Raw genomic sequence first — 57,671 nt, 5'->3', positions numbered from 1 at the left:
AATTTCCCACTTTTTTGAAGGTGTAAATCCAAATCCAAAACCGCTGTAATACGACTGACTTGGGGTAGTGGTAAAAGAGCGCTGGCTCAGTAGTGAGTCGGCCGAAAAGGGGCGGTCTGTTTGGACTTGGTCGTAGGTGTTGCGGCGGTTGTAGTTGAGGGTCAGGTAGGTAGTTCGGTTTCCGACGTTGTTGTTGAGGGTGCCGCTGACAAACTGATTCCCATAACGTCCCCGGTTCATGCCCACGTTTACACTGCCCGTGATGCCAATTTTTACCCCTTTTTTTAGGATTACATTGACCATACCACCGCTACCGCTGGCGTCAAACTTAGCCGAAGGGGTGCGCAGAATCTCAATTTTTGAAATGCTGTTGGGCGGCAGGTTTTTGAGCATGGAGGCAATGTCGGCGGTGCTCATTTTTTGTTCGCGCCCGTTGATTAAAATCGTGGCGGGCGTAGTGCTATTGAGGTAAATATTGCCATCCTGATCCACAAAAAGCCCCGGTATTTTCTCCATGATTTCCATGGCATTGGTACTTGTGGCGGCAATCGGCTCGGGGTCAACCACGGTTTTGTCGTCTTCCTGAATCATCAAGGGCTTAGGGGCCGTCACCACCACCTCGTTTAAGGTGCGCTTGTCGACTTCCATCACAAATGTAAAAACCGTCACGGTGGCGGTAGGAGAGAGGTTTTTTTGCAGAGGTTTAAATCCGATGGAGGTGGCCTCCAGCCGGTATTGCTTTTCGTATTTAATGTTAAATTTCGCCAATCCCGAGGTGTCGGTTACGTTGAATAATCGCTTGGTAGAATCGGCACGCTCGATTAGCCGGAGCGTAGCGCCAATGACGGGACTATTGGAGGTGTCGGTAAGTCGGATGGTTAGGGATTGAGCAAAAGTCGATTGGGTCAGTACGAAACAAATAAAAAAGATGAAGTGGCGGTGGAGTAATTTCATGTTTGGTGTTAGATGCCTGAAATTCAGAGAATATTGATGTGGTTTAATTGTAATACTTCGTGGGTCCATTTGCGGACGCGATGCGTCAGTTCGGGGTCATCCGCCAAATGTTTACCATACGACGGAATCATTTCATTGAGTTTTGTGGTCCATGCTTCGGAGGCCATTTGGTCTTTGAAGCACTTGTGGAGGAGTTCAAGCATGATGCTGACGGAGGTAGAAGCCCCCGGCGATGCGCCCAATAATGCGGCCAGCGTGCCGTCGGCCGAGGCGATGACTTCGGTGCCAAACTCAAGGACACCACCCTCTTCTTCGTCTTTTTTAATGACTTGCACGCGTTGCCCCGCCACGGCCAACTCCCAATCGCTTTCGGTGGCATTCGGTATAAATTCTCGCAAAGCCTCGATTTTGTCTTCAAAACTCAGCATTACCTGTTCTATCAAATACTTGGTCAACGGCAGGTTGTGAATGCCAGCGCTGAGCATGGGCAGGATGTTGTGAGGGGTGAGCGAGAAGGCCAAGTCAAAAAACGAACCCTGCTTCAAGAATTTCGTTGAAAAACCCGCAAAAGGCCCGAAAAGTAGCTCTTTTTTGCCGTCAATGATGCGCGTATCTAAGTGAGGAACCGACATAGGAGGCGCCCCTACTTTGGCTTTTCCGTAGACTTTGGCGTGATGTTGCGCGATTAACGTCTCATTTTTACACACCAACCACTGCCCACTTACGGGAAATCCCCCAAATCCTTCACCTTCCTGAATGTCCGACTTTTCAAGGAGCCGGAGCGCACCGCCACCTGCTCCGATAAACACAAATTTGGCCTGTACTGTTTTATTTATATCGTTGGTTTCGTCTTCCACTTTGACGAACCAATGTCTCATTTCGTCTTGCTCAAGCGACTTTACCTCGTGATTCAGAAACACTTCAATGGCGTGACCTTCTTTTAAGTGATTAAACAGACTCCGGGTAAGCTCACCAAAATTAACATCTGTACCCAATTCAATGCGGGTGGCTGCTATTTTTTCAGATCCGGAGCGGTGTTGCATCACCAGGGGCATCCAAGATGCTAGAATTTCAGGTTGGTCGCTGAATTCCATACCTTTAAACAAATGACTCGTTTGGAGCGCTTCGTGTCTCTTTCGCAGATAGTCAACATCTTCTTCTCCCCATACAAAACTCATGTGAGGAATACTGTTGATGAAGGATTTTGGACTACTGAAATAGCCGTGTCCGACCAAATACGACCAAAATTGCTTCGAGACCTCAAAGGATTCAATGATTTTCAAGGCTTTAGTAATATCAATGCTGCCGTCTTCCCGCTGGGGCGTGTAGTTCAACTCACACAGCGCCGAGTGGCCCGTTCCCGCATTGTTCCAGGCGTCGGAGCTTTCGGCAGCTACTCGGTCGAGGCGTTCAAAAATGGCAATTTCCAAGTCGGGTTGCAGTTCTTTCAAAAACACCGCCAAGGTGGCGCTCATGATACCCGCCCCAATCAAAACTACATCATAATCTACAGAAGCATTGTTTTCGTGGCTAAGCATAATGTTTGATTTAGGGGTTTATAACGTCATTTGGGAACACGCAAACTTACTTCCGTTGCTGCAACTGCGCCCGGATTTGGTTGGCGCTGGCCATATCTCCTTTTCGTTCGTACGCAAGAGCCAAATATTGGGCAGCGTCGCGGTTGGTGGGGTCTTGGGACAGCACTTCGCTGAGCATGAAAATGGCGTTTTCGATTTGGTTTACGTTGATGTAGGCAATCGCCATGGTCGTCATGGCACCCAAATAGTCAGGGAATATTTCCAAGGCTTTCTGGCATTCCTGCAAGGCTTCGTTGAAGCGGCCTACGTTGATGTAAGCGTTGGCCAAATATAGTTTCACAACTTCATTGTTGGGGTCTAATTGTTTTGCCCTTTCCAGATACGGGATGGATTCCTCAATTTTTCCTTGTTTGATAAAGTTGATTCCAATGAAATCGTCTTTGGAAATGCGTTTTACAATAATCCCAATCGGTGCGCCATTGACCTCTATTTTGTGAATGGTACCCGCTGGTGGAAAAACGTTAGGATTACGGAAGTGACTGGGTGTCAGGTGCCCAGTTAAAAATACGGCATAATCCCAATCGTGCTCAGAGCGCTGATAATAGCGCCGATAGGCCATTTTGAGTTTAGGGTAATCCGTAAAATAATCCTTGAGTGGTACAAAATAATCGCTCGCAATGATGACGCTGTCTTTCTCAATACTTGGAATATTTTTCTTCATCCAATCCGCGATTTCACGCGTACTTGAGCCAAAATAATCGGTTTCATATTTGCCAAAAGCACCTTTCACCCCGCCCGTAAATTCGTTGTAATAAGTGTATTGGTAGGGGTGGTTTTTGACCATGAACCACAATGGCAGGGCCACCAAAACGGCCATAATCCCCAAGAATACCTTTTGGCCAATCCCCGCAAAACGACGCAGCAGGTACTCAACTCCTACCGCCGACAGAACCACCAACGGCGGGTAAATAAAGGTGGTATGACGCCAGCCGTTATAAAAAGCGGAGTTTTTGGAAATACCGTAGATAAGCGGAAAAAGGGCCACAAAAAGCACCATCAACAGATAGCGACGATTGAAATGCTTACGAACAAACGGAAATATCAACACAAATATCAGCAGCCCAAGCAAGAAATACAGCGGAGTAGAAACCAACATGTACTTGGGCACGTAATACCAAGGCAGTGACGTAGAATAAATCTTGGTGCCGTCGAAAAGCGTTTTGATACTTATCGGAAAATTGGTGAGGGTTTGGAGCGCCACCAACGGATTCTTGAGGGGATTGGCCAACGCAAAGGGCCAAAATGCAATGCCCAAAGCGTAGCCGCCCAACGTGGCTATGGTGGTTTTAAGGGCCACATCGCGAATGAGGAGCTTATCGTTAAAAATGGTTTTTCTCAGGCCATTCCGAATAAATACCTCCATCAATACAAAGAAAGGTACGTAGCCCACCAACGCCAAGCCCGGCGCACGACTCCCCAACCCGATGCCGATACCTACAATCAAGAGCAGCGTAGAGCGCCATGAAGGTCTGGGTAACTCCTGCAAGAACTTGATGAGAAAGCAAATCGTAACGATATAACCCGCCGCAAACGTAATGTCTTTGGGGTTGTTCATTGAATCACCGAAGATACGCGGAGAAAACAGCGCAAATAACAGGGCAATCAAACCCACGCGCCAGTTGCCGCCCACGAGGCGTCCAGTAAGCCCACTGAACACGATGATGAGAACCCCCATCAGCGAAAGCATGATGTGCCGGATGGTGTAGGGGTCGGCACCCGTGGTGCGATAAATAGCGGCCGAAATAAGGTCGAGCGTGGGGCCGTAGCAGTACATAACTTCCCCACCGCGCGGAGCGTACGAAAGGGCCTCTTTCTTTTCGCCGAGACTGGTAAAATAATCAAGGCATAATTCTCCGTAGGCTTTATTTCCCCACTCATCGGCCGTGATTCCGTATTGGGTACTCAAGAGAGGCATCCCAATCAACAAAGCCAGTGCTATTCCCCAAAATATTTTACGAAATAACCCATCGTTCAACGGAGGCGTTTGGGGAACGGGAGGGAGGTCTAAGGCGGGTTTAAAAACAGAAGGGGAAGGGGGTGTTTCACCTGCAATGTTCTGTTTATGAGGTGGTTTGGGGGGGGGCGTAGTTCCTTTTTTAGCTTTAGACATCTTTACTGTTATTGTATAACATTCCAAAATAAAGCGATATACCCAAATTCACCAAAACTGTGCCAAAATTTAAAAACGTGTATCTTTGCAGCGCTGTTCACAAAAGGCCATAACTATACGACTTTGCTGCCATCGGTTTTGATATATATTCTTCTCTGGATTTGGGATAACCGGTCGTTTGATACCATCTCGCGAAGCAATCGTGCCAAATTGGAAGCCCGAGAAGCCTACATGGAAGCTGATTTTAAGAAAGCAATGGAGGCGTATCGAAATGTGTCGAGCAATTCGCTGTTTACTGAACCATCGGCGCGGTTTAATTTAGCGCATTCGTATTTTCAATTAAAACAGTTGCAAAATGCGCGTCGCTATTATAAACGATTAACGCAAGTCGATGATGCATGGTTGGCATCGCGGGCTTATTCCCAATTGGGAGTCATTGAGGCCATTGAAAAAGATACCGTGGAAGCGCTACGGTATTTTAAAGAAGGGATGCGCAAAAATCCTGAGAATCAGATTGCGCGTTTTAATTACGAATTTTTAAAAAAACGATACAGCGGTAAAGTTGAAGCTGAGCCGCTGAAACCCAACGTTCAGAAAAAAGAGCAGACGGCGCAGACGCCGCCTCCGCCTAACGTAGGGCAGGAGGTCTTGAAAACGGAAGAAAAAAAGGATTTGCTGACGCAGTTGCAAAACATGAAAATGAGCGAAGCGCAGGCAATGATGATATTGGACGCCCTCAAAGCCTCCGAAATTCAATATTTACAACAACAAAAACACCGTTCCCGCAAGCCTAACGACAACAGCAAAGGGAAATGGTAACCGCAGACAAACGAATTTATCCATCAAAAAAGTAACTATTCAACGGTGCAAACACTTACCCAAACCAATTTTAACTTTCCTGGCCAAACGAGTTTTTACCGTGGCAAGGTCCGCGATGTGTACAGTTTCGAAAAGGTAGTGGCCATGGTTGCCAGTGACCGAATCTCAGCCTTTGATGTGATTTTGCCGCGGGCTATTCCGTTTAAAGGTCAGGTGCTCAACCAAATAGCCGCCCATTTTCTAGCCGCAACCGCTGATATAGTGCCCAATTGGTTGCTTGAAGTGCCCGACCCGAACGTAAGTATTGGGAAAAAGTGTGAAACCTATCCCGTCGAAATGGTGGTACGCGGCTACTTGGCGGGCCACGCCGCGCGTGAATACAAAGCGGGTAAGCGCAGCGTTTGCGGGGTGACTTTGCCTGAAGGATTAAAAGAAAACGACAAACTGCCTACGCCCATCATTACCCCCACTACCAAAGCCCACGAAGGCCACGATGAGGATATTTCGCGCGAGCAGATTTTGGCCCGTGGGATTGTGTCAGAAGCGGAATATAGCCAATTGGAGCAATACGCTTTGGCGCTTTTTGCACGAGGCACCCAAATGGCTGCCCAGCAGGGGTTGATTCTGGTGGATACCAAGTACGAATTTGGCCACGACGAAGGGAAAATTTACCTGATTGACGAAATCCATACGCCCGATTCTTCACGGTATTTCTATGCGGATGTTTACGACGAAAACCAGCGCAATGGGCTGCCACAGAAGCAATTATCAAAAGAGTTTGTGAGAGAGTGGCTGATTGCAAACGGTTTTCAGGGAAAAGAAGGACAAATTATTCCTGAGATGTCGGATGAATGGGTGGAACAAATCTCGGCACGTTACATCGAATTGTTTGAGAAAGTAACTGGAAAAACCTTTATAAAAGCCAATACGGAAGATATTTTGGGCAGAATTGAAGAAAATGTGCTCCGTTCATTAACTTCGCACTAATATTTAGAATTCGTTGATTGTTAAGCGTTAATTATTACCTGCGTTTCTGAACCGCCTAATCATTAGCTTTTAACCATTGACCTTTAGACCACATCTATGAACCACCTGATTCAAAAACATGAGCAATATGCTCTCATCAGCGTCAAAGAAAATGACTTTGGGGGAGAATTTGCCACTGATTTAGAGACCATTTCCCGCGATTTGTTTCGGGAAGGATTTCACAACTTGATTGTTGACTTTACGCCAACCAATACCATTGACTCAGCAGGTATCAGTATCCTGAAAAAAATCAATATGCTTTGCTCACGTGAGCTTGGGCTGATGGTCTTGGTATCTGACAACGATGACTTTGTTGATCAATTGATTGACGGTAAAATTCGTGACGTTACCATTTTGCCAACCGTTGAAGAAGGGATTGACGCGGTTTTTATGAATGATTTGGAAAATGAATTCGGCGCTGAAAGCGACGACTTCGACGATGAAGATTTCGGCGAAGATGGCTTTACTAAGAGTGAACAACCCTGATGCATTTTTCGGTGATGATTTTGGGGGCGGGGTCGGCCAAGCCCGTAGCAAATAAATACCCCTCGGCGCAGTTGCTCACGTACGATAACGAATGTTTTCTGATTGACTGCGGCGAGGGCACGCAATACCGCCTGCTCGAACATAAAATTCGGCCCGGGCGACTGCGGGGTGTATTTATTAGCCACCTCCACGGCGACCATTATTTTGGACTCATTGGCCTGCTCTCCAGCCTCAATTTGGGTGGACGTACCGAGGAGTTTTTCTTGGTGGGGCCGCGTGGTTTGGATGAAATTATCACCATGCACTTCAAATACTCCCAAACCCCCCTGCATTTCCCGATTATTTATACCATTACAGATACAGAGTCGAGTTATCAGGTATTTGAAAATCAGAATTTTACGGTAACTACCATTCCCCTTGATCACCGTATTCCCTGCGCGGGGTATCTTTTTCGGGAAAAACCCCAAAAGCGTAAACTCATCAAAGAAAAATTGTTTGATGATATGCCCCATGAGTATCTTCGAAAATTAAAAAACGGCGAAGACGTGGTAGATGAGGCGGGTAATGTGCTTTTTAAGTGTCTCGAATTTACGACTCCCGCGCCTCCTCCCCGGAGCTATGCTTACTGTTCAGACACCCGCTATAATGAAAGCATCATTGAAGTAATTCAGGGCGCGGATTTGCTCTACCACGAAGCCACGTTTCGGGATGAATTGGAGCAGCAAGCTTTTGAACGTTACCATGCAACGGCCAAGCAAGCGGGAATCATCGCGGCCAAAAGTCACGTTAAAAAATTATTGATTGGCCATTTTTCGTCCCGTTATAAGGAGTTTAGCGGGTTTCTGGAAGATGCACAATCCGTTTTTCAGGCTACTGAAATTGCCGAGGAAGGAAAAGTATTTGCGATTGAGCATTCCTGATGACGCGTGTATTCGGTTTCTCAAAACCGAAAGAATAACGTGTGTGTTCGGTTTCTCAAAACCGAATGAAAAATGTAGATTTTTACAATGTAGGTACTCTGATAGCCTATTTTTTTCTTTGTAAATATTACTTCAACAGGACCAAGACCCTTGCTAAGAACTACCTGATTTATGAGTCTGGTGGAAAGGTCGGGACAATTTGCTCAGGAACGATTCTGTCTGATTTTCAGCATTAACCGTGTTGGATATTAATCCCGACCCACCTAGAACAGCAACTAATTAGCGTACTTGGCCTCTGATTTCTCCCCCTGGAAATTCGTCGGAGTGAACATTAACATACACCCCCTGATTTTCCATCGCATTAATTAAATCGGACAAGGGTTTACCTAACAAAGCACCCTTCAGTGAAGCACCTGTGATGGTGCCTTCTGCAATAACGCCCTGCGGACTGGGTTCGGTGCGACCTACCAAATCGACAACAACACCTCCATTGGCTCCCTTGGCGGCTAAATGCAGATGGCCGAATCGAACAGACTTGATGTTGGCTACAATGAGTTTGTAGGTTAAGGCGGTACCATCTTTGCTCAATTTAAACATGGCCTGCCCAGTGGCATTCGTGACGACGGGAACAGGTACTTCCTCGTCTCCCGTGAGGTGGGCCGTAAAGTTGCCGTTGGCCTTTCTAGCACCAGCCTCTCGGTTGTTACTCGCCCCCGGAATTGATTCGATAGACTCTTTTTGACAGCCGTTCAACATTAGCCCAATGGCCAATAGAGCGCAAATACCAATTGAATTTTTCATGAGAAAATGGATTAAGGTTTAGTTACTCATTAGTAAGTAACGACTACCTAACTTTCCGTTCTTCTATAATGTTTTGATGGGAAGCACTTTAAAATCAAAAAAAAACTCCAAAAAAGCATAAATTTTGGAATGTAGATTTGCCTTAAAAATTAGCAATATCAGACTTACAGCAAAGGGATTTTACTGACAAAAGTCGTTTGAACGTGGTATTTTGGAAGGCGGTCTCCAAACGGAAAACTATATTGAGGATTAGCCTTACTTTACCCTCAATACATGCAGCCGATGGCGATTCCCCACGCGATAGGTTGGGAAACTAAGTTGTTTACATAGAATGCCTAAGGAAGCAATGCCACCCCCAATCAGGGCTGATTCTGGGGTAAATTGAAGCCCGAATTCTAGGCCGCCTCGATAAATAAAGGTGTCGCTGATTAAAAAAATCCCACCCGCTACGGGCAGCATATACGCTCCCTGCGTGACCCACGGAATTCGACGATAAATCTTGATTTTTCGAACATCCCTCAGTTTAACTTCGGTATGAATATGCTCATTGAGGATTTCGTTAAATTGGGTAAACGTAAAAGAACTGTCAGAAACGGATGTAATATTCTCCCTGATTTTTTTTCGTTGTCCTTTAATTTTAAAGAGAAGTTCGTCACCCGCGTAGAAACGATGGCGCTTGATTTTCCCCATTCCATATACATCCAGCACCAAATATCGCCCCTCTGTTTGGAGGTAGGTTTGGTAGCGGGGATTTTGTTTTAAAAACAACTCTCTGTCGCTCAGGATTTCCTGCGCGTACGAAGCCCAAAATGTAGTAGAAAGAAAAAGCAATAAGTAGAGAGAACGCATATCCTACGGCTATTTTGAATAGAACGTAAAAGAAATACTTTTCTTGCAAAGTGGAGAATTCAAGGCTTAACGAAATAGTCTAAAAATCAGGAAGAGGTTGAAAATGAGGCAAAACCGTTAGATAATTTTGATAAAAAATCATAAAAAAAAGCCCTGCATTTGGCAGGGCTTAACTAAAAGAAAGACGTTTTTATGCTTTATGCATGGGCAAAAGCAGGATTGAACATCCCGATTTCCTTGGCTTCCAACAGGGACTCACCCATCAGGAATTCATCCACTTTACGGGCGGCTTCGCGTCCTTCTGAGATGGCCCATACCACCAAAGATTGTCCACGGCGACAGTCGCCAGCGGCAAATACTTTTTCAACCGAAGTTGCGTAGCTATTTTCGGCCGCTTTGATGTTTTTGCGAATATCGGTTTCGACGCCAAACTGCTCCAAAAGGCTTTGCTGAGGATGCACAAAACCAGCGGCAATCAAGGCTAAGTCGCACGGAATCAGGCGCTCATTTTCGGTAATGGGTGCTTTGCGGCCATCTTCAAGGGTACGCTCACCCGTAATGTCGGCAATGCGCAGATGCGTTAGCTTCTCACCGTCGCCCACAAATTCTTGTACGGCAATGGCCCAAAAACGCTCACATCCTTCTTCATGCGACGTAGAAGTACGTTTGGTCAAAGGCCACAGCGGCCAAGGGGTTTTTTCGTCCCGAACTTTATAAAACGGTTCGTTTTTATCGTCGTATTTAGGGGCGGGCATTACTTCTACCTGTGTGATGGTCGCCGCTTTATGGCGGTTGGAAGTGCCCACGCAGTCAGAACCAGTATCTCCACCACCAATGACCACCACGTGTTTGTCGGTGGCCAAAAGTTCACCGTTGCCGTATTTTTCACCCCGGTGGTCTACCACGCGCTCAATATTGGAAACCCGCTTGTTTTGCTGACTCAAAAATTCCATGGCGGGATGAACCCCTTTGCCGAGGTACGCCTGCCAACCTGGAATCGTGATGGAGCGCGGCTCGGTTGAGCCGATAGCCAGTACAATAGCGTCAAAGTCGCGCATCAATTCTTCTGACTTAACCGTTACGCCCACGTGTTCGTTGGTTTTGAAAGTTACACCTTCGGCTTCCATTACCGCCACCCGGCGCGCTACCACGGTTTTTTCCAATTTAAAATCAGGAATGCCGTAGCGGAGGAGTCCGCCGATTTGGTCGGCGCGTTCAAAAACGGTTACCCAATGACCTGCGTAATTCAACTGCGCTGCTGCGGCCAACCCCGCAGGGCCAGAACCGATAACGGCTACGTGTTTGCCTGTCCGCTTTGATGGAATACGGGGTTTAACGTAGCCTTTTTCGTAGGCAGTTTCGATGATTGATTTTTCAATAAATTCAATGGCCACGGGTGGCTTGTTGATGCCCAATACGCAGGATGCTTCGCAAGGGGCGGGGCAAATGCGTCCCGTAAATTCGGGGAAGTTGTTGGTGCTGCTCAAAATTTGGTAAGCATATTCCCAGTTGCCTTCGTAGACGGCATCGTTAAATTCAGGAATAATGTTACCCAAAGGACAACCGTTGTGGCAAAACGGAATCCCGCAATCCATGCAACGGGCAGCCTGCTGTTTTGATTGCGTTTCGTTGCCGATAGGCTCAATTTCTTTGTAATCGGTGCGGCGCACTTCGACGTCGCGTTTTTTTGGCAACTCACGGCCAAATTCTATGAATCCGGTGGGCTTTCCCATTTTTTTAAATCAGTAAGCGGTTCGCCGCTGCGATGAGTGAGTGAGTAATGGAACGAATAGCTTTGTTCAGTCCTTTATTCGTTCATCAATGTATCTTTTGACCAGCCTTTTTACAAAGACCTTACAGGCTTTCGCCTGCAAGGTCCTACTTATTAAGGGATGGGTTAATTGTGCGCTACGTCCACGACGATGTCTTGGTACACTACGTTTTTGTCGGCCAATTGTTGTGACAGACTGATGTTGCGACTTGCCAAGGCTTTCTTGAAATCGCCAGGCATTACTTTCACAAACTGACCGATGTAGGTATCCCAATCCTGCAACATCATAAAGGCGACGTTACTGGTCGTGTATTGGAAGTGTTTTTCTACGAATTCTCTGATAATCAGGTGGTCTTCTTCCGTAAGTTCTTCCAAATTCACCATTTCACGGTTCACTTTGGGGGCAAAATCACCTTTTTTGTCCCATACATACGCTACTCCTCCCGACATACCAGCGGCGAAGTTGCGGCCTACTTCTCCCAAAATCAGGGCTAATCCACCCGTCATGTATTCCAGACCGTGGTCGCCAACACCTTCTACCACTACTTTGGCACCCGAGTTGCGGACGCAGAAACGCTCACCGGCTGTTCCGCGAATAAACGCTTCTCCCGCCGTGGCACCGTAGAAGGCTACGTTACCGATGATGATGTTTTCTTCGGGTTTGAAGGTTGCTTCACGGTCGGGATAAACGATGAGTTCAGCCCCGCAAAGTCCTTTTCCGAAGTAGTCATTGGCGTCTCCTTCGAGTTCGAGACGAATACCAGTTGTGTTGAAAGCTCCGAAACTTTGGCCAGCGGTTCCTCTAAATTTAAAGTGAATGGTGCCTTTTGGTAAACCTACGCCGCCAAATACTTTCGAGATTTCGTTGGAAAGCATATTGCCCACCGAGCGATTCAGGTTATTGATTGCGTACTCACCATAGACTTCTTCCGAACGTTGAAGGGCTGGTTGAGCGGCTTCAATCAATTTCCAGTCGATGACATCGGCAATACCGTGATCTTGTTCTTCTTGTTTAAACTGAGCGACATCGAGGCTGACGGGCTCTTTGAACAACATGGCACTGTAATCCAGCGCTTTGTATTTCCAATGTTTGATGTCGTCGCGCATTTCGAGGTACTGCACCTGACCTACCATTTCATTGATGGTCCGGAAGCCCAACTGCGCCATGATTTCACGCAATTCTTCGGCCATGTACGTAAACATATTGACTACGTATTCTGGCTTACCCGTAAACAACGCCCGCAGCTCTTTGCGCTGAGTGGCAACGCCGACGGGGCAGGTATTCAGGTGGCATTTACGCATCATGATACAACCCGCCGTAACGAGGGCGGCCGTGGCTACACCCCATTCTTCAGCTCCTAGCAGCGCGGCAATCGCCAAGTCGCGTCCGGTACGCATCTGACCGTCGGCCTGAATGGTAACGCGTCCGCGCAATTTATTTTTAACGAGGGTTTGGTGGGTTTCGGCTAAGCCAAGCTCCCAAGGCAAACCAGCGTGACGAATTGAACTTAAAGGCGAAGCGCCTGTTCCACCGTCGTGACCCGCAATCAAAATATGGTCGGCGTGGGCTTTGGCTACTCCCGTGGCTACCGTTCCTACCCCTGCTTCTGATACCAGTTTTACGCTGATACGGGCGGCACGGTTGGCATTTTTAAGGTCGTAAATCAACTGGGCCAAATCCTCAATCGAATAAATATCGTGGTGAGGTGGCGGTGAAATCAAACCAACACCCGGTGTGGAGTGACGAGTACGTCCAATCCAGTCATCCACTTTATGGCCGGGCAACTGACCGCCTTCTCCGGGCTTAGCACCTTGGGCCATTTTAATTTGGAGTTCCTGCGCATTGCTTAAATAATGGCTCGTTACGCCAAAACGTCCCGAAGCGACCTGCTTGATGGCCGACGACATGAAGTCTCCGTTGGGAAGAGGCTTATAGCGAAGTTCGTCTTCACCACCTTCTCCCGAGTTTGACTTGCCGCCGATGCGGTTCATTGCAATGGCCAACGTGGTATGCGCCTCCCACGAAATAGAACCAAATGACATGGCTCCCGTAGCAAAGCGTTTAAAAATATTTTCGACCGATTCTACCTCTTCTAATGGAATTGATTTCCCTTTTCTGAATCGCATCAACCCACGCAGCGTGAGCGCTTTTTGGGTTTGGTCGTCAATGAGTTTTGAGAATTTCTTGAAAATCTGGTAACCTTCTTCGCCTCCTTTACGGGTCGATTGTTGTAGCAGGTGAATCGTTTGCGGATTGAAAATGTGGGCCTCTCCGCGTTGTTTCCATTGGTAAAAACCACCCACTTCCAATCGTGGATTGACAACTGGGGTTTCGGGATAGGCTACTTTGTGCCGGACGATTACTTCCCGCGCAATTTCGTCGATGCCCATTCCGCTGATGCGTGAAATGGTTCCCGTAAAATATTTGTCAATAACGTCCTTATTTAAGCCTAAACACTCAAAAATCTGCGCTCCTTGGTACGACTGAAGCGTTGAGATTCCCATTTTAGAGAAGATTTTCAGCAACTCTTTGTTAATGGCTTTGATGTAGTTGGCGCTTAATTTTTCATGGGTAAACTCGCCGTTAATCATGCCGTGGCGGTTCATGTAAGACAGCGTTTGGAAAGCCATGTATGGACAAACCCCCGAAGCGCCGTACCCGATGAGGGTAGCTACGTGGTGGGTTTCAAACACATCGCCAGCTTCCACTAAAATGCCAACCTTACCGCGTAAGCCTTTGCGAATCAGGTGGTGGTGAATGGCAGAAGTGGCCAAAAGCGATGGAATAGGGGCGTGGTCGGAGTCGATGGCGCGGTCGGAAAGAACCAAAATTTCAAAACCGTCTTCAATGGCATCTTCGGCGTAGCGGCAGATGCGCTCCAAGGCACGGGTAAGCCCTTTGCCTCCATCAACCGATGAAAAATAGGTGTTGATGGTTTTGGCTTGGAAATGGGCTTTGTCTACCCAACGAAGTTTATCAAATTCTTCAATGGTCAATACCGGCTGATCCAGCTCAATCTGACGACAGTGAAGGGGCGATTCGGTGAGTAAATTTTCGGTTGCACCTACAAACGAAATCAATGACATAATCGACCGCTCCCGGATAGAATCGATAGGAGGGTTGGTGACCTGGGCAAAAAGTTGTTTGAAATAATTCGTCAGGTGTTGGCTTTGCTCCGACAATACGGCCAAAGGCACATCCACCCCCATTGAACCAATGGCCTCATAACCCGTTTCGGCCATGGGCCCTAGAACCATCCGTAGGTCTTCTGACGAAAAGCCGAATGCGATTTGACGTTTCAGCAACGATTTGTCATCATAAGGCGTAAACGGACGAGGCGACGGCTCTAAGTCCGAGAGTTTGATTTTATTTTCGTCCAGCCATTGTTGATACGGCTGACGCGAGCAAATATCAGCTTTCAATTCGTCGTCGGGAATGATGCGGCCCTGTTCCATGTCGACCACAAACATTTTACCCGATTGCAAACGGCCTTTTGATACCACCTTGGCGGGATCTACGTCCAATACCCCAGCTTCCGAGGCCATGATGACCGTGTCGTCGTCCAAAACCCAATAACGGGAAGGACGCAGACCGTTACGGTCGAGGGTAGCACCGATGATTTTACCGTCGGTAAATGAAATCGACGCGGGGCCGTCCCAAGGCTCCTGAATGGCAGCGTGGTATTCGTAAAAAGCACGACGCTCAGGGTCCATGGCTTCGTTGCCGTCCCAAGCTTCGGGTACTACCATCATCATTACGTGCGGCAGTGAGCGCCCTGATAAGTACAGAAGCTCAATCGCGTTGTCAAGGTTGGACGTATCAGAGTTGGTAATGTCGCAGATAGGCAGCAACATATCCATTTCTTCTTTCGTAAATTTATCCGACCAGAATGACTTCTCTCCCGCACGAATCCAGTTTACGTTTCCGCGTACGGTGTTAATTTCGCCGTTGTGGGCAACGTAACGGAACGGCTGGGCTAGTTTCCAAGAAGGGAACGTGTTGGTAGAAAAACGCGAGTGAATGATGGCAAATGCCGAAACAACCGATTCGCTGTGTAAGTCGGGGAAATAATATTTTAACTGTCCCGTCGTCAATTGTCCTTTATAGGAAATGGTACGGCAGGAGAGGGAAGAAAAGTAAAAGTGAGCTTTTGAACCCACCACCGAGTCATAAATAAGACGGGTGGCGTACTGGCGAAACACAAACAGTTTGCGCTCAAAACCAAGTTCATCGGTGACCGAATCGGGGCGTTTGATAAACAATTGTTCAACCTGAGGCTCCACCGAAAGTGAACCTTCTCCTAAGGTATCATTGAGCGTTGGAACACGGCGGTAGCCAAGGAGTTCCATGCCCAATTTCTTCAACTTACGGTTGAGAATGTCGCGGCATTCTTCACGCAGTTTTTGATCTTTAGGGAAGAAAATCATCCCAACGCCATATTCACCAGCGGAGGGAAGGGTAATGTTTAGCTTGGCGCATTCCTCCACGAAAAACTCGTGAGGGAGCTGAATGAGAATTCCCGCACCGTCTCCGGTATTAGGGTCACAGCCACAGGCACCGCGGTGGTCCATGCGTTCAAGCATGGTGATAGCATCAGCTACCATTTGGTGCGACTTACGACCTTTCATGTTGGCGCGGAAACCGATACCGCAAGCGTCGTGTTCAAACTCGGGGCGATATAACCCCAGTTGGGCAGGCTCTGACATGGTTTTGTAGTGTATTGGGGTTGGGTGAATGGCCTTTGTGCGTTAGATTACACTTGGGCTTTAACAAAATCGGCACTCTGTTTTTTGAATAATCACACGCAATTTACACAAAAAATTATTTGGTACAACAACGTTTTTGCCGAATAATGTAGATGTTATTGTGCGATATTAAGAATATATTAAATAATCTTGAAATTTTACAATTTGGTAAAGCAATCAAAATAAGATTTACAAAATTTTAAATAAATGAACGAATTGTTGATTGTTTGTCTAAAAAAAGGTAAAAATATTGAAAAATAAGCAAATATAAAAAGCTAAGACCTCATTTGTTTTGGTTTTTGTCGACCAACTCAATTGTTCGGGAAAAGGAACTCAAATTGTCCCATTTTTCATGGCCAGGAATCACAAATGTAATATCGGGGAATTTTTTTCGCACATTGTCTACCGATTGGCGCCACGTTTTGAGGTTGGCGTCGGCAATGTTTCCGATTCCCATGGCTACATAGCTCTTAATCAGACACCCACCGACCAGTACTTTTGAATCGGGAAAATAGACTACAATGTTATCATCGGTATGTCCCGCACCTGGAAAATAGGTTTGAACCGTGGTGGTTCCTACCCGGAAGGTCGTGTCCTGCGGCAAGATACCTTCGGGGGCTGGAAGTCCCTGCGCGACTGTTTTCTGAGCAGTGAGCGGAGTGCCGATAATCTTAATGCCCCGTTGCTGAAAGGCTTTCACCCCTCCGATTCTGTCTTCGTGGGCGTGAGTCACGATACAAAGCACCACTTTTTGTTTAAGTTTTTGCTCTATTTGCGCCAGCAGCAATTCCGTCTGTTCCAAACCCCAGCCCGTATCCACGAGGATAATTCCTGCCGATGTACTGACGATTAACCCGTTAGAAGGAAATGGAGTGTTTTGGTACACTTGATACGTAGTATGTACATAATGGTTGGAAACCAACGGCGTGATTTCAACAGGAGGCAGTTGACAAAAGCCCTGAAAATGAACGAAAAGAGGAATAAAAAGGAGTAAAAATGGGTTTTTCATACGGCGGAGAATAGATAAATGTAGGGTAAAGATACAAAATAGTTGAGCCTCTGCCTTCAAAATCCTACCTTTGCACCGTGATTACTCGGCAATAGAGTAAAATCAACTAATCACCAGTCACCAACCACTAATCACAACCCCCCCCACTCGTGGAACACGTCGAACAACTTCCTACCGTTGAAACTGCCAAGAAATTGGGTATTCTTCCCGAAGAATTTGAACAAATTAAACAGATACTGGGCCGTACGCCTAATTTTACCGAATTGAGTATTTTTTCGGTCATGTGGTCTGAGCACTGCTCGTACAAGAACTCTATCGTTTGGCTCAAAACCCTGCCGCGTGATTCTGACCGGATGTTGGCGAAAGCGGGCGAAGAAAACGCGGGTTTGGTCGATATTGGCGACGGATTGGCCTGTAGTTTTAAAATAGAATCTCACAATCACCCGTCGGCGTTGGAGCCTTATCAGGGCGCGGCTACGGGCGTAGGCGGTATCAACCGCGATATTTTTACGATGGGCGCGCGTCCCATTGCGCAGCTTAATTCCTTGCGTTTTGGCGACCCTAAATTGGCCAAAACCAAGTGGTTGGTGAAAGGAGTCGTCAAAGGAATTGGTGATTATGGCAATGCTTTCGGTATTCCAACCGTGGGCGGCGAAGTCTTTTTTGACGAATGTTACAATACGAATCCCCTTGTCAACGCTTTCTCGGCGGGTATTGTAGAAGCAGGGAAAGTAGCCAAAGCCATCAGTTATGGCGTGGGCAATCCCGTGTTCATTGTAGGCTCAGCCACGGGCAAAGATGGCATCGGTGGGGCGAGTTTTGCCTCGGAAGACATCAGTGAAAAATCGACCGAAAAACTTCCAGCCGTGCAGGTAGGGGACCCGTTCATGGAAAAACTCCTGCTCGAAGCCACGCTCGAAATCATCGAAACGGGCTACGTGGTCGGGATTCAGGACATGGGCGCGGCGGGAATCATCTGCTCAACCTCAGAAATGAGTGCCAAAGGCGAGCACGGAATGATCATTGACCTCGACAAAGTACCTACGCGCCAAACCAACATGAAAGGCTGGGAAATCCTGCTTTCAGAATCGCAGGAGCGGATGCTTGTGGTGGTGGAAAAAGGAAAAGAAGACGATATAAAACGCATTTTTGATAAATGGGATTTGCACTGCGCCCAAATCGGTGAAGTGGTGGAAGGCGGCAGCTTGCATTTTTTCCAACATGGTGAATTGATTGCCGACGTGCCTGCCCACGATTTAGTATTGGGCGGCGGTGCTCCGCAGTACCGTCGTGAATACCGCGAGCCCGCTTATTATCAGGAATTTAAGAAATTTGACATCAATCAGGTCAGTGACGTAAAAGAAGAAGAGATTGGTAAAGTAGCCAAACACCTTTTGTCGCACCCCAACATCGCCTCCAAAAAATGGGTATATGAGCAATATGACTCTACCGTTGGCACGGCCAACCGCACCACCAACCGCCCGTCGGACGCAGGGGTAGTGCGGATTCGGGATGTGAAACGCCCTCATTATCAGAAATCTATCGCCATGACGGTGGATTGCAACGCCCGTTATGTAAACGCCGACCCGTTCATTGGCGCGCAGATTGCCGTGGCCGAAGCCGCGCGTAATTTGGTGTGTACTGGCGCGGAGCCGTTGGCCGTGACCAACAACCTTAACTTTGGAAATCCGTACGTGCCAGAAGTATACTGGCAGTTTGTGAATGCCGTTCAGGGAATGGGCAAGGCCTGTTTAAAATTCAACACGCCAGTAACGGGTGGAAACGTGAGCTTTTACAACCAATCGTCGGACGACGGACCTGTATTCCCCACGCCAACCATCGGTATGATTGGGTTGATTGAAAAACCTGAGAACCAAACTTCGCTTGACTTTAAAAACGAAGGCGATTTGATTTACCTCGTGGGCCAATCTCAAAACGACATTGCTTCTTCGGAATATCTGTACTCATACCGTGGCGTAAAAGCATCGCCCGCCCCTGCATTTGATTTGGACGAAGAATACAGCTTGCAGGTAGCCATCAATCAATTGATTGAAAAACAATTGGTTAAGTCGGTGCATGACGTGTCGGACGGTGGTTTGTTTGTAACCTTGGCCGAATCTGCTTTGCCCAACGGGGTAGGATTTGATGTAGCCACGATGGAAGGTTACCGCAAAGATGCGTTCCTTTTTGGCGAATCACAGAGCCGCGTGGTGGTTAGCGTAAGCCCTGACAAACAGGCTGAATTTCAGAAAGTATTGGGCGCTGAATTGAAAACAGTTCACGCCTTGCTGGGAAAAGTAACCTCGGGTGGATTTGTGGTTGACGGTCAGGAAGTTATTTCGACCGCCGAAGCCAAAGATTTATACGATAACTCATTGGGAAGATTGATGAGTTAATTCATTCTTTTCATATCAAAAAAAACGCCGGCGGGATTCAATTCCTGTCGGCATTTTTTTGTGGGAGAATCGTTTATATATCTATTCAGTACTTGTTTTATTGTAATAAAAATACAACAAAAACGCCATTCTCAGTGTAGCATAGCCATAAATTGACCTCTCCAAATAATTAATTGTTTTTGAATCAATCATTGTCTCACAAACTAATTTAACAATAAAAAGAGTCGTAAAAATAATATCAAGATACCTTAATGTCTTCATATAATTTGAATTAATATTTGGCAGCAAGTGTCTTACTTTTAATTATTTTTCTATCTTTCAAATTAATAAAGAGGCTTGTTTTGATAAATGACAAGTGCTATAATTGATTCATTTTGTCTTTAATTTGCCAAATTATTTTAATTTACAATTTTTTAGCCCACATAAAAATAATTAAGCATAAAGATATAAATATTGGCAACTCTAATAAAAGTCGCTCATTTTTGCTAATTTTCCCGTCTTTCACAGTAAATATAACAGAAAAAGCCACTAAAGAAACCAGACACAAGGCCGATATAGTTAAAATCAAAGAATATGCTTTTATTTTCATGTCTACTAATTAAAGTAATACCAGTAAACGAGTGCTATTACAGAAATTCCCAATACTTTAAAAATCATCTCTTTTTTTCTTTCAGAGCCATTTTGTACAATAAAATTTTTATATGAGACAAATAGTCCTACTATCAGGAGGCATATATATGGCCAAAGAGTATAGATTTTCAAAAAGAAGAGTGTAAACGAAATAAATACTATCAGCAATCCCCAAATGTTTTTCATGTGATTATTTGAATTAATGGTTTTATAAATGTATTTTCTCGTAAAGTGTGTGATTCCTGGATGTTCAAAACACCGCAATAATAAAAAGATAGTAATGTAAATCAATAGATATGTTGATATTTTTTTATCTACTTTATAATGGTATATATTTATATCAGTTAGTCTCAAAATTATATACCAATTACCCTAATAATTGAAAAGAAAGGAATTACAGCACAAAATTGGCCAAAAAGTTGTGTGGCTGCGCATGGCCAAAAACTGGAGTCAAGCAGATTTGGCTCGGGCAACTTCAAAAGACCGACAGAGCATAGAACGCTTGGAAAATGGAAAAGTCAATCCTTCTGTTTATTATTTGCAGGAAGTAGCCAAGGCATTGGAAGTACCTCTGCTAAAAATCTTTGAATGGGATGAGTGATGGGGATTATGGCAACGTCAGAAGGCAAAGATTTAATTGATAATATCGATTTAAAAAAAACGCCGGCAGGATTCAACCCTTGTCGGCGTTTTTTGGGTGAGAATCCAAAAAATGGTTAAATTTGGATAATAAACCGCAAATAAAATGGCAACTGCAACGCAACAAATCCCCGAGAGCCTAATCTATGAAGAGTTTGGCGGCCGAGTGTATTACCGTCGCGGGTACCGTCAGGTAGTATCAGGACTTAAAACAGAAGAAGAAATCATGGGGAGCAGTGTTTTTCAATCGCTTATTATTCAGGCGCTTGTCTTTTATTTAAAAACCATTTTACCCAAAAAACTGTATTGGGTTCCCACCAACGAAGCAGGACTTCACCTCAATCATCGGCAAAACTTGGCGAACGACATTGTTATTGTAGAGAAAAGCACGCTGAAAGACCCATTTTCTGATAAATACAGTGATGTTCCGCCCAAATTTATCGTGGAAGTGGACATAAAAATTGACCCCAAAGAGTACACTGAAGAAGCGGCTACCGGTACCGAAATGGATTATATCTTAGAAAAATCAGGGCAGTTATTGGATTTTGGCGTGGAAGGCATCGTATGGGTGTTGACCAAAGGCCGTCGCATCATCCTGATTAAATCTCACCGCATTGTGGAGGTGTTCCAATGGCACGAAACGGTGCCGCTTTTTGATGACTATTCTTTTTGCCTTCAACGAATTTTGGAAGACGAAGATATTTTGCCGGCTACGGCATAAACAAAAGCGCGAATGATGTTTCACATTCGCGCTTTTGTTTAGCTCACCAAACCTTCTTCAACTCCGCAATGGTCTGTACGGGGTCAGCGGCCGTAAAGACAAAATTTCCTGCTACCAGCGCACGCGCACCGGCGTGGTAGAGCAAGGGGGCGTTGGACTGATTGACGCCTCCATCGATCTCAATGATGGCTTTGCTACCCGATTCGGCAATCATTGCGGCCGTCTGACGCACACGCTCGTAGGTGCGCTCAATGAATTTTTGTCCGCCAAAGCCTGGGTTGACCGACATAATCAGCACCAAGTCCAAATCTGCAATCACATCCTGCAATAGACTAACGGGGGTGTGTGGGTTGAGGGCCACTCCCGCCTTGGCCCCCAAGGATTTGATTTGCTGAATGGTGCGGTGCAGGTGCGGACAGGCTTCGTAATGAACCGTGAGAATATCGGCGCCCGCGTCGCGAAACGCTTCGAGATAACGCTCGGGCTGAACAATCATTAAATGAACGTCTAACGGTTTTTGGGCGTGTTTTTTGATGGCCGCCGTTACGGGCAGACCAAACGAAATATTGGGAACAAAAACCCCGTCCATGATGTCGACGTGAATCCAATCGGCAGCGCTGCGGTTGAGCATTTCTACGTCGCGTTGGAGATTGGCAAAGTCGGCGGCTAAGACGGAAGGGGCAATCAAAGGTGCATTCATGAAATAAAATAACCAGCTAAAAAGTAAGATGAATGAGAAAATCGCTGGCAAAGTTCGCCTTTTTTACGAACTATGGCTCATTTCCCAGCCTAAAATCGCTTTTTTGCGCGTAATTCCCCATCGGTACCCACCGATTCCGCCCACTTTTTGCAGCACGCGATGGCACGGAATCAGGAACCCGATGCGGTTGCTACCAATGGCCGTTCCTACCGCCCGACTTGCCTTGGGCTGACCTATGTGCTGCGCTATTTCGTCGTAACTGACCAATTGACCAAACGGAATCCTAAGCAATGCCTCCCACACCTTGATTTGAAAATTAGTGCCGCGCAGAAGCATCGTCAGAGGCACATCGTTGGAGGGTGTTTGGTAAAAAATTTGGTCGATATAGGGCTGGGTCAAGGCCGTATTTTCAACCCAGTCGGCATTGGCCCAATCCTGACGTATTTTATCCGTTATGGCCTCGGCGGCGTCTTCACTCAAAAATTGTAAATCGGTGATGCCTCGGGCGGTAACCGCAATCAAACAGGCTCCGAAAGGGGTTTCGTGAATGCCATAATGAATCGTCAATCCTGCGCCTTTGGATTTGTATTCGGCGGGGGTCATGGCCTCGTAGGTGACAAACAAATCGTGTAGGCGGCTGGTACTTGAGAGGCCCGTTTCGTAGGTGGCGTGGAGTAGATTGTCAGCGTTGGAAAGACATTCTTTGGCAAATTCTTTGGTCAAAAAACGCATAAAACGCTGGGGACTGGTGCCTGCCCAACGGCTAAAAAGGCGGTTGAAATGAAATTCAGATAAGGCAACGTGGTCGGCAATTTGGCTGAGTGAAGGCTGCTGTTTGAAGTTTTGCCCAATAAACGCAATTGCTTTTTCGACGCGCTGATAGTCAAGTACCTGTTGTTCGTTGATTGTTTCCATGTTTTTTACATTTTACGTCAACAAAGGTACTTGACCCCAACGGGTAGTTCAATCTGATTCTTGCGGAATCTTCCTGAAAATAATCTTCTTTAATTAGCGATTGACAAATTTGGAAGAATCGGTCAATTCGTACCGCACAAAGGGTGCTGTTGTATCTGCTGCGTATTGTTCTGACGAAGCAGACTTTGCCCTCGTACTGGGCGTCTGACGTTTATAATTGGCGGAAGAATTGCCGTTGCTGTTTGCCCGGGTAGGCTTCACCACAAAAGTGATGCCGCCTATTTTCTTTTTGGCCACTTGAATCTGTTTTTGCTCTTTGTAAGATAGGTGGGGTGAAAAAATAAACGGCTCGGCCTGTTGTTGAACCGAAAACTTTATTTTATCCGTTTTGGGGAGGGGTTTGGCATAATTATTACGGTTTTCTTTGGCGGTTTGGGCGCACAAAGTAGACGATAGGAGGAGCAATGCCACGGCCCATCCGCCCCAGCGAAAGGAGTCAAGGTACTTCATGATGTGTTTTATCGATTAATGGAATACAAATACTATTGGAATACAGCTACTAAGGTAAAAAAACTAAGTATATCTAACTATCTTTTTTTAGAAAATCTTGCATTACTGCCATTTTTTTGACCATTCTCAGGATGGAATCAGAATCATTATAGCGTTGAATATCGGGTAACTTAACCCAAGCCAAATCCTTCGATTCGTTGTTGATAAGGAGTGGTTTCTGGCTGTCGGATTGGAATAAAAACCGAATGTCATAATGGTAATGGGCGGGGTCTTTGGCGTTGGCAGGAATGAGGTGCACGTCTACGTCAAATATCTGAGTGCTTAATATTCTGATGTCTTCCAGTCCAGTTTCTTCTTGTGCTTCTTTTAATGCGACCTTTAGAATATCCGATTCGCCGTCGGCGTGCCCTCCGGGTTGAAACCATTTGTCGAGTTTACGGTGGTGCATTAACAGGGCCGAGGTTTGGGTTTCGTCTACAATCCAGGCCGAGCCCGTAACGTGCCCTATTTGTAGCCATCTTTCAAAACAATCGGGGTTTTGTTCCACAAATTGCAGGGTATCGCGCCACATTTTTTGTTCTTTATCATCATAAGGAAAGTGTTGGCGGAGCAGCGTCAAGAGGGCAGTACGTTTCATATTGTTTGGTTAATGTATGAATCTTAATAATAGATAGGGTTGAGGGGTATTGTTACTTTTCTATATCTTCGCGGTCGAAAGTCTACTAATGTATTAACAAAACTGCTAAAAATCATGATGAAATCACTCACACTAACGGCCCTAATTTTTGGAACCGTAGGTGCATTTGCCCAAATTCGTACCCCTCAACCCAGCTCAGCGGCTACCGTGATGCAGACCGTTGGAGTTACTGATATTACCGTAAAATACTCACGCCCAAGCATGAAAGGACGCGAAATTTTTGGTAAATTGATTCCTTACGGTCAGTTTTGGCGGACGGGTGCCAACCAAGCCACCGCCATCGAATTTTCGACGGATGTGATGCTGGAAGGGCAAAATGTTCCTGCTGGCAAGTATTTTTTGTACAGCATTCCCAACGCCGATGCATGGACGGTCATCATCAACAAGTCAGCGGCTACGGCTCCTGAGCAATACAAGCAAGCCGACGACGTGGTGCGCGTAAGCGTAAAGCCCACCCAGGCACCCATGACCGAAACATTTATGATAAGTTTTTCGGACATTACGGACTCAACCGCCGCCCTTGATCTTACGTGGGCCAACGTAAAAGTAAGCCCTAAGCTGTCGGTAAGTACGACTAAAATGGTAGAAACGGCGATTGACAAAGCGGCTGAAGCAAGCGCAAACAACATGAACGCGGGAGCCACTTACTTGTTAGGTAAAGGGCTCAATATGCAAAAAGCGCTTTCGATGATTAATCAGGCCGTGGCCTACAAAGAGACTTTCCGCAACCTGTGGACCAAAGCGCAAATCTTGGCTAAACTAGGAAACTTTGCCGAAGCCGCCCCATTGGCCAAAAAAGCCCTTGAGTTAGGTCAGTCAAGCAACGACCCCTCTTTTGCGTTCTTCAAAGATGCCATTGAAAAAGGCGCTACTGAGTATCTGTCAAAAGTGCCAGTACCAGAAGCGTTGAAGTCAATTAAGAAGAAAAAATAGTTTTCTTAAACTGCCTTAAATTAAAAGCCCCGATGATGAGTCGGGGCTTTTAATTTAAGGGGTCAATTATATTCAGAAAGACTAATTTCTGCGCGCAATCTCGTCTCGAATTTTAGCCGCTTTTTCGTATTCTTCGTTGTTAAGCGATTCGTCCAGAATGCGGTGGAGCTCATCGAGACTCATGTTTTTGATTTGCTCGCTCAGGGACCGGGGCTTCGATTGTTGCACTATTTCTTCAATGGCATCGTCGGGTTCTGATTGTGACCCCGAAACAATTCCTGCTTCGGAAAGGATGGTTTCATAAGTGTAAATCGGGACGCTAAAGCGGAGCGCAATGGCGATGGCGTCGGATGGACGGGCATCTACGATGGTTTCTCTCAACCCATCGGCGCTTGAGCAATGAACCCGGGCAAAAAAGATACCTTCGCGCAAATCAGAAATGATAATTTCGTTGACGGTATAATTAAACGCCTTGGCAAATGACTTGAAGAGATCGTGGGTCATGGGGCGGTTGGGCTGAATTTTTTCAATCTCAATCGCAATGGCCTGTGCTTCAAACATTCCAATGATGATGGGTAAGCGGCGATTGCCGTACTCTTCGCCAAGCACTAGGGCAAACGAACCTGCTTGTGACTGACTCGGTGAGAGCCCCAAAATTTCCAATTTTATTTTTTCCACTACTTTGTTAAGTTATCTTTTATTGGTTGCCTGTGGTTTCTCATCCTAAAATGAAGGGGACAAACAACGACTCTTCTTTCAAAGAGGATGCAAAAATAATAAACCTGCGGTGAAAATGGAAAGTTTTTCCGTTCTCCGCAGGTTTATTAACGTTTGAAAGTACTTCTGGTGTTCCCGTAGCTAAAACTTTGTTCTAAAAAGGCAACTAAATGCCCTATTTCGCGTCTTTTACGGCTTTTGTCAACCGGGGTAAAATGTCAAAAACATCCCCTACAATGCCGTAATCGGCCGCTTTGAAGAACGGTGCTTCGGGGTCTTTGTTGATGGCTACGATTACCTTAGAGGAGTTTACCCCCGCCAAGTGCTGAATCGCTCCCGAAATACCACAGGCAATGTACAGATTTGGGGCTACTTTGATGCCTGTCTGTCCAATGTGCTCGTGGTGAGGGCGCCAATCGAGGTCAGAAACGGGCTTAGAACAGCCCGTTGCGGCTCCCAAAGCACTTGCTAAATCTAATAAAGGCTGCCAATTGTCGGGTCCTTTCATACCGCGCCCACCCGACACAATAATGTCGGCTTCGGTCAACGACAATTCACCGCTGGCTTTCTCCTGACCCGTTACTTTGGCCACAAAATCGCCGTTGTTGAGGGCAGGCGTGAAGGCTTCTACCGTTGCGCTTCCTGCTCCTTCTACGGCTTCAATGGCGTTTTTCTTGATTCCTAAAATCTTAACGGCCCCTTTGACGTCTACGGTGGCAAAGGCTTTGCCTGTATAGATACTGCGGGTTACTTTGAAGCCATTTGATACATCGGGCAATTCCGTCACGCCCGAAACAATGCTTGCGCCCAGTTTGGCGGCGGCGCGAGCACCCATGGCGTCACAAAGCCCCGATTTGGGCAAAATAACCACTTCGGCGTTTTCATTTTTTACGGCTGCGGCCAGCACTGAGGCGTAGGCCATGGCGTTTTCGTTGGCCAGTTCAGCGGCGTTGGCGTGCAGTACTTTAGTGGCGCCATAGGCACCCGTTTTGGCTAATTCGGCGGCATCGGCCGTGCCAATGGCCAAGGCGGTCGCGGTAGTTCCCGTTGCTTTGGCCACTGCGGCTCCGTACGCCACGGCTTCGAGGGATGTTTTTTTGATGCTTCCGTTATCTAATTCAACAAATATTAAGACCATTTCTTTTGACATTTAGCAGTGAAGATTTTTACATTTAACAGTAATAATTTAACAATTAACATTGGATTAGTATTCCTCAATGTTAACTGTTGAATGTTCAATGATTACAGTACTTTGGCTTCTGTTTTTAGGAGTGAAATAAGGGTTTCGGCCTGGTCGGCAGAAATCATCTTGCAAGCACCTTTGGGGGCGGGCAGGGTGTATTGGTCGAGGGTAGCCATGTCACCCACGACTACGGGTTCTACCACTTTGAGGGGTTTGGTACGGGCTGTCATAATGCCGCGCATGTTCGGAATTTTCCATTCGGCAATGGGCTCCTGACATCCTAAAACCAACGGCAGAGGAGCTTCCAAAAATTCTTTTCCGCCTTCAATCTCTCGCGCAAATTTGGCGGTGGAGCCTTCAATATCCAGTTTCATCACGGGTGAAAACGACGGGATACCGAGCATTTCGCCCACCAATCCGTGGACTACGCCGCTGTTGAAATCAATGGATTCGCGGCCCATCAAGATTAAATCATAACCGCCTTCTTTGGCAATCGCGGCAATTTGGGTAGCGGTAAAATACGAATCGGTTGGCTCGGCGTTAACGCGTACCGCATCATCGGCACCGATGGCTAAGGCTTTACGGATTTGTGGGTCGCTTTCGGCTTCCCCCACGTTCAATACCGTAATGCTGCCTCCCTGCTGCTCTTTTAGCTCCACCGCCCGCGCCAAGGCATAGTCATCGTAGGGGCCAATGATGTACTGCACGCCCGCTTTGTTAAGTTTGGTGTTGTTGTCCGTAAAACTAATTTTGGCCGTTGTATCAGGTACGTTCGTTATACAAACTAAAATTTTCATGTGCTTATCTTAATGTTTGAAATATAACTTTTAGGAGATTTACTTTGTTGGTGCGAATATAAAGCAAGGTTTTTAAAAATAGTATGCTTGCATAATAATTTTTTATGAATAACAATCGTCTCGCCTTTTTGCTGCAATTTTTTGAGGAGGATTCCAACGATCCTTTCAACGCGTACGCCCTTGCGATGGAATATCAACAAACTGATGTGACCAAAGCGGCGGAGTATTTCCAATTATTATTGGAGCAACATCCTGATTATTTACCCACGTATTACCACGCGGCGGCGTTGTTTGCGGAGTTGGAGCAATTGGATTTGGCCGAACAACTCTACCAAAAGGGAATGCAATTGGCGTTGAGCCAGCAAAATACCAAAACCTACCAAGAACTCCAACGAGCCTATCGCGGCTTTCAAGATGAGTATCTGTCCTGATCGTAACGTCGGCGAGAACTGGGCGTTCCCGTTCAAAACCTCGCCGACGTTGTTCCGACGTTGTACTAAAATATGTTAAAACCTGACACTTTGTCAGCGTTTTCGCGGAATCTTTGTAACTTTGCACCCATTCGTAGGGTTAGGTAAAAATACCGATGACTTTATGAACTAACGACCATTGATTGACAAAATGATTACATCAACATTAAAAATACTTTCGGAAGCCGATAAAGAGGCGTGTGAACTGGTCAAAGTAAGCGAGGAGGAATTGACCGTTGATAAAAAGAGACTGTTCATCGAAAGCTATGGCTGTCAGATGAACTTTTCAGACAGTGAAATCGTGGCGGCCGTGATGCGGAATGCGGATTTTGCGACTACTTCTTCGGAAGATAACGCCGACGTTATTTTTCTGAATACCTGTGCCATCCGTGACAACGCGGAACAAAAAGTTCGGAATCGGCTTCAATACCTCAATAATTTGAAGAAAAAACGCCCAGGACTCATCATTGGAGTGCTGGGGTGTATGGCAGAGCGCCTGAAAACCAAGTTGTTGGACGAAGAAAAAATGGTGGACATCGTGGCGGGCCCCGATTCCTACCGCGATTTGCCGCGCTTGGTGGAAGAAGCCGAAACGGGTCAAAAAGCCGTCAATGTGTTTCTTTCGAGGGAAGAAACCTACGCCGATATTTCGCCGATTCGCCTGAATTCCAACGGCATAACGGCTTACATCAGCATCATGCGTGGTTGCGACAACATGTGCAGTTTTTGCGTGGTTCCTTATACCCGTGGACGTGAGCGCAGCCGCGACCCGTTTAGCATTGTAGAAGAAGCACGTTTGCTTTTTGCCGATGGTTACAAAGAAGTGACCCTGCTCGGGCAAAACGTGGATAGTTATAAGTGGAAAAATGAGACCGAAAAAAGCGCCGAACCTTCTCAAATGGTCAACTTTGCGCAGTTGCTGGAAATGGTGGCCTTGATTCACCCTGATTTGCGGGTTCGGTTCAGTACGTCGCACCCCAAAGACATCACCGATGATGTACTTTGGACCATGAAAAAGTACGAAAATATTTGTAACTATATCCATTTTCCCGCCCAAAGTGGCAATAGCCGCGTGTTGAAGGTCATGAATCGTACCTACGACCGCGAATGGTACATCCAAAAGATTGACCGCATACGGGAAATTTTGGGCGAAGATTGCGGTATTTCAACCGACATGATTACGGGCTTTTGCACCGAAACGGAGGAAGAACACCAAGATACGTTGTCGTTGATGGAATACGTAAAATACGACTATGCGTACATGTTTGCGTATTCGGAGCGCCCGGGCACGCCAGCGGCCAAAAAACTCAAAGATGACGTTCCCGAAGAAGTCAAAAAGCGACGTTTACAGGAGGTCATTGCCTTACAGCGTCAACATTCAAGTGAGCGCAATGAAATGGCCTTGGGAAAAATCCAAAAAGTATTGGTTGAAGGGCCTTCCAAGCGCTCCGATGCTGATTTATGTGGCCGAAACGACCAGAATAAAGTGGTGATTTTCCCAAGAGAACACTATAAAAAAGGGGATTATGTGTACGTGTTGGTAACAGAATGCTCCTCCGCCACCTTGATCGGAAAAGCGATAGAAGCGGTTCCGGCTTAAGGTTAGTTGAAATGGATACATAGCTGGTTTGTGACCAGAGTTCTTACTAAAAATTTTCTCACGTAGCGTTGTTCAATCGTTGGTTTTTAGCCATCAAAAAGTTGGCAACGGTACATTGTAGATGCAATAAATGCTTTCAAATCCGGAAATACAATCCATCAAAAACCGCTTTGGGATAATCGGAAATGCTCCTGCGCTCAACTATGCCCTCAACATAGCCTTACAGGTAGCAGCCACCGATTTGACCGTGCTCATTACGGGCGAAAGCGGTAGTGGTAAAGAGTCATTCTCAAAGATTATTCATAACCTAAGTTCGCGCAAACACGGCCCTTTTATTGCCATCAACTGCGGCGCTATTCCCGAAGGAACCATTGATTCTGAGCTATTTGGACACGTAAAAGGTTCTTTTACGGGCGCCATTGAAGACCGAAAAGGCTACTTCGAAATCACCAACGGAGGAACCATCTTTTTGGACGAAATTGCTGAGATGCCCATCGGAACCCAGGCGCGGCTTTTGCGGGTGTTGGAAAACAAAGAATTTATTCGGGTAGGCTCCTCTAAGGTGCAGAAAACGGATGTACGGGTTGTGGCGGCCACCAACGTGAACCTCATCGACGCCGTACAGCGTGGCAAGTTTCGGGAAGATTTGTATTATCGCCTCAATACCGTGCCGATTGCGGTGCCGCCCCTGCGCGAACGGGGAAGCGACATTGACATGCTTTTTCGGAAATTTACCACCGATTTTGCCGAGCGCTATCGCATTACGCCCGTTACCCTTACGCCCGAAGCGCGAGATATGTTGATAAGCTATAACTTCCCGGGCAACATTCGCCAGTTGAAAAATATTGCCGAGCAGATTCAAATTCTGGAGGCAGAAAATAAAGTGCCGATTGCGCCAACGGTTTTGGTAAAATACCTGCCCAATTACGCCTCTTCCACGCGTTCGATGACGTTGCTGGGCGGTGCCGCAGGGACAGCCAACGGCCCCGAATCGTTCAACGAAAGGGAGTTGTTGTACAAAATCCTGTTTGACATGCGCCGTGATGTCAATGACCTGAAAAAGTTGGTGTTGAAGGTCTTGAATAATGAAGCCTACGGGAGTGATATTTTGCGGGAGCATGATGGGTTGTTTAACGGTATTGAAGCAGATAGTGCATTCGTAAAGCCACATTCAGATACCAAACTCTTGCCCAGCCATAGTCAGCACCAGCCAACGGTAAACAGCGGCCAACCAACGCAGAGCACTACCCCAAACATTATCCAGATTTCGCCGTACGACGACGTGGAAGACATTGCCCACGAAACCGCCGAAGACGAGTCGTTGTCGTTGGAGCAGAAAGAAAAAGAGATGATTATCAAAGCATTACAGCGGAGTAATGGCAAACGCAAATATGCAGCACAGGCACTCGGAATTTCGGAAAGAACGCTGTATCGAAAAATTAAGCAATATGATATTGAAGAAGAATAGGAAAGTAGCGGGAAGCGAGAAGTGGGGAGTGAGAACGGAGAATCAGAGCGTTTTTAGAAGTTATTTTATGCTATTTACGCTCCTTGTTTCTCAATTCTTACTGAATTCCTGCGGGATATACTCTTTCAGCGGCACGTCGCTGTCGCCCGATATTAAGAGTGTGACGGTGGTCAACTTCACCATGGCAACCGCCGGTGGGCCTTCCAACATGGCGTTGCAGTTCAACGAAAAAATGAAGGAATATTACCAGCGAAATACCAGTTTGGCGCTGTTGCCTTCCAACGGTGACATGCAGCTTGAAGGCACAATTACGGGCTATGAGGTGATTCCTGCCGCGCCAACGGCCAATGACCAGGCGGCACTCAACCGGTTATCAATAACGATACAAGTAAAGTTTACCAATAATAAAGACGAAGAGAAAAACTTTGACCAAAGCTTCAGCTTTTTTAAAGACTTCCCCCAGAATCAGACACTTAACCAAGTAGAAAGTAGGCTCGTACCCCTCATTTTGGACCAACTCGTGCAGGACATCTTCAACAAGTCGGCGGGCGACTGGTAAGTTTTTATAGAAATCGTTCCTGTTGTCTGTGAATCGTAGTATCTTCGCTACCTAAAAAAATATAGTTGTTCGTTTTCCTTCCGACACAGAAGGCCGACGACGGATTGAATTACTGACCCCATTGTATGAATAATCGTTACGTTAAAGAGTCATTTTCGTACTGGACGGCTCACCCCGACGATACTTCCGAAAGCGATATTTCGCAATTACAGGAAGCCGCCGGTACTTATCCTTACTGCCAGTCGTTGCATATATTACTTGCCAAAGCAATGGCCGTTCATCATCCTGAGCAAGCCGAGGCGAGCATTCAAAAAGCGGCGGCTTATTCCCTTAGCCGCAACACGTTACGAAAATTAATCCAGAATGAATTTGAATGGTCGCCCAATTTGCGCAGCCGTCAGTTTGAAAATGTATTGATTTGGCCGGGCGACTATCAGAAACCTGCCGCCACTTCGTATTCCAAACAGGAATGGAAATTGCCTGAATTGCCAAAAATTTCCTTTTTTGATGCGCCAGAAACTCCGCAGCCAAAACCAAGTCTTCCCGAATTGCCACCCATAGACGATACTACCTTGCGCGAAAACGCACTACAAACCGAATTGGAACAGATTGAGAGTTCAGTGATGGAAGAAAGCCAACCGGACCAACGTGAGTTGGAGCGTCAGCGTCAGATTCAGATTATTGACAGTTTTATTGAGAATGAAGCCCGCATGGGTCCCATCCGCGCCAACTTCAAAGATTTGTCAAACCAAGAGCAGGAAGACCTCGCCAAAAAACGTAATATGAACTTTTCAAGCGGGGCCGTCAGCGAAGGAATGGCCAAAATTATGGCCCGACAAGGGAAAATTGAACGGGCGATTGAAATCTACGAACAACTAATGTTGAAAAAACCGGAAAAAAAAGCGTACTTTGCCGAAAAAATTAAGGATTTAACAACTGAGTAGAACGTTAGAAGTGTAAAGTTAAAAGTAGGAAGAGGAGAGGGAAAGGGTAAACGTATAGAGAGAAGAAAATTTGTTGAAAACAGAGAATCGGCCTTAAAACGCAAACTGCTTCCTAAAAATCTGAAACTTTTGACCGAAAACCGAAACTGTAGACTCTAAACTGTAAACTACAATGTTCACCGTATTTATTGTAATAATCGCCATCATCGCTGTATTATTGATTTTGATTGTTTTGGTACAAAACTCAAAAGGTGGCGGATTGACGGGCGAATTGGGCGGAATGGGCGCTACGCAAATGTTTGGCGTAAAACGTACCACCGACTTGTTGGAACAAATTACTTGGGGCTTGGTAGGTGCGTTGGCCTTACTCTGTCTTGTGTCTAATTTGTTTATCGGTACTCCCCAAGCCGATGCCGGCATTAACAGCGTAAACGTAGAAAAGGCCAATCAGCGCTCGGTACCTGCCGCGCCTGCCCCTGCTCCAACGACCACTCCTGCACCCGCACAGCAGCAACCTGCTCCCGCGCAGAAGTAAGCAAAACATTTTTCAGCACAAAAGCCCCGAAAACTTCGGGGCTTTTGTCGTTTAAGGAGGTCAGCACTTTGGACAAGTTAGGCCGCCGCCGCCGTTACCAACTCAACCATGATGCGTTGGAGTTCGGCCCGGTGGGTTTCGACCTCGGTCATGTTGTTAAAATACATCATTCGGCGGTCTTTGTAATCACCTTCCAATAGCACCGAAGAAATATTGACAATGGCCGCGTGGTGAAATACCAAATGGACTTTTTGGGTCATTCTAAGATTGAAAGTGACCAAGTCAACCCCTGCATAATAACTCGGTGCATTCCATTTGATGCGCTCCCTGAGGGCAGGATGCGCGGCCATGATGATGGCTCTGAGGGCGTTAATTTCGGCCTTGAGCGGATGCTCCAGCAGGTGCATGTATTCGCTCACCTTTTCGGCATCCGTTTTTGGGGGAGTGGTTGATTTGGCCATAAAGAGTAAAATTAATGTCAATCGTTAAGCTAAATAGCATACAAAGGGTAATGCTTTGGGTATCAGGCTGTTTAATGGTACTTTGTGTAAATACTTGAAAATGATCAGGTTATGATTTGTAAATTAAAAATTTGATCTAATATTTGCACAAATAATTAACAAATGAATTCATCGTTTGAACGTAGCGAAAATACAAAAGTAGAGTGGCTTACTCCTCCCGATTTAGTAAAAAAATTAGGGGTGTTTGATTTAGACCCGTGCAGTCCAGTGAACGCCCCTTTTTTACATGCCGTTCATAATTTTACAGTTGAAGATGATGGCCTACAAAAAGAATGGTTTGGGCGGGTTTATTTAAACCCTCCTTACGGTAAAGGTATGGATTTGTGGCTTCAAAAATTAAAACTTCATGGCAATGGAATTGCGCTGATTTTTGCCCGAACTGAGACCAAATGTTTCTTTGATAATGTTTGGAATGATGCGGATGGAGTTCTGTTTGTCAAAGGGAGAATCCGATTTTATCATGTTTCTGGAGAGCAGGGAGGTACGCCTGGCGCACCAAGTGTTTTTATTGCATACGGAAAAGAAAATGCGTTAGCGCTCAAAGATGCAGGAATCGAAGGGAGGTTTTTAATGCTGAAATCATAAGATTTGATAAACAATAAACTCGGCAACGTTAAATTCGGCATCAATAATCCAGTCATTTTCTATAAGGAGCTTTTTGATGGCCTCTTCTTCGTTGTCTACGTTTTCAACAATCCCCACAACTTGCATATTATTGACTTCGTACTGAGCATTGGGCGCTCCCGTGTTTCCTTCGGGTGTAATAATGATGAATCGTTTCATTTCCATAATTTTTTGTATTTACCATTTCCTAAAAATTCCAACATCCCCATATCTCTAAGCTGTTGCAATAGTTGCCTTATTTTAGCAGGAATCGTATTGTTATTGGGAAATTTTGTTCTTAGTAATATTTCAAATGGTTTCATTTCACCAAGAGTGAAAATTTGATTGGGTAATGAATCTACACAAGTATAGATTTCTAACTTCCAACCGCTAAGTACTGAACTCATGACATTTTCAGGTAATTCAATAATATTTGAGACCTCTTCAGGTGATTCAAGTAAAAATTTAGGGAGCTTAGCAGGGGATGTTTTGGCAATTTTTGACAAAAGAGAGCGTACGTCCTTTATATTTTTTAGATTAACAGAATTTGTTTTTTGACTTGTTAAAAGTAAGTTAAAATCATTTATCGCTTCCTGTATTAATGAAGTCTCAGTAGATAAAAGACCATACTCATAATTTCTCATTAGGCCACCGTTAGTGAGGTTCCCAGATGTTATAATTAACTTTTTGTCGTCAAAGATGTATAGTTTAGAATGGAGTTGAGGATGACTGTGAACACTTCCATTATTTTTAAGGACGTTCTCTATTGCGCCTAAATCAAGCGAACCAGAATGTATGTTTTTCAATTTAAAGGATGTAATCAGCTCCAGTTTGGTAGTGGGCTGCTTTGAAAGTAAGAGTTCATTACAAATATTTTCTTTGATAAAAGGAGAGGTGATTTTAATTGATTTTTGAGATTGGGATACTAAATCAAGAAATTCATTCTTCCAAGGAGTTTTAATTATTCTCATTCGTTGTTTTCCTTTAGAAATCAGGTCTTTATTGTATTAAAACACTTTTACTTCATACACTTTTTTTACCACCTTTACTCTCCGCTTTTTTCAAATTTTCTTCTACCCTAAACTGCACCATTTGGGTGATGAGGCCGAGGGGGAGGGGTTGGCCCAGCGGAAATTGAACGGTTCCTTTGGCTAATTTATACGGAGTCAGTTCATTTTTGAAGGCTTCAATGCCCGATGCACCGGGATAAAACCCGATGTGGTGCTTGTAGGCCGCAAAATGCACCAAATTCCCTTTGAGGCTAAAAGTCGGAATTCCGTAACTGATTTTTTCTTCGGCGTCGGGGGCGGCGTCTTTTATCGTGGCTCTGAGCTGCTCTAATATTTCTTGCGTCTCGGGCGGGAAGCCTGAGATAAACGCATCGATATTGCTGATTTTGATGTCGTGCATAGCCATAGGAAGAAGGGTTTAAAGGGTAAAAATAGGCTTTTTTGCGCGTAAGCACATAAACGCAGGAAATTCGTTCAACTCACGGTAATGTTTGGGGTCAAGTTCTTTGAATTTCTCCACGGGTTTGGGTTCGAGCAGGGCATCGAGCTGGAACCCGTTGACGAGCAGCGGCATAATGCAGGCTTCCAACGGCCGCCGAAAACTGTGAATATCGACGGGTTTTCCAAAACCTTTCCACGTACACATGACGGGTTCGGTTTCAAAATAACGGGTGGATTGGAAGTAGGTAAATTCAAAAAACGGATGTTCAATAGAAATAACGAGGTGTCCGCCGGGTTTTAGCACCCGATAAAATTCTTTGAGGGTCGGGGTCCAGTCTTCCAAGTAGTGCAAGGCCAACGCGCAGACAATCAGGTCGAAAGAAGCATCTTTGAGTTGAGGCAGCGGGGTAGATAGGTCATGGACAAAAAAAGTACCGTTGCCTTTGTTGCGCTCAATGGCCAGTTCTACCATGCGCGGACTGATGTCAAATCCCGTGACAAACGCGCCGTTTTCGAGAAATATTTCAGCGTATTTTCCTGGGCCACAAGCGGCATCGAGAATGTGTTGGCCCTTCATTTCTGGAATCAGCGAGAGCGTATTAGGGCGGTCGTAGTAAGCGTTGTGCGGTTTATGGTCAATGAGCGCGTTGTAGCGCTCGGCCAATGATTCGTAGGCTTCAATGATTTTTTGTTTCATGGCTTTTTGGGATTATGTATCTGAATATCAGTATTATTCAATGTATTCTTGAAACGAAACACCTTCGAGCGGCCAAACCATCAACACGCTACAATTTCCCGCCGTGGGGTCGTCAAGGTAATGATAAATGGGCTGTACCCACTCAAACCCCGCCTTGCGCTGAGGCGTGATGGTGGGGTCGGTGAGTTCATTGTTTTTTAGTTTTTCGCAATAGGTTTCAATCGAAAACTGGTCTTTATAACGAGCATACCCAATCGTCATGCCCACGAGGATTTGCCCCTTCATGTCCAACGATTTGACCAATTCTTGCTGAGTGTTGTATAATTCCGTAGAAAGTTTCTGTCCCCGATACGCGGGCAAGACCCCAATGTCAAACTGGTATAACCACTCTCCAGTGGGTATATGGGAGTTGGTAATCCATAGATTATCAGTAACTTCCATAAAGGTGTGGTCGAGTTTTGGGAACGAGATTCGAAGGGTACTTGATGATGCAATGACTTTGTCGTGGTCGGTGATGACGAGTTGCCCTTCGGGAAAAACGCGGATGTGATTGGCAAAATGTGCCTTTGTCAAAAGCTCATGCGGGGCAAGGGTGGGGAAACAAATCCGCTGCACTTCTTCCATTTGCTCGGCATCGGCGGGAGTGGCCGTGCGGAGCGTGTATTTTCCATCCTTTGTTTTTTTGTGTATCATAGACCGAATAAATTTTACCAAAAAACCATTCTATTTTCGATAAAATAAACGGGCACGATAACGGTTAATTTATCTTCAGACGGTTTCCTTCTTTTGATGCCAAAGGTAATGGGAAAGAAATAGAAAGGCAATCGGCAAGACCATAAAGGTAATTTGAGGCTGAAATCCTTCTTTGGAGATGATTGAATAGGCCGCCCCAATCAAATCAAAAAACAAACCAGCATAGGCCCATTCTTTGATACGATTAAAACTGGGGATAAGGATGGCCACCACTCCCAAGGCTTTGGCCACGCCTAAAAAAGGAATGATGTATTTGGGGTAGCCCAAACCCGTTACCATCGTGACGGCTTCTGGCACAAGGAGTATGTCTGGAATGGCAGAAAACAACATAAATGCCCCGAAAATCCCTGTAATCACCCAATAAGCAATATTTATTTTTTTCATTTTTGAGGTTGGTTAAGCGGGGAGGTCCGTCAAGACGCTCCCCAGAGAGGTTACGAAAGAGTGGCCAAAACTTCATCCAATCCTTCCATGGCCATGGTCAATCCTTCTTTGAAGCCCATTTGGATGGTTGCTTCGAGTTGGGCTAAGTCATTGTAGGTGATGAGAATGGTTACCAAAGTAGCATCGCCGTTATCTTGAAAATTGTTCGTCCATTTCGATTGTGGTAGTTCGGGGTTGATGTTTCCCTCGGCATCCGAAAAACCGTCCGTTCCGCTAAAACGCTCTTGGGGTTGGATGGTTCGGTAGCTTGTTAATCCCCAATGTTCCTCACCCTCAGGCCCAATCATCGCGTAAAGCCAATGCCCGCCTTCTCTGAAATCCATCGTTTTGGTGCGGGCTTTCCAGGGTTTGGGCGCCCACCATTGGTCAAGGATTTCGCTTTTGGTGAAGGCATCCCACACCAACGGAAGTTGGGCGGCAAATTCTCTTTTTACGGTGATTGAATGGGTCGCTTTGTCGACGATAAAGTCCATTAATAAGGCGTTTTTCATGGTTTTATTTGTTTTTTAGGTTCAATAATACGTTGTCAAGCTGGCTAAAGCGGTCTTCCCAAAGGGCTCTGAATTTTTCGAGCCACTGGTCTATTTCTTTCATCTTGGTAGGGTTGAAGTGATAATAAATTTCCCGTCCCGACTGCTCCTGTCGGACCAACTCACATTCGGTCAGGATTTTAATGTGCTTCGAAACCGCCTGCCGGCTGGTGTCAAAATGCTCGGCAAGGGCGTTGGGGGTCATGGCCTGTAAGGCAATGAGGGCAATGATGGCTCTTCGGGTGGGGTCGGCAATGGCCTGAAATACGTCTCTTCTCATCACGTCTCTAAATTTTTGTGCAACTAATCGGTTGCAAATATAAGTGCAACTAATCGGTTGCGCAAATATTTTTTCATTTTTTTATTAAAATCAAAAATGAATGGGGATGGAGAGGTGTAAAAAAAGAAGTTAGTTTTGGATAGGGGCTGTCACATAGACCACGGATTAAAAATCATCTGTAGACATAGGGGAATTTATTAGGTGGGCGTAATCAGGCGTGTTATTTCTTGACCCTAACATACTTTTCGATGTTTATGCGGTCAACACCCGCGCCGGCCACTTTCTCCACGCCGTACTGAACGAGGGTATCATTTTTTATGCTGATGGCAAACGTAAATGCGTTCCGCTCCCAATCTCGGGCGCTGCAATAGTCCAACTGCTCGGTGTATGTACTGTCGAGGAGGGTATAACTGCCCCCGCCCGCCGAAAAAACGGCCGCTGAGTCTTTTCCCTGATTCAAATCATGGTGTAAAAATGCAAAATGACTATCGTTAATGATTTTAATAAACGAGGTATTTTGGGTGTAATCCGTAACGGCCGTATCGCCTTTTTCAATGAGTGTGCCCGTCAATAACTTCCACGTACCAACGAGGGGTGGGGAAGAAGATTTCTTGGCGTTATCGGTGGTTTCGGCCACACAAGACATCAAAAAGACGCTAAGGAAGAGACAAGAAATGACGATTTTCATGATTAACAAGTTAAGAATAAAAGGCTTAGGATTGACGTACTCGGGAATGTTTTGGGGGGTGTTGTTTCCCTTGCGCCAAAGATAAGGAGATTGGCAGCTACTCTTTCAAACTACCAATAATTTTAGCCCAGTTTAGTAATAGACGAATACTTTTGAAGTTTTATAAAGCCTTCTAAGTGACGATTAACCACAATTGCGTCCAAAACGAGTGAGTTCAACTTTGCTGAGCGTGGGGGGAGCATCATATTCAGAATCTAATACTCAATTTAACCAGCCGACTGCGGACGTATTTCTAAACCCAAATACAATGAATAGATGAACCATGAAGCTCTTTTTTGGCTTGAGGGCCTATTGATTTTTTCCATAATTGTGGGAGCTCCTGCTCTAGTTTTATGGAAATTAATTTCATTTTGTAAAGTTATATTAATTGGACTTCTTAAATTCTTATCAAAACGGCGCTAACTATTCCAAAAGGGAAATAAGTTTTTCCCTCATGAACCTGGTTGGTCGTAGATTTCAACTACGACCCCCAAAATAAACAAAGTGTTTGTAACACGGTAAGTGTTAATTGGTCTCTTTTTATGCGTCTAATCAAGCAGGGCTTGGACTCTTTCAGAGTGACAAAAAATAATAGTTTGCTTCAGAACATTGTGCCTGCTTATACCCGTTGATTTGGCCAATAAAAAAGCCCTCGTTTTCACGAAGGCTTTTAGATGCTTGTCAGTATGATAAATTGTTAGCGGCTCAAATACAGATTCCGCTCTCCGTATATTTTTTGGAAGAATTCGTCTTCGAGGCTATCAATGAAGTAAATACCTTCTCCAGTAGACTTCATCTCTGGCCCTAGTTCCTTGTTTACGTTCGGGAATTTGTTGAACGAGAACACTGGAATCTTGATGGCCCAACCTTTCTTGACGGGTTTGAACTCGATGTCTTTCACTTTCTTGTCGCCGAGCATGAACTTCGTGGCGTAATTTACGTACGGTTCTTGGTAGGCTTTGCAGATAAACGGCACCGTGCGGGAGGCACGCGGGTTGGCTTCGATTACGTACACCACGCCGTTTTTGACCGCAAACTGCATGTTAATCAGCCCTTTCACCTTCATCGCTTTGGCTACTTTTACCGTAATTTCTTCGATTTGGCGGATTTCATCGGGTGTCAAATCAAACGGCGGGAGGGTAGCGTGCGAGTCGCCAGAGTGGATACCCGCGGGCTCGATGTGTTCCATTACCCCGATGATGTACGCATCTTCACCGTCGCAAATTGCGTCAGATTCGGCTTCGATGGCGTTTTCGAGGTAGTGGTCGAGGAGGATGTTGTTGTCAGGAATATCGTTCAGGATTTTCACGACGTGTTGCTCCAATTCCTGCTCATTGATGACAATCTTCATGCTCTGTCCACCCAATACGTAGCTCGGACGAACCAACAGTGGGAAGCCCAATTTCTTGCCGATTTCGGCGGCAGCATCGGCCGTGCGCACGGTGTCAAACTGCGGATACGGAATGCCCAAGTCATGCAACAGCGCCGAAAAACGACCACGGTCTTCGGCCAAGTCGAGCGTATCAAAGCTGCTACCGATGATTTTGATGCCGTACTGATGGAGTTTTTCGGCAATTTTCAGGGCCGTTTGTCCACCCAACTGCACAATCACGCCTTCGGGCTTTTCGTGTTGGATGATGGCGTGCACGTGTTCCCAGAAAACCGGCTCAAAATATAACTTATCCGAAATATCGGGGTCTGTCGACACCGTTTCGGGGTTACAGTTAATCATAATGGTCTCGTAACCAGCCTCTTTGGCCGCCAATACCCCATGTACACATGAGTAATCAAACTCGATGCCTTGTCCAATACGGTTAGGCCCTGAACCCAATACTACCACTTTTTTACGGTCAGAAACGATGGATTCATTCTCAGGCTCATCTTGCGATACGCTGAAGGTAGAGTAGTAGTAAGGAGTTTTGGCTTCAAACTCAGCCGCGCAGGTATCTACGCACTTAAACACACGCTTGATGTGGTGGTCTTGGCGATACTTATAAACGCGGCTTTCTTTTACGCCCAAAAGGTGGGCAATTTGGCGGTCAGCGTAGCCTTTCTGCTTTGCGGTAAGTGCCAAACTTGGGGGAAGGTCTTCCAGGTCGTATTGTTGAATTTGTTTTTCCAACTCCACCAATTCTTCAATTTGATGCAAAAACCAAGGGTCAATTTTGGTCAAATTTTGAATGGTTTTGAACGAAAGACCTACTTTGAAAGCATCGTAAATGTGGAAAAGGCGGTTCCAGCTTGGGTGCGCCAAACTTTGCTTGATGGCGGCTACGTCGGTCAATTCTTTACCATCCGCTCCAAGTCCGTTGCGGCGTATTTCGAGTGATTGACAGGCTTTTTGGAGGGCCTCTTGAAAATTACGCCCGATACCCATGGCTTCACCCACGGATTTCATCTGCAATCCCAACGAACGGTCGGCGCCAGGGAATTTATCAAAGTTCCAACGTGGTACTTTTACAATTACGTAGTCGATTGTGGGCTCAAAGAAGGCTGATGTGCTGCCCGTAATCGGGTTGATGAGCTCATCTAAGTTATACCCAATGGCCATTTTAGCCGCAATCTTGGCAATCGGATAACCCGTTGCTTTGGAGGCTAAGGCCGACGAGCGCGATACGCGTGGGTTGATTTCAATGACGATGATTTCGTCGGTTTCGGGGTTGACCGAAAACTGAATGTTACAACCACCCGCAAATTTACCGATGCCGTTCATGGTCAGAATAGCCAAATCGCGCATTTTTTGGTAGAGTGTATCGGGCAGGGTCATGGCAGGGGCTACGGTCACGCTGTCGCCCGTATGAATTCCCATCGGGTCGAAGTTCTCAATCGAACAGACGATAATGAGGTTGCCTTTTCCGTCGCGCAATAACTCCAATTCGTATTCTTTCCAACCCATGATGCTTTGTTCTACCAACACTTCATGCACGGGTGAAGCAATGAGACCGTGCTGGAGGGCTTTGTCAAATTCTTCGGAGGTGTTGACAAAACCGCCGCCCGTTCCGCCTAAGGTAAAAGAGGGGCGGATAACTAGAGGGAAGCCGATTTCTTGGGCAATTTCTTTACCCTCTAAAAAAGATTTGGCCGTGCGGCCTTTACAAACCCCCGCGCCCAATTCCAGCATTTTAAGACGGAATTTCTCCCGATCTTCGGTTGTTTCGATGGCTTTGATATCTACGCCTATGATTTGTACGCCGTATTTTTTCCAAATACCCGCCTTGTCGCAATCAATGGCTAAATTTAACGCCGTCTGACCACCCATGGTTGGCAAAACGGCGTCTATTTTGTGCTTTTCTAAAATTTCAATGATGTATTTTTTCTCCAAAGGCTTTAAGTACACATGATCCGCATTGATGGGGTCGGTCATGATGGTAGCGGGATTGGAGTTAATCAGAATGACCTCAATGCCTTCTTCCCGCAGTGAACGGGCGGCTTGGGAACCTGCATAGTCAAATTCGCAGGCTTGACCAATAACAATGGGACCGGAACCAATGATGAGGATGGATTTGATGTTGGGATTTTTTGGCATTTTTTTGAGGAAAAGTTATCAGTTATCTGTTATTCGTCGCTCGCTTTGACCTTTTCAGACACCCTAAAAGGGATATTTCTGACAAATGGGGCGCGTCTAACTTTTAACTTCTGCAACAGGGTTGCTGCAAAAATTGCACAAAATTAGGGGATGAAATGTTTTTTGAGGCATTAAATCTTGAAAAAAAAAGAATTAATAGGCCAAATTAATAAAAAACAAGAGGTATATCATTGATAGATAGTCTTTTAACAAAGTGGTGCTTACCAAAATAGGTACGGTAAATAAGTACATTTTTTGATTTAATGCTAAATGAGCACCTTTGTTTATATGAACCCTCTATCATTTCTTTTGGACGAGTGGCAACAACGCCACCTCCTGACCGACGAGCAGCGTGTGCAATTGGAAACGCACGAGCGCACTCGCCCCGTTTCGTTGTATATCCTCCTCCGTAGCCTGCTCTACGCGGGTATTTTGCTGTTTACTTCGGGTGTGGGTGTGCTCATTTATAACAACATTGATACCATCGGCCACACGGCACTCATTGCCCTTTTGGCGGTGCTCACGGCGGGAAGTTTCTTCTACGTCTACCGCACAAGCGTCCCATTTTCGCGGGGACTCATCGAAAATGAAGCCAAGTTCAGTGATTTTGCCTTGCTCATTGCCTGTACCTTGTTTCTAATATTGGAGGGATATGTACAATGGCGCTATAATGTTTTCGGTACGCGCTACGGTTTGGCTACGGTTTTGCCCGCGGTCCTTTTTCTGTTTTGTGCGTACCGTTTCGACCAACGGGGTGTTCTTTCGATGGGCCTGACGGCCTTTGCTTCGTGGGTGGGAATTACCGTTGCGCCGATGGAAGTGCTGAGCAACAACGATTTTAACGATATGAGACTCATCGTGACGGGGGTACTTTTGGGTGTTTTATATATTGGGGTAGGAGTGGCTTCGGAGAGAATGAATGTCAAAAAACACTTCTCGTTTACGTATTTATTGCTCGGGGGAAACGTCTTTTTTATTAGTTCATTGGCGGGGCTCTTCCGGCCAGAAGGTTGGGCCTTTGGATTTGCGTTGCTGATTGCCGCAGGATGCTGGCTGTTTGTAAATTATGCCCGACGCTCGCAATCGTTTCTTTTCTTGTTGATGGCGGTGGTTTACGGGTACATCGCGTTTACGTACCTACTTTTTGAAGTGATGAACGAAGCGTTGTGGGCATTTTTTGGGATGTTTTACGTAGCGGCAAGTACGGGAGGAGTAATTTGGTTTTTCCTGAATTTTAAAAAATTGTTGAAAGTAAGGGACGAGGAGCGGCCGCCGCTGCGGTGAGAAGTCAGGTGTGAGTCCAAAGGCCTTATATTTATCATTAAAATTAGCATTCTATTTTGATTATGAAAGCTTACAACGAAACGCTTCTTCTGAACGAATACGCCCAAAAGATGGCCAAAAAATGGCATACTGAGCGCTTGCTGTCGGCGGAACAATTGGCAGAAGCCGTTCAATCGCACGCTCAGGTGCCCTATAATCCTAACGTATTTATCAAAATCGGTCTTTTTCTATTTGGGTACGTTTGTTTTATGTTTGGAGGAGGGTTTGTTTTTATGATTGTGGGTGAGGGGGGAGGCTTTGCGTTCACGGCGCTGTTGTACGGTTTGGGCGTTACTTCTTTGTTGCTCCGACTCATCAAACAGAAACAACTGCATTTTGCGGGGGTGGACAACGCGCTCATTTACGGCATCATTGGGGCCACGATGCCGCTCATTTTTGAGTTATATGATGCGCTGAAAATCAACGAGATTTGGGTAGGCGTGTTGTTTTGTTTACCCGTTTTGGTGGTAGTAGTTTATAGTTTTGGGGAGCCGTTGGTGGCGTTGGGGGCTTTTCTGTCGGGCTTGTTTATTCTGGCTTCCATATTAATGAAAAACCCCATTGGCAAAGCCCTTTTGCCTTTTGCGTTGATGATTTACGCGGCGGTGTTTTTTGTCGTTACGCGAAAAATGAGCCAAAAATCAAGTACTTTTTATTGGAAATTAGCCATTTATTGGGTCAACACTGCCGCTTTGGTGTTGTTTTATGCGGCTGGTAATTATTTTGTGGTTCGGGAGCTAAATGCCGAGCTGAACGGACTCGGTTCACCTTCTCCTGAGGTTGCCTTTGCGGGGTTGTTTTGGGTATTTAGCATTTTAATTCCTGTGCTCTATCTGTACGGCGGTTTTCGCTGGCGCAACCGTACTTTGCTTTTGTTGGGGCTATTGAGCATCGTGGCTACGATTCTGACGGTCCGTTATTATCACGCCATGCTGGCTATTGAGTGGGTGTTGATTTTAGTCGGTGTTGTGGCGGCGGTTAGTGCGTTTGCCCTCATTCGTTCGCTCAAAACGCCTAAATTCGGTTTTATTTACGCTCCCGAAAAAGACAATGACGAGCGTTTTGCGATTGAAATGGTCGTGATTTCTCAAATGACCCAAAATAGTCAATCGGCCGAAAAAGGTGTTGAATTTGGCGGCGGAGATTTTGCGGGCGGCGGCGCAGAAGACAAGTACTGAAGTTGCTTTTTGTTTAGTAATTACCGATTTTTGGGTAAATAACACTGCAATGGGTACACTTACCATCAAATCGGAAAAAGATCAATATGTTATTAATATTGATAAAAATTTGCTTGACAAAGATACCTTAATAAAGGTACTTAGCTGGCTGAGAATTGAAGAACTCGCTCAGAAAATGAACGTGGATGATGAAGTGTTTCTTCTGGTTGTTGAAATTAAATCATCTTGGTGGGAATGAAATAAACATCGTTTTGAGCAGCAATGAAGAAAATTGTTGTAGATTCAAACATCATACTTTCAGCGTTGCGTACCAAAGATTCTGAAACACGCCGTAAGCTTATAGCAGCTACTGGAGTTTTGTTTTGCTCCCCTAATTTTTTGATAGCAGAATTGTTTAAGCATCGAACCCGTATCTTCAAAAATGCGATTGCAACAGAAATTGAGATTTAAGAATTTCTAAACCAGTTTTAGAAAAAATCCATTTTGTGAACGAGGAAATTATTTCTATTGAAAATTACTTCGATGCGTATTACTTATGTCGTGATATTGACCCAAAAGACACTTCTTTTATTGCTCTTACTATCGAATTAGACGCCACTTTTTGGACCCGAGATGATGTGCTCAAACGTGGTTTAGCGGTCAAAGGCTTTGAGCGTTTTTTTGACGAGAATGATTTAACATAAGTGACCTCACGAGTGGCTGAGAGGGTAAATTTTCGTTTTTCGTTCCTTTCCTGAGTTATACACCCCGAACGAACCCATCCCGAACTCAATGAGAAAGCTGTGCTTCGCGCTTTATTTTCTGCTCCTGTTTTTGCCTTCTTTTGCCCAAAAAAATACGATTTCCACCGCTCAATGGCCCGTCGATATGCCGTGGTGGAAAAAAAATAACCTGCGGGTCATTCAGACCAATTTGCCCGCTTACGAAGCCGCAACACTGAACCCTGATTCGTTACTCAAAGATTTAGAGGCTTGTTCGGCCAATACGCTGCTCATCAACGCGGGCGGAATCATGGCATTTTATCCCACTAAACTGGATTTTCACTACACCAACCCCTACATGAAGGGAAATATGTTGGGCGACGTTATTCAGCGTTGTCATCAGCGGGGGATAAAAGTTATTGTGCGGTTTGATTTCAGCCGGGTACACGAAAGTATCTTTAAGGCGCATCCGGATTGGTGTTATACCTCACCCAAAGGCGAGCGCATCATCAATACGGATATGTACGTGGTGTCTATCAATGCGCCGTATGTGCAAGACCGTGCGTTTAAAATCATCGAGGAAGTAATTGATAACTACGGTGTTGACGGCATATTTCTCAACATGCCAGGTTATCAGGTCAACAACCCGTATGAGGGAAAATACCACGGTATTGACCAAAATGAATACGACAAAAAGCGTTTTGCGGAGTACAGCAACGGCCTGACCCTACCCACAGAAGAGAATAAAGCTGACCCCGTTTTTCAAAAATATTTGGCTTTCAAAAAGTTTACGGTCGAAGATTGGTCGAAGCGGCTGCACGAATTGGTTAAGTCCAAAAGCAATCAAATCGCGATTTGTACCTACATGGACAAGTACGTGGACATCATCCGCCACGAATCACAAACCAACAGCCTGCCGTATTGGCCGTACTCGGCCTCCGACAACGTGGGTAATGCCGTCAATTCTTTTCCTGACCACATCATTAGCAATAGCAGTATTCAGCAAATTTCGTTTCAGTCGCGCTACAATGCCGTGGAGCCCGAAGAGGTTTCCATTCGATTGTACGAAAATATCGCCAACGGCTCAGGGCTCGACATCAGCATGATGGGGGATATGCGCGGCTACGAGGACGAGCGCAATTATGACGTCATCAAAAAAGTCTACGCCCATCATAAAAAGTACGAGCCTTACTTTGGGAAATATACCTCGGTGGCCAAAATCGCGGTGGTAGCACCGGGCGCGTGGCCGAGCGGCGCGCCAATGCAGGAGTATCGCGGCATTCAACTGATGCTCAAAGAGGCTCATATTCCGTTTGATATTGTGGAAGACGCCCAAATTGAGCACTTGGCAGATAAAATAAAGAACTACCGCCTCGTGATTTTGCCCGACATTACCTATTTGAGCAATGCTTCGGTGCAGGTGTTGAAAGAAGCCTCTCAGCAGGGGGTAAATCTGCTGGCAACCAACCAAACGATGTTTGATAACCCCGACGCTTTGCAGCGATTGTTCGGAGCAAAAATCATCAATAAAGACCATGAAGGCAGCGGTTTTTACCTCAAACCCGACAATCATGCGTTGTTTAAGCGTTTTGTGAAGCAAAAAATGCTTTTCTGGAAGTTTAATTTAGGCTTGTATGACCTTTCAGGAACTGACAAACAATTTCTGCCCATTCTGAGTAAAGGTCGACCTGGACCGCCCGAAATCATCGGCGGGCACGAGCCAACGGGCTATTTTGCGATGGGCTTGAAGCAACATCCGTGCAGCAAAGCGGTGATTTTGCCCGTTAATGTGGGGCGTTTGTATTACTTGCACGGGTACGAAGAACACAAGAATATTGTCCTAGATGTGATTGATTCCGTTTATCCCGAAGCGCACCAACTGCTGCAAACCAACGCTCACGAGCGCGTGGAGGTAATTTTGAAAGAATACATCAAAAATGTTCCCGAAAATAAAGACAAAAAATCGGAGGATGGCCTGATTTTGCATTTGGTCAACATCACGGGCTTCAGCGGAAATACCTATTTTGAACCTTTGCCTGTGTCCAATCTTTCCTTCAAAATTCAAACAGCCTTCAAACCTTCAAAAATATTCTCGATGGTCAGTAAACAGCCGATAGCGTATACTTGGAAAAACGGTTATCTGGAGTTTAAACTGAATAAGCTGGTTGATTTTGAAGGAATTGTGATTGATAAATAAACTATTGAAACTTTTGACACAGAGCTTCGCAGCGTTGGGCACAGCGTTTCACAGAGCAGGTGATACTGAGTTTTGACTTGCCGTTGGCTGTGGAGACACAGCCAACATTCTTTTAACCTTAAATAAATAACGTTGAATAACCTGAAAATAGCTACTGTTCAATTTGAAAATAAGAGCGGCGACAAGGCTTATAATCTCGCCGTCATTGTAAACCTGACCCCAAAAAGCGGCGCAATCGGGGGCCAAGGTGGTTGCGGAGTGTCGTACGTTGGGGGATGATTTTGTAACGGCCACCTTGACTCCCGAAAAACTAACCCAAGCCAGCGGCTATCGCTACCTTAAAGCCCGTCGTCCCGACCTCTACCGCGACATTATCGGACTGCCCCACCAACCTGAGCAAAAGGTAGTGTGGCTTGAAGGAGACCGTCCGAAATGAAGAAATAAAAGCTATCTTAATTTCCATAATTGCAGCGTTTCGCTCCACCAACGCGCCCAGCGGTGCGCAAAATAACCCGTAAAAGGCAGCGAAAGCGCGTACAAAACGGAGGTTTTTAAATCGGTGAACCCTAAAACAATGCCCCATTGAATCAGCCACACAAACGGGAAGGTAATGAGGGCAAAAAGCACAAGGCGGATGGCGCTCGAAAACTGTTTGTCTTTGAGTTTTTTGTTAACATAAAACGGAATAGAATACGGAATAACGCTATTGAGCCAGCCATACAGCGCCACGGGAGCGCTGAGCAGCAGACCCAAGGTTTGTAAAACCAAGGCAAAAACAGACGGTTTGGGTTGCCCGTAAATTTCAGCTTCGATGCCCCGTTTGGACAAAGTATGCTTTAGGTTTTTGGTTTCTTCCAGTCGCTTGGTGTAGGTTTCGGCGTCGAGTTGGCGTAGTCGCTCCAGTCCTTTTGCTTTGTTGAGCACGTTGTCCATCAAATCCCCGTCTTTTCGTATCTCGTTATCGGTCAGCCACTTGAGCGTGTCGTGGTGGGGCAGGTCGTCAAAATGCAGCATCTTGCTTTTGATTTCGTCCGACATGCGCTTGGTGAGTTGGGTCAGGGAGCGGGGTTGGTTTTGCTCGTATTCTGCCTTAAAGTCGCGGACGCTGAAAGGTTCTCCAAAATTAACGACCAATTTTTCGCCCATTTTCTGGCAGTTTGTGTAATACAGACCGCAGGGGAGAATTTGCAGGTTGAGGTTCCAGTCGTGGGCCGTTTCGGCCTTAAATGCAATCCGGGCCAAGCCCTTTTTGAACGGTCGCAGGTGGTACTGCACCCCGTGATTGCCTTCGGGAAACGCCGCCAACGTGCCCCCAGCGCTCAGAATATTGACGCACATTTGAAAAATCTCGTCGTTTTGCTGCATTTCGTCCATGCCGTCGCGCAGGCGGTACACGGGCAGCATTTTCAGGTACATGAGCAGTTTTCTGACAAAGTCTTTTTTGAAAATATCGGCGCGCGTTAAAAAATAGGGTTGACGAGCGCCCACATTCAGCACCACCGCCAAGGCATCCATGAGCGTATTTTGGTGATTGGTGACGATTAAAATCGGGGTATTGGGAGCAAGGTCGGTTGGGAAATTCTTGATTTCTACTTTACGGTAAAAGATAACATTGTGCCAAAATCGAATATAAGTACGAAGAACGTGATAGAAAAAAAGATTATTAAACATTGCTGGCCGATGGGTTTGGGATGATTGTTTCGGTGTTTTATGTAAAAAAATACGGGTAAATGCGGCTGCAAAAGTAACCCATTTTTTGACATGAATCACGGCGAAGTGGGCGCCAAAACGATGCTTTTTTAAATTTTAGCAACGAAAAACGAAGTCCTTTAAGCGGATGCTTTTTCCCGTGCAAGGATGGCGGTCAAGATGCTTAAAATCAAGGTGATGGGCGTGGCGATATATTTTTCTAAGGAGTTGATTGCCACGAGATTGCCGAGGGTGTTAACCGCAAAAATCAACGACATGCCCCAAAACAGCACCGTGAGCAAACGAGCGGGGAAGTTGATTTTCAACCATTTTGCTTTCACGGCCACCAAAAACATAAAAAACAGGTTGACCGCAATCGAAATCGTTTCAAACTGAATCATTTCTTGGTGGCTTTTGAGCCGCCCACCCCAGGTGTTTTCGTAAGGAATAACGCCCGAAAGAATCAAAAAATGAAACACCAGCACGGCCGAAAAAATAAACATGATGCTGATTTTGATGGTCCGATTTTGCGTATTCATTGGGTATAAGAGTGACGGTTTTAAAGGTTAGAGTAAACAGAGTGATTGAAGTACGTAACAAGGACAACTATTCGGTGATTTACCCCTAGTGATGAGGGGGGGGCTAGGCGGAGGCGGGGCATTTGAAAAACGTCTCCTCTACATTTATACAGAATTGCAAATATTGAGTTTACATGTATCAGCCGTACTTATGCCAAATCAATGCTATTTTTTTACAGAATTATCAACTATTCGTCACAGACTAATAGAACACGGATAAAACGAATGTTCCAACACGGATTGAAATGGATTTAATCCGTGAAAACCCGTGTTTCCAAAGGAATCAGTGTCATCCGTGTGCCATTATGGGAGCTTACGACAAATTCTTTATAAGTCCTTTTTTTATTCTGGTTGTAATGTCCTTCGATTATGTGTTGTTTCAATTTCAAATTTTAGCCGTGATGTTAAACCTTCAAGTCCTGGATATATAAATCCACGGTGAATTCCAACATAATATAATTCGTTTAATATATCCTTCTTTATGTCCTTATCAATTGTAATTTCTATGAAAGTGTCAACAGAAATCCTTGGATTTTTATTTATGGGTATAAAAGGATTATTGTCTTTAGGAATTTCGTGAATTGTAAAACAACCAGATTGATTTGTAATACGGGAGTCAATATGAGAAGGGAAAATAATATTTTCATAAATGTCACCTGACAAATCAATTTTTTTTGCTAGCCAAGTGCTTTCTTCCCAACAATTATTAGTTGAAACAAGCCCATATAACCAGACATTGGCATCTTTATTATTTTTATAATTCTCAACGGCAAAATATAAGGCAACTAAAGGATTTGTTGACTAGTCTAGAAGTCTTGTTGGCAGACCATAATGTTGAGCCATTGTCAACCATTCAATTTCATTTGTTGGAATAGTTTTAATGAATGGCCTGGATTCTGCTTTGAATTGTCTCATTATGTATTCTTCTATTCTGTTCCAGTTTGCCCAAGATTCTGTTCTGTTAACTCTAAAAAGACTTGGAACAAGCTCATAGGACTTATCACTATGACCTCTATAAAACCATTGTGATATCTGTCTATGTTCTTGGTGATTTATAAACTCAATGTATTCTCCTAATGATTTTATATTTGTATTCGGTGTCATAATATTTTAAAGCCTTTCTAGTGAGTCTAAGTTTGGGTTTTTGTATTATGTCTTGTGTTTAGGGTCTGTGAAACTTGCCCACAACAAAAAAAAACCAAAAACCTAATCCTTCACACCCACCAACGTACTTTTTCTTTGCCAATAAAACGCCAAGGCCGTGCCTGATACAATGTGCCAGATGCTCCACCAGCCCGCCACAATGGCCATGCCTCCCAGTGGCAAATCGGGGGGGAAGACGGCGGGGTTAAAAAGCAGCGCGAGTCCTAAGCCAGAGTTGTGGATGCCGGTTTCGATGCTGAGCGTGCGGCGGTTGGTTTCTGAAAGACCAAAAACGGTCGCGGTCAGGTATCCCATGCCCAGCGCGATGCCGTTGTGAATCAGCACCAACAGAAAAACGTAGGTGATGTGATTGATGAAAATGTCGAAATTTTTGGTGAAAGCCACCACCACCAAAACGATGAAAAACACCAACGAAGCCTGCCGCAAGGGTTTGATGAGGCGCTCCGCAAGGCGAGGCAAATAAACCGAGCAGAGCATTCCGAGCGCCATCGGTAGGCCCAAAATCATCATGACCGATTTGAGCAACTCACGCCAGTCGAGTTCGATGGGCCGCACCAAGGAGTTGGCCTGCGCGTACATGTTGCCCCAGAATGTGAAATTAAAGGGCGTCATAATCACCGCCAAAATCGTGCTGATGGCCGTTAGGCTGACGGCCAGCGCCACGTTGCCTTTGGCAAAAGAAGTGATAAAATTGGAAATATTGCCGCCCGGACAGGCAGCCACCAAAATCATCCCCAAGGCCACGCCCACGGTGATATTGTCGCCCAGGGCCATCACCAGACCAAAAGTGGCGGCGGGTAATAAAATGGCTTGGCTCAATACGCCCGCAATGAGTTGACGGGGATTTTGAATGAGGTTTTTGAAATGTTCGGGTTTGATGTCCAGCGCCACGCCAAACATAATCAGCGCGAGCGCCACGTTGATGGTGGCCGAGCTTTCGGCCGAAAAATCGAGGCGGATGTAGTCCAGCGCCGCTAAAGATTCTTTCATAAAAGGTAGTAGGTCAGGTATTTACAGATCAATTTTGGGCAAAGACAAACGGTACTTTACCGCGATTAACCGAACAATAATAATCAATAATACGCATCCAATCGCATTCCAATCCGAATGAAAATCGTAGTAATCCAGTAAAACAAACACGACCGCCCCCGCCATGCAGGCCGTAGCGTAGATTTCTTTTTGGAAAATCAGCGGGAGTTCGTTGATGAGGGTGTCGCGAATGACGCCGCCAAAGACGGCAGATACCATTCCTAATATAATGGCCGCAAAAGGATTGACGCCGTACTGGAGGGATTTTTGCACACCCAAAATCGTGTAGACGCCGATGCCGACGGTGTCGAGCAGAAAAATAACTTTATGCAACCGAAAAATGACGCGCTTGAAAAGTACCGTAATGATGACCCCCAACGTGATGAAAATCAGGTAATTCATGTCTTTCACCCACGCCAGCGGATACACGCCCAGCGTGACGTCGCGGAGGGTGCCGCCACCGATGGCCGAGATAAAACCCGTAAAAAATACGCCGAACAGGTCTTGGTACATTTTCTTATCGGAAGCCGCCAAAGCGCCCGATATGGCAAACACCAATACGCCAATCATATCAATATAGTAAGGGAGCTGCATAACGGGGTTTGATTTGACGAATGCACAAAATAAAGAGAAACCTAATTGAGAAACCAATTTTTACCTTTCATGAAGTTTTTTTTACACTTCATGCAACGTTTATATACTTGATTGCATCTTATCCCTGAAATTAGCAGCGTGAAAACAAAGTAAGCAAGAGATTACAGGCAGTTAAATATTCCAAAAGTATCCCATTGGCTGCCTGTAATCCAAAATTTATCCTAATCGGCTCCTTCAAACCGTTTGTCCAAAAAATCAAACCGCTTGTGTAAAAAAAGGTAGCTTGTATTGCAAAGTACCGTAGTTTTGGAGCAGTAATTAACAACAGCCATTTTAAACAATAGCCATGAAAACTTTTACGAGTTTGGTTGCAGCTATGTTGCTGCTTTCTACTTCAATGTTTGCCCAAAGCCCCGTTCGGGGAAAAGTATCGGGCGAAATCCGTGAAGCAAACGGAAAAGCCCTCCCATTTGCGACCGTTTTATTGCTCAAGGCAAAGGACTCCACGCTGGTAAAAGGAGCCATCACGAGCGAAACAGGTTATTATGAAGTTGAAAACGTGCCCGAGGGCAGTTACTTGATTGGGGCCAACATGGTCGGATTTCAAAAAACGTATTCGGCTCCCTTTTCGGTTTCGGCGGCGGCTTCCACCGTTCAGGTGCCAGCACTTCAGATGTCTGAAACTTCGCAAACTTTGGACGAGGTAAAGGTGATTTCCAAGAAACCTTTTGTGGAACAGCAGATTGACCGGATGGTGGTTAACGTTGAAAACAGCGTTGTATCGGCGGGGGGGACGGCCTTGGAAGTGTTGGAAAAAGCACCGGGCGTAACGATTGACCGCCAGAACGACCGTTTGCAATTGAAAGGCCGGCAGGGAGTGATGGTGATGATTGACGGAAAATTGCAGCAGATTTCGATGCAAGACCTCATGAACATGCTCCAAAGTATGCCCAGCGACAACGTTGAAAAAATTGAATTGATAACCAATCCACCCGCCAAATACGACGCCGCTGGCAATTCGGGTTTGATTAACATTGTGTTGAAGAAAAACAAAAACTTCGGCACCAACGGAAACTATACCCTCAGCGCGGGGGTAGGAAGATACGAAAAGCTGAACGGCTCGATTGGGCTCAATCACCGCACGGCAAAAATCAACTCATTTGCCAACGTGAGTCTCTTCCACGCCCGTTTTCAAAACACGCAGGACATCGACCGGACCATTGCTTACAAAGACCAAATTACTTACTTGGACCAAAACAGCCCTCGCGTGGGTAATCCCCAAAACCTGAGTTTTAGGGCAGGCGTGGATTATTTTGTGACCAAGAAAACAACGGTCGGCATCTTGGCAACGGGCTTCTTAAATCAGTTCAAAATGAACGGAATTTCAAGTACGGATTTTTACGACAAAAATCGTACACTGACGGGCCGTTTTGCCACCGACGCTTTCAACCATAATAAGTTGAATAACTTCACGGGCAACCTCAATTTGAAACATGACTTTGGGAACGGTCGCGAATTGAGTGCCGATGCCGACTACTCGGTTTTTGACGGAAATTCGGGTAACGACCTCAATACCAATTATTATGATGCCAAAGACGTGCTTACCAGCAAAGAGATTGTGCGCAACATTATGCCTTCAACCATCGGTATTGCGGCCGCCAAAGTAGACTATATCCATCCCCTCAAAAAGGGTAAATTTGAAGCAGGTGCTAAGAGCAGTTTGGTAAATTCAGACAACGATATGCGTTTTGAGACGCAAGTGGATAAGCAGTGGATTCTGGATCCTTCGCGCTCTAATCGTTTTAAATACACCGAAAATATCAACGCGGTTTACTCCAATTACAGCACAAAACTTGATAAAAAAACGCAGTTGCAGTTGGGATTGCGCGTGGAGCATACGCACTCAAAAGGAAATTCAGTAACGCTCAACAGTATCGTAGACCGCAACTACGTCAACGCGTTTCCTAGTGTGTTTGTGTCGCGTCAGTTGGATACCAACAACGTGTTGAACGTGTCGTTTAGTCGTCGCATCGACCGTCCGAACTACCGCAATTTGAATCCTTTCCAGTTCTTTTTAGACCCATTGACCTTCCAACAAGGAAACCCGAATTTGCGTCCGCAGTTTACCAATTCGTTTCAGGTAACGCACGTATTTAAGGGGATGTTTTCGACCACGTTGGGCTACAGCCGCATTAACGACGTCATAGCCGACCAGATTCCGAAACAGATTGCCGAAGAGAATAAAACCTACGTTACCACCGAAAACCTTGACCATCAAGATAGTTACAACGCAACGTTTAGTATACCCGTCACCATCAGTAAATGGTGGACGATGCAAAACAACGTGAGTGCGTTTTACAACCGCTACCGCTCGTTTTACTACGGTGCCGACTTAGATTTGGGTCAGTTTGGAGCGACGGTATTTGTGACCAACAATTTTACGCTTCCCAAGGGCTACACGGCGGAGTTGAGCGGATTCTGGAATTCCCCAACGCAGTATAACATCCTCCAAGCCAAAGCACAGGGGCAAATCAGTGCGGGTTTTGCCAAATCACTTTGGAATCGGAAGGCATCATTACGCCTGAATGTTCAGGATATTTTCTTTCTGAATCGTTTCGCGGGAACGGTCAAATACCAAGACTTGAATTTCCGTGTCAATTCGCGTTGGGAAAGCCGCCAAGTACGCTTATCGTTTACGTACCGATTTGGAAATCAAAATGTTAAAGCTGCCCGTCAGCGGAGCACGAGTACCGAAGATTTGCGTAACCGGGCCAATTCTGGTCAGTAAAGCAGAGGGGTCGTAAGAGGAATTCCTGAAAACCGCTTTGGACCAGATACAAACAAAATAAAGACATTCACTGTAACCATTTCCTTTTTTGCCAGTATCGACAATCAGGAAATACATATTAAAAATTTTAGTTTAGGTTAAGAAAACGTCGGAAAGCCGTCCTTCACTTGAGGGGCGGCTTTTTTTTGCCTTTTGCGCAGGATGTTTTCTAATAATGGCCTTCTAAATCAAAGAATAAGGGCTTGATTTACTTTTAAAAACAACTCATTCTTTCATTTTCAAAAATACCATGAAGTACTTTGTGTTGACCTTTGGCTTGTTTTATAACCTTTTTGCGCAGGCACAATTGGTGGAAAAACTCACCCAACTTCGCCCAGATTCGCCCTGGAAATTAACGTCTTCGGTTCGGCTTCAATTTCCGAGTTTTCATCCGCAGGGAATGGTCAAAATTGGCCAATATTTTTACCTGAGTTCGGTAGAAGTCACCCGCAAACGGCAAGACAACGACGGAGGCGCGGGCATCGGCCACCTTTTCAAGTTTGACGCCATCGGTAAATTAATCGCTTCCATTACCTTGGGCGAGGGCTTAATGTACCATCCGGGCGGGATAGATTTTGACGGAAAATACATCTGGGTTCCCGTGGCAGAATACCGCGCCGACAGTCGGGCGGTGATTTATAAAGTCGACCCTGAAACGATGGAAGCCATCGAAGTGATGCGCGTGGATGATCACCTTGGGGGCATCGTTCACGATACCGAAGCCAATACGCTCAACGCGGTAAGTTGGGGTTCTCGCCGCTTTTATCAGTGGGAAATGCCGTCAAATACGGCCGTTTCCCCCCAGCAATTGCGGGTAGATAATCCCGCATTTTACGTTGATTATCAGGATTGTCACTACATCGGGCAACGTAAGATGCTTTGTGGTGGGCTGAAAAAATACAAGACCGCTCCCGACGCCGTGGCTTTTGCGTTGGGTGGCTTGGAAGTGGTGGATTTGAAAGACAGCCGTCCGGTGCATCAGGTGCCGTTGCTGCTGTGGTCGCCCACGGGTGCGCCCATGACCAACAATCCCTTTTGGATGGAATCAACCGCCACAGGGCTACGCGGGTATTTTGTGCCCGATGATGATACCGCTTCGACGCTGTTTGTGTACGAGACCGACTTAAAATGAAGTAGAATAAGCCTTTTCTTGCTTTGATAAATAGTTGTAATTCACCCCCAAAAACTTGTTTTCTCATGAATAAAATTGCCGCAAAATCGTTCATTTTTGCTGGGGCCATGCTTGTGGTTGGCTTAGCATTTCCCGTGGTTGCCCAAGTAGGAGTCGGGGTAAAAGCCCCCAAAAAAGCCGAAGTG

General features: G+C 45.7%; 56 protein-coding genes and 1 pseudogene (2 of these 57 running past the window's edge). 25 read left to right on the top strand and 32 right to left on the bottom strand.

The annotated features are described in order from the left end of the window. The 3 genes in view from NCI00_RS07850 to NCI00_RS07840 are tightly spaced (at most 46 nt apart) and all read right to left on the bottom strand, a layout consistent with a single transcriptional unit that may run on beyond the window. On the bottom strand, positions 1 to 954 hold the 5' portion of the coding sequence (locus NCI00_RS07850) for a TonB-dependent receptor (protein WP_253526538.1). Its footprint begins 1,452 nt before the window's first position; 954 of the gene's 2,406 nt are visible here — the first part of the coding sequence; the start codon lies at positions 952 to 954; the stop codon falls past the left edge of the window. Positions 955 to 977: 23 nt separating this feature from the next. Continuing rightward, positions 978 to 2,492 carry a malate dehydrogenase (quinone) gene (gene mqo, locus NCI00_RS07845; RefSeq protein ID WP_253526536.1) on the bottom strand — a complete coding sequence of 505 codons (1,515 nt, stop codon included), beginning with the start codon at positions 2,490 to 2,492 and terminating at the stop codon, positions 978 to 980. A gap of 46 nt (positions 2,493 to 2,538) precedes the next feature. Beyond that, a complete protein-coding gene (locus NCI00_RS07840) occupies positions 2,539 to 4,662 on the bottom strand; it encodes a tetratricopeptide repeat protein (protein WP_253526535.1) in 2,124 nt (707 codons plus the stop codon). A gap of 123 nt (positions 4,663 to 4,785) precedes the next feature. On the opposite strand from NCI00_RS07840, the gene NCI00_RS07835 reads away from it, so the two are divergent. The 4 genes from NCI00_RS07835 to NCI00_RS07820 all read left to right on the top strand — a co-directional run bounded on the left by NCI00_RS07835 (position 4,786) and on the right by NCI00_RS07820 (position 7,913). After that, the gene (locus tag NCI00_RS07835; protein ID WP_253526534.1) at positions 4,786 to 5,481 is read left to right on the top strand and encodes a tetratricopeptide repeat protein; all 696 of its coding nucleotides are present in this window, start codon (positions 4,786 to 4,788) and stop codon (positions 5,479 to 5,481) included. A 45-nt stretch (positions 5,482 to 5,526) separates the two neighbouring features. Further along, the gene (locus tag NCI00_RS07830; RefSeq protein ID WP_253526533.1) at positions 5,527 to 6,468 is read left to right on the top strand and encodes a phosphoribosylaminoimidazolesuccinocarboxamide synthase; all 942 of its coding nucleotides are present in this window, start codon (positions 5,527 to 5,529) and stop codon (positions 6,466 to 6,468) included. Between the two features lie 96 nt (positions 6,469 to 6,564). Further along, on the top strand, positions 6,565 to 6,993 hold the full coding sequence (locus NCI00_RS07825; RefSeq protein ID WP_253526531.1) for an STAS domain-containing protein: 429 nt from the start codon (positions 6,565 to 6,567) through the stop codon (positions 6,991 to 6,993). Further along, entirely contained in the window at positions 6,993 to 7,913 is a 921-nt protein-coding gene (locus NCI00_RS07820) for a ribonuclease Z (RefSeq protein ID WP_253526529.1), read from the top strand. Before NCI00_RS07825 ends, NCI00_RS07820 begins: the two co-directional genes overlap by 1 nt. Before the next feature lie 279 nt (positions 7,914 to 8,192). Here the strand turns inward: NCI00_RS07820 and NCI00_RS07815 are convergent, their stop codons facing one another. The 5 genes from NCI00_RS07815 to bla all read right to left on the bottom strand — a co-directional run bounded on the left by NCI00_RS07815 (position 8,193) and on the right by bla (position 17,089). Next, positions 8,193 to 8,714 carry a CHRD domain-containing protein gene (locus NCI00_RS07815; protein ID WP_253526527.1) on the bottom strand — a complete coding sequence of 174 codons (522 nt, stop codon included), beginning with the start codon at positions 8,712 to 8,714 and terminating at the stop codon, positions 8,193 to 8,195. A gap of 255 nt (positions 8,715 to 8,969) precedes the next feature. Further along, the gene (locus tag NCI00_RS07810; RefSeq protein ID WP_253526525.1) at positions 8,970 to 9,563 is read right to left on the bottom strand and encodes a hypothetical protein; all 594 of its coding nucleotides are present in this window, start codon (positions 9,561 to 9,563) and stop codon (positions 8,970 to 8,972) included. Between the two features lie 197 nt (positions 9,564 to 9,760). After that, entirely contained in the window at positions 9,761 to 11,296 is a 1,536-nt protein-coding gene (locus NCI00_RS07805; RefSeq protein ID WP_253526524.1) for a glutamate synthase subunit beta, read from the bottom strand. A gap of 164 nt (positions 11,297 to 11,460) precedes the next feature. Next, on the bottom strand, positions 11,461 to 16,041 hold the full coding sequence (gene gltB, locus NCI00_RS07800) for a glutamate synthase large subunit (protein ID WP_253526523.1): 4,581 nt from the start codon (positions 16,039 to 16,041) through the stop codon (positions 11,461 to 11,463). A gap of 322 nt (positions 16,042 to 16,363) precedes the next feature. Continuing rightward, positions 16,364 to 17,089, bottom strand: coding sequence for a subclass B1 metallo-beta-lactamase (bla, locus tag NCI00_RS07795; RefSeq protein WP_253526522.1), 726 nt, complete (start codon positions 17,087 to 17,089; stop codon positions 16,364 to 16,366). Between the two features lie 149 nt (positions 17,090 to 17,238). Here bla and purL point away from each other — a divergent pair, with 149 nt between their 5' ends. The 3 genes from purL (at position 17,239) to NCI00_RS07780 (ending at position 21,475) form a co-directional block, all read left to right on the top strand. Then, positions 17,239 to 19,485, top strand: coding sequence for a phosphoribosylformylglycinamidine synthase subunit PurL (gene purL / locus NCI00_RS07790; protein WP_253526521.1), 2,247 nt, complete (start codon positions 17,239 to 17,241; stop codon positions 19,483 to 19,485). Positions 19,486 to 20,494: 1,009 nt separating this feature from the next. Further along, on the top strand, positions 20,495 to 20,716 hold the full coding sequence (locus NCI00_RS07785; protein ID WP_253526519.1) for a helix-turn-helix transcriptional regulator: 222 nt from the start codon (positions 20,495 to 20,497) through the stop codon (positions 20,714 to 20,716). Between the two features lie 144 nt (positions 20,717 to 20,860). After that, on the top strand, positions 20,861 to 21,475 hold the full coding sequence (locus NCI00_RS07780) for a hypothetical protein (RefSeq protein WP_253526517.1): 615 nt from the start codon (positions 20,861 to 20,863) through the stop codon (positions 21,473 to 21,475). A gap of 43 nt (positions 21,476 to 21,518) precedes the next feature. Here the strand turns inward: NCI00_RS07780 and rpe are convergent, their stop codons facing one another. The 4 genes from rpe to NCI00_RS07760 form a co-directional block, all read right to left on the bottom strand. Then, on the bottom strand, positions 21,519 to 22,175 hold the full coding sequence (rpe, locus tag NCI00_RS07775) for a ribulose-phosphate 3-epimerase (protein ID WP_253526515.1): 657 nt from the start codon (positions 22,173 to 22,175) through the stop codon (positions 21,519 to 21,521). A gap of 63 nt (positions 22,176 to 22,238) precedes the next feature. Next, positions 22,239 to 23,090 carry a methylated-DNA--[protein]-cysteine S-methyltransferase gene (locus NCI00_RS07770; protein ID WP_253526512.1) on the bottom strand — a complete coding sequence of 284 codons (852 nt, stop codon included), beginning with the start codon at positions 23,088 to 23,090 and terminating at the stop codon, positions 22,239 to 22,241. 93 nt (positions 23,091 to 23,183) lie between these two features. Continuing rightward, complete coding sequence (locus NCI00_RS07765; protein WP_253526509.1) at positions 23,184 to 23,600, bottom strand: hypothetical protein; 417 nt, start codon at positions 23,598 to 23,600, stop codon at positions 23,184 to 23,186. Between the two features lie 73 nt (positions 23,601 to 23,673). Beyond that, positions 23,674 to 24,237: an NUDIX hydrolase gene (locus NCI00_RS07760; RefSeq protein ID WP_253526506.1), complete on the bottom strand. Its 564-nt coding sequence runs from the start codon at positions 24,235 to 24,237 to the stop codon at positions 23,674 to 23,676. Between the two features lie 114 nt (positions 24,238 to 24,351). Here NCI00_RS07760 and NCI00_RS07755 point away from each other — a divergent pair, with 114 nt between their 5' ends. Further along, positions 24,352 to 25,230, top strand: a complete 879-nt coding sequence (locus NCI00_RS07755; RefSeq protein WP_253526503.1) for a DUF2911 domain-containing protein — start codon at positions 24,352 to 24,354, stop codon at positions 25,228 to 25,230. Positions 25,231 to 25,311: 81 nt separating this feature from the next. Here the strand turns inward: NCI00_RS07755 and NCI00_RS07750 are convergent, their stop codons facing one another. The 3 genes from NCI00_RS07750 to NCI00_RS07740 form a co-directional block, all read right to left on the bottom strand. Continuing rightward, positions 25,312 to 25,908 (bottom strand): bifunctional nuclease family protein, encoded by a 597-nt coding sequence (locus NCI00_RS07750; protein WP_253526501.1) that lies wholly within the window; start codon positions 25,906 to 25,908, stop codon positions 25,312 to 25,314. A gap of 214 nt (positions 25,909 to 26,122) precedes the next feature. Further along, complete coding sequence (locus NCI00_RS07745; RefSeq protein WP_253526498.1) at positions 26,123 to 27,085, bottom strand: electron transfer flavoprotein subunit alpha/FixB family protein; 963 nt, start codon at positions 27,083 to 27,085, stop codon at positions 26,123 to 26,125. Between the two features lie 104 nt (positions 27,086 to 27,189). Then, the gene (locus NCI00_RS07740; protein WP_253526496.1) at positions 27,190 to 27,927 is read right to left on the bottom strand and encodes an electron transfer flavoprotein subunit beta/FixA family protein; all 738 of its coding nucleotides are present in this window, start codon (positions 27,925 to 27,927) and stop codon (positions 27,190 to 27,192) included. 104 nt (positions 27,928 to 28,031) lie between these two features. Here NCI00_RS07740 and NCI00_RS07735 point away from each other — a divergent pair, with 104 nt between their 5' ends. The 6 genes from NCI00_RS07735 (at position 28,032) to secG (ending at position 33,503) form a co-directional block, all read left to right on the top strand. After that, positions 28,032 to 28,358 (top strand): tetratricopeptide repeat protein, encoded by a 327-nt coding sequence (locus NCI00_RS07735; protein ID WP_253526494.1) that lies wholly within the window; start codon positions 28,032 to 28,034, stop codon positions 28,356 to 28,358. 190 nt (positions 28,359 to 28,548) lie between these two features. After that, positions 28,549 to 29,997, top strand: a complete 1,449-nt coding sequence (gene miaB / locus NCI00_RS07730; protein WP_253526492.1) for a tRNA (N6-isopentenyl adenosine(37)-C2)-methylthiotransferase MiaB — start codon at positions 28,549 to 28,551, stop codon at positions 29,995 to 29,997. A 130-nt stretch (positions 29,998 to 30,127) separates the two neighbouring features. Beyond that, positions 30,128 to 31,465 (top strand): sigma-54 interaction domain-containing protein, encoded by a 1,338-nt coding sequence (locus tag NCI00_RS07725; protein ID WP_253526490.1) that lies wholly within the window; start codon positions 30,128 to 30,130, stop codon positions 31,463 to 31,465. Then, on the top strand, positions 31,452 to 32,024 hold the full coding sequence (lptE, locus tag NCI00_RS07720) for an LPS assembly lipoprotein LptE (protein WP_310586768.1): 573 nt from the start codon (positions 31,452 to 31,454) through the stop codon (positions 32,022 to 32,024). The genes NCI00_RS07725 and lptE overlap by 14 nt, the downstream gene beginning before the upstream one ends. Before the next feature lie 125 nt (positions 32,025 to 32,149). Then, positions 32,150 to 32,968 carry a DUF8458 domain-containing protein gene (locus tag NCI00_RS07715; RefSeq protein WP_166557562.1) on the top strand — a complete coding sequence of 273 codons (819 nt, stop codon included), beginning with the start codon at positions 32,150 to 32,152 and terminating at the stop codon, positions 32,966 to 32,968. Between the two features lie 172 nt (positions 32,969 to 33,140). Beyond that, a complete protein-coding gene (gene secG, locus NCI00_RS07710) occupies positions 33,141 to 33,503 on the top strand; it encodes a preprotein translocase subunit SecG (protein WP_114065552.1) in 363 nt (120 codons plus the stop codon). Between the two features lie 77 nt (positions 33,504 to 33,580). Here the strand turns inward: secG and NCI00_RS07705 are convergent, their stop codons facing one another. Beyond that, positions 33,581 to 33,964, bottom strand: coding sequence for a DUF1801 domain-containing protein (locus tag NCI00_RS07705; protein ID WP_253526488.1), 384 nt, complete (start codon positions 33,962 to 33,964; stop codon positions 33,581 to 33,583). 162 nt (positions 33,965 to 34,126) lie between these two features. On the opposite strand from NCI00_RS07705, the gene NCI00_RS07700 reads away from it, so the two are divergent. Then, the gene (locus NCI00_RS07700) at positions 34,127 to 34,609 is read left to right on the top strand and encodes a DNA N-6-adenine-methyltransferase (RefSeq protein ID WP_253526486.1); all 483 of its coding nucleotides are present in this window, start codon (positions 34,127 to 34,129) and stop codon (positions 34,607 to 34,609) included. Here the strand turns inward: NCI00_RS07700 and NCI00_RS07695 are convergent. The 10 genes from NCI00_RS07695 to carB all read right to left on the bottom strand — a co-directional run bounded on the left by NCI00_RS07695 (position 34,604) and on the right by carB (position 43,035). Then, complete coding sequence (locus NCI00_RS07695) at positions 34,604 to 34,807, bottom strand: hypothetical protein (RefSeq protein ID WP_253526484.1); 204 nt, start codon at positions 34,805 to 34,807, stop codon at positions 34,604 to 34,606. The two genes, NCI00_RS07700 and NCI00_RS07695, sit on opposite strands and share 6 nt — an antisense overlap. After that, a complete protein-coding gene (locus tag NCI00_RS07690; protein WP_253526482.1) occupies positions 34,804 to 35,598 on the bottom strand; it encodes a phospholipase D-like domain-containing protein in 795 nt (264 codons plus the stop codon). Before NCI00_RS07690 ends, NCI00_RS07695 begins: the two co-directional genes overlap by 4 nt. Positions 35,599 to 35,650: 52 nt before the next feature. Further along, on the bottom strand, positions 35,651 to 36,043 hold the full coding sequence (locus NCI00_RS07685) for an iron chaperone (protein WP_253526480.1): 393 nt from the start codon (positions 36,041 to 36,043) through the stop codon (positions 35,651 to 35,653). Between the two features lie 12 nt (positions 36,044 to 36,055). Further along, positions 36,056 to 36,775: a class I SAM-dependent methyltransferase gene (locus NCI00_RS07680; protein ID WP_253526478.1), complete on the bottom strand. Its 720-nt coding sequence runs from the start codon at positions 36,773 to 36,775 to the stop codon at positions 36,056 to 36,058. A gap of 33 nt (positions 36,776 to 36,808) precedes the next feature. After that, positions 36,809 to 37,468: a GNAT family N-acetyltransferase gene (locus NCI00_RS07675; protein ID WP_253526476.1), complete on the bottom strand. Its 660-nt coding sequence runs from the start codon at positions 37,466 to 37,468 to the stop codon at positions 36,809 to 36,811. A 75-nt stretch (positions 37,469 to 37,543) separates the two neighbouring features. Continuing rightward, positions 37,544 to 37,912 (bottom strand): DoxX family protein, encoded by a 369-nt coding sequence (locus NCI00_RS07670; protein ID WP_253526473.1) that lies wholly within the window; start codon positions 37,910 to 37,912, stop codon positions 37,544 to 37,546. A 50-nt stretch (positions 37,913 to 37,962) separates the two neighbouring features. After that, complete coding sequence (locus NCI00_RS07665; RefSeq protein ID WP_253526471.1) at positions 37,963 to 38,463, bottom strand: SRPBCC family protein; 501 nt, start codon at positions 38,461 to 38,463, stop codon at positions 37,963 to 37,965. A 4-nt stretch (positions 38,464 to 38,467) separates the two neighbouring features. Continuing rightward, entirely contained in the window at positions 38,468 to 38,782 is a 315-nt protein-coding gene (locus NCI00_RS07660; RefSeq protein ID WP_114065559.1) for an ArsR/SmtB family transcription factor, read from the bottom strand. A 220-nt stretch (positions 38,783 to 39,002) separates the two neighbouring features. After that, positions 39,003 to 39,470 (bottom strand): hypothetical protein, encoded by a 468-nt coding sequence (locus tag NCI00_RS07655; protein WP_253526468.1) that lies wholly within the window; start codon positions 39,468 to 39,470, stop codon positions 39,003 to 39,005. Positions 39,471 to 40,206: 736 nt separating this feature from the next. Then, positions 40,207 to 43,035 (bottom strand): carbamoyl-phosphate synthase large subunit, encoded by a 2,829-nt coding sequence (gene carB / locus NCI00_RS07650; RefSeq protein ID WP_253526466.1) that lies wholly within the window; start codon positions 43,033 to 43,035, stop codon positions 40,207 to 40,209. Between the two features lie 327 nt (positions 43,036 to 43,362). Between carB and NCI00_RS07645 the strand changes: the two genes are divergently transcribed. The 7 genes and pseudogenes from NCI00_RS07645 to NCI00_RS07615 form a co-directional block, all read left to right on the top strand. After that, the gene (locus NCI00_RS07645) at positions 43,363 to 44,358 is read left to right on the top strand and encodes a DUF2157 domain-containing protein (RefSeq protein ID WP_253526463.1); all 996 of its coding nucleotides are present in this window, start codon (positions 43,363 to 43,365) and stop codon (positions 44,356 to 44,358) included. Between the two features lie 62 nt (positions 44,359 to 44,420). Continuing rightward, positions 44,421 to 45,575, top strand: a complete 1,155-nt coding sequence (locus NCI00_RS07640; protein ID WP_253526461.1) for an LTA synthase family protein — start codon at positions 44,421 to 44,423, stop codon at positions 45,573 to 45,575. Then, positions 45,529 to 45,813, top strand: a complete 285-nt coding sequence (locus tag NCI00_RS07635) for a hypothetical protein (RefSeq protein ID WP_253526459.1) — start codon at positions 45,529 to 45,531, stop codon at positions 45,811 to 45,813. The genes NCI00_RS07640 and NCI00_RS07635 overlap by 47 nt, the downstream gene beginning before the upstream one ends. Positions 45,814 to 45,836: 23 nt before the next feature. After that, on the top strand, positions 45,837 to 46,025 hold the full coding sequence (locus NCI00_RS07630) for a PIN domain-containing protein (protein ID WP_253526457.1): 189 nt from the start codon (positions 45,837 to 45,839) through the stop codon (positions 46,023 to 46,025). Positions 46,026 to 46,027: 2 nt separating this feature from the next. Next, positions 46,028 to 46,258, top strand: a complete 231-nt coding sequence (locus NCI00_RS07625) for a PIN domain-containing protein (protein ID WP_310586770.1) — start codon at positions 46,028 to 46,030, stop codon at positions 46,256 to 46,258. 88 nt (positions 46,259 to 46,346) lie between these two features. Continuing rightward, positions 46,347 to 48,473 carry an alpha-amylase family protein gene (locus tag NCI00_RS07620; RefSeq protein ID WP_253526453.1) on the top strand — a complete coding sequence of 709 codons (2,127 nt, stop codon included), beginning with the start codon at positions 46,347 to 46,349 and terminating at the stop codon, positions 48,471 to 48,473. A gap of 247 nt (positions 48,474 to 48,720) precedes the next feature. Then, positions 48,721 to 48,909: pseudogene (locus NCI00_RS07615) on the top strand (nitrilase); the annotation flags it as partial. Between the two features lie 11 nt (positions 48,910 to 48,920). Here NCI00_RS07615 and NCI00_RS07610 read toward each other — a convergent pair. From NCI00_RS07610 to NCI00_RS07590, 6 genes are all read right to left on the bottom strand, one after another. Next, positions 48,921 to 50,144: a 1-acyl-sn-glycerol-3-phosphate acyltransferase gene (locus NCI00_RS07610; protein ID WP_253526451.1), complete on the bottom strand. Its 1,224-nt coding sequence runs from the start codon at positions 50,142 to 50,144 to the stop codon at positions 48,921 to 48,923. A gap of 158 nt (positions 50,145 to 50,302) precedes the next feature. Continuing rightward, on the bottom strand, positions 50,303 to 50,701 hold the full coding sequence (locus NCI00_RS07605; protein WP_253526448.1) for a hypothetical protein: 399 nt from the start codon (positions 50,699 to 50,701) through the stop codon (positions 50,303 to 50,305). A 381-nt stretch (positions 50,702 to 51,082) separates the two neighbouring features. Continuing rightward, complete coding sequence (locus tag NCI00_RS07600; RefSeq protein ID WP_253526446.1) at positions 51,083 to 51,403, bottom strand: hypothetical protein; 321 nt, start codon at positions 51,401 to 51,403, stop codon at positions 51,083 to 51,085. A 138-nt stretch (positions 51,404 to 51,541) separates the two neighbouring features. After that, positions 51,542 to 51,844, bottom strand: a complete 303-nt coding sequence (locus NCI00_RS29565; protein WP_374758834.1) for an FRG domain-containing protein — start codon at positions 51,842 to 51,844, stop codon at positions 51,542 to 51,544. A 102-nt stretch (positions 51,845 to 51,946) separates the two neighbouring features. Then, on the bottom strand, positions 51,947 to 52,894 hold the full coding sequence (locus NCI00_RS07595; protein WP_253526444.1) for a bile acid:sodium symporter family protein: 948 nt from the start codon (positions 52,892 to 52,894) through the stop codon (positions 51,947 to 51,949). A gap of 21 nt (positions 52,895 to 52,915) precedes the next feature. Beyond that, positions 52,916 to 53,527 carry a trimeric intracellular cation channel family protein gene (locus NCI00_RS07590; RefSeq protein WP_166557540.1) on the bottom strand — a complete coding sequence of 204 codons (612 nt, stop codon included), beginning with the start codon at positions 53,525 to 53,527 and terminating at the stop codon, positions 52,916 to 52,918. A 346-nt stretch (positions 53,528 to 53,873) separates the two neighbouring features. On the opposite strand from NCI00_RS07590, the gene NCI00_RS07585 reads away from it, so the two are divergent. The 3 genes from NCI00_RS07585 to NCI00_RS07575 form a co-directional block, all read left to right on the top strand. Continuing rightward, a complete protein-coding gene (locus NCI00_RS07585) occupies positions 53,874 to 56,315 on the top strand; it encodes a TonB-dependent receptor (RefSeq protein ID WP_253526442.1) in 2,442 nt (813 codons plus the stop codon). A 289-nt stretch (positions 56,316 to 56,604) separates the two neighbouring features. After that, the gene (locus NCI00_RS07580; protein WP_253526440.1) at positions 56,605 to 57,486 is read left to right on the top strand and encodes a DUF6454 family protein; all 882 of its coding nucleotides are present in this window, start codon (positions 56,605 to 56,607) and stop codon (positions 57,484 to 57,486) included. Positions 57,487 to 57,551: 65 nt separating this feature from the next. Further along, positions 57,552 to 57,671: the beginning of a 3-keto-disaccharide hydrolase gene (locus NCI00_RS07575; protein WP_166557537.1), read on the top strand. 660 nt of this gene lie beyond the right edge of the window; 120 of the gene's 780 nt are visible here — the first part of the coding sequence; the start codon lies at positions 57,552 to 57,554; the stop codon falls past the right edge of the window.

It is taken from the genome of Runella salmonicolor (assembly GCF_024158025.1).
GTDB lineage: Bacteria > Bacteroidota > Bacteroidia > Cytophagales > Spirosomataceae > Runella > Runella salmonicolor.
Note: the sequence above shows the minus strand (reverse complement) of the source record. Positions and strands in the feature narration are given on the sequence as shown.

Excerpts from the sequence above, each read along its gene's own strand:
- mqo (WP_253526536.1), bottom strand. The coding sequence starts at position 2,492 with ATGCTTAGCCACGAAAACAATGCTTCTGTAGATTATGATGTAGTTTTG.
- NCI00_RS07840 (WP_253526535.1), bottom strand. The coding sequence starts at position 4,662 with ATGTCTAAAGCTAAAAAAGGAACTACGCCCCCCCCCAAACCACCTCAT.
- NCI00_RS07825 (WP_253526531.1), top strand. The coding sequence starts at position 6,565 with ATGAACCACCTGATTCAAAAACATGAGCAATATGCTCTCATCAGCGTC.
- NCI00_RS07820 (WP_253526529.1), top strand. The coding sequence starts at position 6,993 with ATGCATTTTTCGGTGATGATTTTGGGGGCGGGGTCGGCCAAGCCCGTA.
- NCI00_RS07815 (WP_253526527.1), bottom strand. The coding sequence starts at position 8,714 with ATGAAAAATTCAATTGGTATTTGCGCTCTATTGGCCATTGGGCTAATG.
- NCI00_RS07810 (WP_253526525.1), bottom strand. The coding sequence starts at position 9,563 with ATGCGTTCTCTCTACTTATTGCTTTTTCTTTCTACTACATTTTGGGCT.
- NCI00_RS07805 (WP_253526524.1), bottom strand. The coding sequence starts at position 11,296 with ATGGGAAAGCCCACCGGATTCATAGAATTTGGCCGTGAGTTGCCAAAA.
- gltB (WP_253526523.1), bottom strand. The coding sequence starts at position 16,041 with ATGTCAGAGCCTGCCCAACTGGGGTTATATCGCCCCGAGTTTGAACAC.
- bla (WP_253526522.1), bottom strand. The coding sequence starts at position 17,089 with ATGAAAAACCCATTTTTACTCCTTTTTATTCCTCTTTTCGTTCATTTT.
- NCI00_RS07780 (WP_253526517.1), top strand. The coding sequence starts at position 20,861 with ATGGCAACTGCAACGCAACAAATCCCCGAGAGCCTAATCTATGAAGAG.
- rpe (WP_253526515.1), bottom strand. The coding sequence starts at position 22,175 with ATGAATGCACCTTTGATTGCCCCTTCCGTCTTAGCCGCCGACTTTGCC.
- NCI00_RS07770 (WP_253526512.1), bottom strand. The coding sequence starts at position 23,090 with ATGGAAACAATCAACGAACAACAGGTACTTGACTATCAGCGCGTCGAA.
- NCI00_RS07765 (WP_253526509.1), bottom strand. The coding sequence starts at position 23,600 with ATGAAGTACCTTGACTCCTTTCGCTGGGGCGGATGGGCCGTGGCATTG.
- NCI00_RS07760 (WP_253526506.1), bottom strand. The coding sequence starts at position 24,237 with ATGAAACGTACTGCCCTCTTGACGCTGCTCCGCCAACACTTTCCTTAT.
- NCI00_RS07755 (WP_253526503.1), top strand. The coding sequence starts at position 24,352 with ATGATGAAATCACTCACACTAACGGCCCTAATTTTTGGAACCGTAGGT.
- NCI00_RS07745 (WP_253526498.1), bottom strand. The coding sequence starts at position 27,085 with ATGGTCTTAATATTTGTTGAATTAGATAACGGAAGCATCAAAAAAACA.
- NCI00_RS07740 (WP_253526496.1), bottom strand. The coding sequence starts at position 27,927 with ATGAAAATTTTAGTTTGTATAACGAACGTACCTGATACAACGGCCAAA.
- NCI00_RS07735 (WP_253526494.1), top strand. The coding sequence starts at position 28,032 with ATGAATAACAATCGTCTCGCCTTTTTGCTGCAATTTTTTGAGGAGGAT.
- miaB (WP_253526492.1), top strand. The coding sequence starts at position 28,549 with ATGATTACATCAACATTAAAAATACTTTCGGAAGCCGATAAAGAGGCG.
- NCI00_RS07725 (WP_253526490.1), top strand. The coding sequence starts at position 30,128 with ATGCTTTCAAATCCGGAAATACAATCCATCAAAAACCGCTTTGGGATA.
- NCI00_RS07715 (WP_166557562.1), top strand. The coding sequence starts at position 32,150 with ATGAATAATCGTTACGTTAAAGAGTCATTTTCGTACTGGACGGCTCAC.
- secG (WP_114065552.1), top strand. The coding sequence starts at position 33,141 with ATGTTCACCGTATTTATTGTAATAATCGCCATCATCGCTGTATTATTG.
- NCI00_RS07705 (WP_253526488.1), bottom strand. The coding sequence starts at position 33,964 with ATGGCCAAATCAACCACTCCCCCAAAAACGGATGCCGAAAAGGTGAGC.
- NCI00_RS07700 (WP_253526486.1), top strand. The coding sequence starts at position 34,127 with ATGAATTCATCGTTTGAACGTAGCGAAAATACAAAAGTAGAGTGGCTT.
- NCI00_RS07695 (WP_253526484.1), bottom strand. The coding sequence starts at position 34,807 with ATGAAACGATTCATCATTATTACACCCGAAGGAAACACGGGAGCGCCC.
- NCI00_RS07690 (WP_253526482.1), bottom strand. The coding sequence starts at position 35,598 with ATGAGAATAATTAAAACTCCTTGGAAGAATGAATTTCTTGATTTAGTA.
- NCI00_RS07685 (WP_253526480.1), bottom strand. The coding sequence starts at position 36,043 with ATGGCTATGCACGACATCAAAATCAGCAATATCGATGCGTTTATCTCA.
- NCI00_RS07680 (WP_253526478.1), bottom strand. The coding sequence starts at position 36,775 with ATGAAACAAAAAATCATTGAAGCCTACGAATCATTGGCCGAGCGCTAC.
- NCI00_RS07675 (WP_253526476.1), bottom strand. The coding sequence starts at position 37,468 with ATGATACACAAAAAAACAAAGGATGGAAAATACACGCTCCGCACGGCC.
- NCI00_RS07670 (WP_253526473.1), bottom strand. The coding sequence starts at position 37,912 with ATGAAAAAAATAAATATTGCTTATTGGGTGATTACAGGGATTTTCGGG.
- NCI00_RS07665 (WP_253526471.1), bottom strand. The coding sequence starts at position 38,463 with ATGAAAAACGCCTTATTAATGGACTTTATCGTCGACAAAGCGACCCAT.
- NCI00_RS07660 (WP_114065559.1), bottom strand. The coding sequence starts at position 38,782 with ATGAGAAGAGACGTATTTCAGGCCATTGCCGACCCCACCCGAAGAGCC.
- NCI00_RS07655 (WP_253526468.1), bottom strand. The coding sequence starts at position 39,470 with ATGAAAATCGTCATTTCTTGTCTCTTCCTTAGCGTCTTTTTGATGTCT.
- carB (WP_253526466.1), bottom strand. The coding sequence starts at position 43,035 with ATGCCAAAAAATCCCAACATCAAATCCATCCTCATCATTGGTTCCGGT.
- NCI00_RS07645 (WP_253526463.1), top strand. The coding sequence starts at position 43,363 with ATGAACCCTCTATCATTTCTTTTGGACGAGTGGCAACAACGCCACCTC.
- NCI00_RS07640 (WP_253526461.1), top strand. The coding sequence starts at position 44,421 with ATGAAAGCTTACAACGAAACGCTTCTTCTGAACGAATACGCCCAAAAG.
- NCI00_RS07630 (WP_253526457.1), top strand. The coding sequence starts at position 45,837 with ATGAAGAAAATTGTTGTAGATTCAAACATCATACTTTCAGCGTTGCGT.
- NCI00_RS07620 (WP_253526453.1), top strand. The coding sequence starts at position 46,347 with ATGAGAAAGCTGTGCTTCGCGCTTTATTTTCTGCTCCTGTTTTTGCCT.
- NCI00_RS07610 (WP_253526451.1), bottom strand. The coding sequence starts at position 50,144 with ATGTTTAATAATCTTTTTTTCTATCACGTTCTTCGTACTTATATTCGA.
- NCI00_RS07605 (WP_253526448.1), bottom strand. The coding sequence starts at position 50,701 with ATGAATACGCAAAATCGGACCATCAAAATCAGCATCATGTTTATTTTT.
- NCI00_RS29565 (WP_374758834.1), bottom strand. The coding sequence starts at position 51,844 with ATGACACCGAATACAAATATAAAATCATTAGGAGAATACATTGAGTTT.
- NCI00_RS07595 (WP_253526444.1), bottom strand. The coding sequence starts at position 52,894 with ATGAAAGAATCTTTAGCGGCGCTGGACTACATCCGCCTCGATTTTTCG.
- NCI00_RS07590 (WP_166557540.1), bottom strand. The coding sequence starts at position 53,527 with ATGCAGCTCCCTTACTATATTGATATGATTGGCGTATTGGTGTTTGCC.
- NCI00_RS07585 (WP_253526442.1), top strand. The coding sequence starts at position 53,874 with ATGAAAACTTTTACGAGTTTGGTTGCAGCTATGTTGCTGCTTTCTACT.
- NCI00_RS07580 (WP_253526440.1), top strand. The coding sequence starts at position 56,605 with ATGAAGTACTTTGTGTTGACCTTTGGCTTGTTTTATAACCTTTTTGCG.